The organism is Lysinibacillus sp. 10T31 (genome assembly GCF_056394365.1).
Genome location: NZ_JBFTHS010000009.1, coordinates 57672 through 115342 on the forward strand (window position 1 = coordinate 57672; position 57671 = coordinate 115342).

Consider the following 57671-nt stretch of genomic DNA (forward strand, 5'->3'; position numbering starts at 1 on the left):
TTTGACTGATCCATATGCATCCCTCCATCTATCACATATGATTTGGTGGTGCATAGCGTATAGCGATATTTTTCATTTGCGTATAATTTCTTAACGCGACAAAACCTTTTTCTCGACCAATGCCACTCTTTTTATAGCCACCAAACGGCATTTGAATTCCACCTGCTGCTCCATAGTTATTAACAAACACTTGTCCAGCTTTTACACGGCTTGCGACATAATGTGCCGTATCTAAATCCTTCGACCAAACTCCTGCAACTAAACCGTAGTCTGTACTATTCGCTAAGGCAATTGCTTCCTCAACAGTCGTAAACGACAATACAGTCAACACCGGTCCGAAAATTTCCTCCTGTGCAAGTGCATCGTTAGCTTCTACCCCTGCAAGTATTGTTGGTTCAACATAATAGCCCTCTTCATAGCCTTTAATCGTCAGTGTTTCACCACCAGTGACCACATAACCATCTTCCTTCGCCTTCTGCAGCAGTGTTGAAATCTTCGTATATTGTATTTCATTTAAAAGTGGCCCCATATCAACGTCTGCCTCACCCGGACCAACTTTTAAAGCTTGGAATTTTTGCACTAATTGTCCAATGAATTTTTCTTTGATGCTCTCTTCAATTAGTAGTCTAGCCCCCGCTGAGCATGTTTGTCCGGCATTCTGAATAATGGCACGTACAACTCCATCAAGTGCTTGCTCCATGTTGGCATCCGCAAAAACAATATTTGGGGATTTTCCACCAAGCTCTAACGTTACAGGTACAACATTTTCAGCAGCTGATTTCATCACCGCAATGCCCGTTGGAACAGAGCCTGTGAACGTAATATGATCGATATCAGGATGGGATGTTAAATACGGCCCTACATCACGACCTAAGCCTGTAATATGCTGAAAAATACCTCTCGGCAATTTATCCGCAAACCATTCTGTTATGGCATGTGTAGTTAATGGCGTATCCTCAGCACTTTTGACAATTACTGCATTGCCAGTTGCAATGGCAGCCGCCACACTTCTCGCTGTAATTTGAATAGGATAATTCCAAGGCACGATATGTACGGTAATTCCAACAGGCTCCAACACTACCGCATTTAAAATACCGTCTTCAATGGGAATCGTGTCCCCCATTACTTTATCAGCAGCTCCACCATAAAACTCAAAATAGCGAGCTGCTGCTTCAATATCGGCTCTTGCTTGTGTTAACGGCTTTCCAACATCACGACATTCTAATAAACTCCATTCCTCTGCATGCTTGCGTATATAGTGCGCCAATTCAACAAGTAGCTGTCCTCGTTCATGGGCCTTTATTTTCCGCCACTCTTCACTTTCAAACGCTACACGTGCAGCACGCACAGCCTCGTCGACATGAGCTTTACTTGCATTCGTAATCTGAGCAATGACTTCACCAGTAGAGGGGTTCAAAACATCTAATAAGGTCGCCTCCATACCACCGTGAACCCACTCACCATTTATAAACATCGGAATTTTTTTCACTTTATCCCTCCTAAAGTCCGCGACCACCGTCTACATGTAATGTCGTTCCTGTAACCATGCTCGCTGTATCAGAAAGCAAATAACTTACTGCTCCTGCAATGTCTGATGGATTCACTAAACGTCCAAGGGGAACCGATTGAACAAAGACACTTTGCTTTGTTTGCTCGATGTCCGCTCCTTGTGCCGTAAATTGACCAAGCATCTGTGTATCGGCTGGCCCTGGGTGAATCGTATTAACACGTATTTGGAACGGCGCTAGTTCAATAGCTAAAGCACGTGTAAAACTTTCCGCCGCTCCTTTAGAAGCAATATAAGCCTGCAAACCTGGGCGTGGACGTACAGCAGAAATGGAAGCGATTGTGACAATTGAACCTGTGCGCCGCTCTTTCATGTATGGTACGACTGCCTTTGTTGTAATAAATAAGCTTTTGACATTGACATTCATTAACCGATCCCAGTCGTCCATCGTTACTTGCTCAAGTGGTGTTGCTGACTGCGCTATACCAAGTGCATTGACAAGTCCATCAATCCGTCCATACTTGTCAAAAACCTGCTTGAACACTTCGTTCACGCGCTCCTCTTGCAAGACATTGACTTCAAAGCATGGCAAGGCATCCTGCGCTAAATCGCTTAGAGAAGTTACTGATAAATCGAGCCCTACTGCAATATTGCCCTTTGCAAGCTGTTCCTGAATTATAGCTTTCCCCATACCGCCCCCCGCACCTGTGACGATAATGACCTGTTGTTCTACTGCCATGCTATACACCCCTTGCCGTTAAATTCATTTTAATAATCTCCTGACAAATCGCATCACCCATTTGTGTTGTTGTTGCCTGTCCACCAATATCTGCGGTTTTTACAATCCCTTCTCGAAGAACCGTCTCAATCGCATGAACAATTAGCTGTTCTATATCCGGTCTTCCGATATGTCCAAGTAACAAAGCAAGTGACCAAATTTGTGCGATTGGGTTTGCTATGCCCTTTCCTGCAATATCTGGTGCAGACCCATGTACAGGCTCAAACATTGATGGGAATTCTTTTTCCGGATTTAAATTAGCTGACGGTGACAACCCAAGACCACCAACAATGGCTGACCCTAAATCTGATAAAATGTCTCCGAATAAATTGGAGGCAACTACAACCTGAAAATCTTGAGGTCGCTCTACGAAATAAGCTACTAAAGCATCGATATAGATAGATTCTAACTCTAGTGCTGGTGAGCTTTGTGCTAGAATTCTTTTAGCATGCTCATCCCAGAACTTCATTGAATGGATAATGGCATTCGATTTTGTCGCACTTGTAATTTTTGTTTTGCCATTTTTATAGGCATAATCACAGGCGGCTTGGACAATTTTTTCAATACCGATTCGTGTCATAATGGTATTTTGAATCGTCATTTCCTGCGGTTGATTATGATAAATTCGCCCACCACTATCGGAATATTCCCCCTCCGCATTTTCCCGGAAGATCACAAAATCAATATCCTTTCCGTTGGCAAGAGGCGAGGCTATGCCAGGTAGTGATTTAATCGGACGGAAATTAACATATTGCTGAAAGCTTTTTCGTATCGGCATAATTAATTCCCATACTGTCACGTCATCCGGAACGCGAGCATCTCCAATTGCCCCGAATAATATCGCATCAAATTGTTTTAATATGTCTAGTGCATTGTCCGGCATCATCCGACCGTGCTTGAGGTAATAATCTGAACTCCAAGGAAAAATTGTTGCTGCTATTTGTAAAGACGAATCGTGTTCCTGAAGAGAATTTAGTACCTTTAGTGCTTCCTCCATAACTTCCTTTCCAATGCCATCGCCTGGAATAACTGCGATTTTTGTGTAAGTCATTGTGCATCACCTGCTAAAAACTTTAACGCTGCCAAACGGTAAATGGCTGTTGTTTCTGCTAATTCTTCGATATCGACATATTCATCAATCTGATGGGGAATATCACGATCACCTGCCCCAACGGTTACTATTGGTACTCCATGCACATGAAGAAACGTTCCATCTGTAGCTCCTGGGACACCGTTATATTTCGGCTCTTTTTCCGTTACCTCTGCGACTGCCTCATAAATGGCTTGTACAACAGGATCCTCCTTCGGTGTTGCTGTTGCAGGGCGGTTGTCAAGTACTGTTAGTTCAACTTTAAAATCAGGATCATCTGCTTGCAGACGTTTAATAATCGCATCAATTTTACCGAGAAGCTCATCATGATCCTGTGCAGGGACTGTACGAATATCAAGCGTCGTCATACAATGATCAGGAATGACATTAATTTGCGCATCTCCTTTTACAGGTGCTCGTAAAATCGTTGGTGTAATAGATGGCCAATTAAGCATCGGATCACGCCCTAAACGTGCTTGCTCTTCTTTTTCTAATTTTTCAAGCTCCACGATAAAACGTGCCATGCGCCAGTTCGGGTTAATACCGCTCCATGAAATTGCACCGTGCGCCATCTTCCCAAAAATATCTACCTTCAAACGTATCGCTCCACGCTGCGCAATACTCACATTATTTTCCTGCGGTTCACATATAATCGCCCCATCCACATCATCTGCCCAGCCATTTTTTATAAAATGTTTAATACCAAGCATCAATCCCTCTTCATCACATGGAATACATAAAATAATCTTGCCTGTAAATTCCTCCTGATCCAGTAACAACGACTGACAAGCTGTAATCATACACGCAAGATTTCCTTTTGTATCATTTGTACCTCGGCCATACATTCGACCATCAATAATTTCTGCACCGAATGGATCGTATGTCCATGCTTCACGATTTCCTTCAGTAACGACATCTGTGTGTCCCTCAAAGAGTAGGGTTTTTCCTGGCTTACCCGAATCAATAATACCAATAACATTCGGCCTTCCTGGCACAACCTCCTCTACATGTGTTTCAATCCCGATATCACGTAAATATTGAGCGACAAAATTCGCAACTTCTTGTTCATTGCCATTTGGATCATCTTCTCGATAAACGCTTTCTATTCGTACTAGCTTTTGTGTAAGCTCGATAACTGCTTCACGGTCACGCATATAAGATTCCGTTGTCTTTAAACTTGTCACTGCCATTCAAATGCCTCCCTGTTTTATAGAATATTCTAGAGATCAATTATGCCTCGGCATAATTGCGTCCGGAATCGGCTTTGTGCTTAGGCCTGCAGATGTTTTTTGCGCGAAAGCGTAGCGTCAGCGGCACAGATGCAGGTCAGTTAGCCGTTATCGCATGGATGCGATGATTTTAGGCTAACATCCTTTATTGAACTCCTTTCCGATTCCATGACATCCGCCGGAGGCTTTGGGCCAACATGATGTTGGTCACTCAGTCGTTGCCACAGGACGTGGCGTTCTTAGACTGAGTTCCTCTATTTTAGCAAGTGTTTTTTGTACCGAAAGCGTAGCGGCAGGTACAGGTGTTTGGACACCTGCTATAAGAATTTAAATCATTTTAACATTGTCCTATTAGACAAGTATTAGACACTTTGTTAATAATACATAGAATGCTATTAACTTTTTGTTTAGTAGTAAAAAGTTAGAATACAACAAAATTATCTATCTTATGTTGTTTTTCGATAAAAAAAGATTGAATAATTACCATAATATGGGGTTGATTTCCATTCCAGCTGGAGGCATCCGATGAGCCGCTTCGCTGCAGGGTCCTGGTCACCCAGCCTCCACTACAATCAACTTATTCGCAAAATAAAGAAAACCAGCGTCTCTGTTGAACTACATTCATAGCAGAGAGCTGGTTTATTTCTTTTATCAACATTATCGAGTCACTGATTAAAGTTTCTCATTATTGCTGGCGAGATTCCGTCATTTGCTTCCAAACAGAACCTTTTGCTTCCTCACCCTGTTCGATGCGGGCAATCGCCATTTTCACTTGTAGTTTTACTTCAAACTCTTTATCTTCTGCAGCAGCCTTTAATGCTGCTAATGATTTCTCAGTGCCGACCTCATATAAGTACATAGCTGCACGCCAACGAACAAGCTTGTTTTTATCTTGTAATGCTTGCTGCATCGCATCTTCAAATTCGACTAAGCCGAGATCACTCATACAATCTCCTGCAGTTCGACGGACCGCTGCGCTTTTGTCCTGTAATGCCTTTTCTAAATATGGAACAACTGCTACATCTTCAATCATTCCTAAATAAACGGTTGCAAGTCGACGGATAGACATTTGCTCATCTTGTAAAGCCAAATCTAAAAGTGGTAAATCATCTATCTCTGGATCTGCCATTTGATCAAGCAATTGGAAACGTTTTTCCCATTCTGGTTGCTTAAACTGTTCAACAGTAATTTTTAGCTTAGCTGGCTTCTTAATAATTTTCTCAGAATCGTTAATCGTTGCAATAATCTCCGCTAAACGTTCCTCAGAATATGTCACATTGATTTCTTGTTTTACTGCTTCTGCAATTTCCTCAAGCTCTCCATAACGTACCCCATAGTCAATCCATTTACGTTGGAAAATATAATTTTCATCAACTGCTGTTTCAATAATCTTATTGAAACATTCCACAAAGCGTTCACCACAGCTAATACGGTGCTCACGTTGATTATCAAATACCTTTACTTGAAGTGGTACTTGCTTATAAAATTGCACATGAACATACACTTCACCATAAAATTCATTGGCTACTTGTACTTTGTTTACTTCCTCTACGTCTTCCCCTAAAACTTGGCGAATGCTTGCTAAAATACCTTCCCATGCATACTTTGCGTTACGCTCAACGGCGAAGAAATCTGCTACATGATAAACGCCTTTAACACCTTCAATTGCTAAAATGGCTGCTGCTTCACCAGTAGCTTCATCCTTATTATCCTTTGTAAAATTATAGCTTTTGCCAAAAGGTAACTCCGTATCAACGACAATCTTCATAGAATTAGGACTTGGTGTCGGTTCAATTGTAATAATCTTCATGTCTATCACTCCTTATCCGTTTACGATTTCATCTAAATACGACCATCTTTCAATAAGGTGTTCATATTTTGCATTTAGCTCATCCAGCTTCGCCGTTAATTCCTGTAGCTTAGTAAAGTCAGCACCAGCGTTGGCGATACCTTCTTCTGTCTCCATAATCGTTGTTTCCGTCTTTTCTATTTCATCAGCAATAGTTTCCCATTCTTTTTGCTCTTTAAAGGATAATTTTTTCTTATCCGATTTAGGCTTTTCGGCTTTAGGTTTTTCGACTTTTGGTGCCTCTACCTTTACAGCTGCTTCCTGTTCACGCTTTTGTAAATATTCACTGTAAATATCAAGCGTCTCCTCAACATGCCCAAGACCATCTAAAATCCACAGCTTTTTCGCAATTCGATCTAAGAAAAAGCGATCATGGGATATAGTGATAACGACTCCAGGGAAATGCTCAATGAAATCCTCAAGCACACCCAATGTCTCAATATCCAAATCATTCGTAGGCTCATCAAGTAACAATACGTTTGGTTGCTCCATTAATAATCTTAATAAATGCAGTCGTTTACGTTCGCCACCTGATAATTTACCGATTGGTGTACCGTGCCCATGAAGTGGGAATAAAAAACGCTCAAGCATTTGAGCAGCCGAATAGCGTACACCCTCTGCATCTGTAATATCATTTGAAGCTTCTCGGATATATTCAATCATGCGCTCATTTTCATTCATTTTAGGTAAAGTTTGTTTGAAATGCGCTAACTTCACTGTCGAACCAACAAGAATTTCACCAGCATCAGGTGTCATCTCTCCTGCTAACATGTTTAATAATGTTGATTTCCCTGCACCATTAGCTCCGATAATACCGATACGATCGCCCTGCTGTAGTAAAAATGAAAAGTGATCAAGGATTTTTTGATGACCAAAAGCCTTTGAAATATTTTCAGCCTCTAAAACTTTTCGACCGAGACGCGTTGTTGCTAGTCCAATGTCAAGAGCAACATCCTCAGATTTACGCTCTAAGTTCTCTTCTAAATGCTCGAATCGTTGGATACGTGCCTTTTGTTTCGTAGAACGCGCTTTCGCTCCACGACGAATCCACTTTAATTCTGAGCGATAGCGGTTGCGATCTTTTTGCGCAGAAGCTGCTTTCATTTCCTCACGAATAGCACGAGCTTCTAAATAATCCCCATAATTCCCAGTATGTCGGTATAATGTTTGATCAGCTAGCTCGTAAATATGAGTAGACAGCTCATCTAAGAAATAACGATCATGGGTAATAAATATAACGGCTCCCTTTAATCGTAACACCATTTCCTGCAGCCACTCCGTTGACTGCACATCCAAATGGTTGGTAGGCTCGTCCAATAAATAAAGATCTGCCGGCTCTATTAATACTTTAGCTAAAGCAACGCGCTTTTGCTGACCGCCTGACAGTGTTAATACTTCTTTCTCAAACATTTCAATGCCAAGCTTCGTAAGTGCTGTCTTTGCAAGCGCATTGACATCCCATGCCTGCTCCTCATCCATACGATGCTGCAAGCTAAATAACGTTTTTTGTAAACTTTCTGAAGTCGGATTTAATGCAAGTGCAGCAACCGTTTCCTCATATTCACGATTAAGTTTTAAAATAGGTGAATCCCCTGCAAACACTGCTTGTAACACAGTTTCTCCGCTTTCAAAAGTAGGCTCCTGTGGTAAATAAGCTACACGGTATTTATTTGGGCGGTCAACATTCATTGAATCCGCTTCGATTTCACCAGCTAAAATAGAAAGCAATGTGGATTTACCAGTACCGTTAATACCAATTAGCCCAGCTCGCTCCCCTTCATATATCGTAAATTCAATATTTTGAAAGAGCGTTTTATCGCCCACTGTTTTCGTTAAATTTTGTACTATTAAATGACTCATTACACTTGTCCATCTCTTTCATTTAGGTGTTGTTTAGTGTCCATACTACTTTTTATATATAGTTTATTATTGATATCCATTTTTATCATAACACCAAATGACAGGTAAACAAAGGACAACAAACTCTTCTTAGCTACCTAAAAAACACCTCCTCCATTAATTGCAAAAATGAAGAAGAGTTGAAAAACACAAAAAAATATCCGGATAGAACAAATCTATCCGGATATTGAAGCTAATTATTTCACCAATAACCAAGAAGCTTCCACCATAAACCTCCTACTACAACAAAGATCAGAATGGTAACAACGGAAACTACAAATCCAACTGTCCACCATTTTTTTTGATCAATATAACCTGCACCAAAGAAGACCGGTGCTGGACCAGAACCATAATGAGTAGTGGCGCCAAATAAATTACTAAATGCCGCTAATAATATAGCTGCCAACATAGCAGGTGCTCCCGCTTGCAACATAACAGATAAAAATGCTGCATACATCGCACTAATATGTGCAGTGGAACTCGCAAAGAAATAATGAGAATAGAAATAGACTAAAGCTAGTATGACAACAGCCCATATCCAACTATACCCAGATACAAGTCCACCAACCTCATTACTAAACCACGGAATCAGCCCTAGTTTGTTCATAAAAGATGCCATCATAAATAGCGTTGCAAACCAAATTAGTGTATCCCAGGCTCCTTCTTCCTTTTTGATATCTGCCCATGTTAATACATCTAACAATAAAAGCAATGAAAGACCTATAAGAGCTGCTGTAGTAGCACTAATGCCTAAGTAGTCTCCGCCAATCCATAACGACAACACAGCTACAAATACTACAATCATTCGTTTCTCAGAACTTTTCAGTGGACCAAATTCATCCAATTTCTGTTTAGCGATTGCTGCTGCCTCAGGTGTTTCCTTGATTTCAGGCGGATAAATCTTATAAATAACATAAGGAACAACAATTAAAGCTGTTAAGCCAGGGACAATCATTGCTACTGCCCAACCAAACCAAGTAATAGTTACTCCAGCTGTATCACTTGCTAGCTTAACAATTAAAGGATTCGCTGCCATGGCTGTCATAAACATAGCAGATGTTATTAAATTCCCTTGAAAACCTACCTTCAAAAGAAAGGCACCCATCTTACGCTCTGTCCCGTCTTCTGGTTTAGATCCGAAGGTGTGAGATAATGACTGGATGATTGGGAATATAACACCACCAGCACGAGCTGTATTACTAGGAATAGCAGGTGCTAATATTAGGTCACTCGCTAGTAATGAGTAAGACAGACTCAAAGTTTTTTTCCCAAAAAGACGAACAAATACATAGGCAATTCGTTCCCCTAGTCCCGTTTTAATAAATCCTCGAGAAATAAAGAAGGCAATAACAATTAGCCAAATCGTTGAATTACCAAAACCACTTAATGTCTCTTCAATGGTTAATGTATTCGTTACTGCGATCATAGCCATAGCAATAAAGGATATGGCTCCCATTGGCAATGGTTTCGTTATAAATCCTATAATTGTCGCGACGAAAATAGCAAACAGATGCCATGCTTTTTCATCTACTCCTGATGGTACTGGACAAAACCAGATAGCCACTCCTACAGCAAGGGAAATGAAGAAAGGAATCCATTTGACTGCGCTTTTTGCTTCTTTCATGATGTTAATACTCCTTTAACGGTTACCCCAATGTATATTAAAAAGAGATTTCTCCCATGATCTAATATTCGAAAGAAATATAGACCTAATTCAAGATCCCCATTGTAAAAAAACATAAGTAATTATATATGCTTTATGTAATGGATGAAAGTATTTTTAGCTCATTTCTAAGAATAAAATGACCTCGATTCAGAAATATTCCCCTTTTTGTCAATTTTGTTGGTAAATAGTTACTTTTTTAGAGCGCTTTTTACAATATCAATTCATTAAAGTTAGCATGTGCAAGATCCACTGAAAAGATACACATAGCGTTTACTTGCTGAAAGAAGTTAAAATCCGTTGTCTATTGAAATAGACAACGGATTATTAGTAGCGTGAGTAATTACTTACCTATTTCATTTTGTAATTGATCTAAAAACTGTACCATAAATTGATGGCGCTCATTAGCCATTTGCTTACCCTTCTCTGTAACCATTAAATCCTTCAGCAATAATAGCTTCTCATAAAAATGGGTAACTGAGGATGTATTTTTATTGCGATACTCCTCCTCTGTCATATCCATACGTGCATCTTCTTCCTTATCGTAAAGCTTTCGGCCCTTAGCTCCCCCATAAGCAAATGTCCGCGCAATACCGATTGCTCCAATCGCATCTAAGCGATCTGCATCTCGTACTATTTTGGCCTCGAGAGAAGTTGCTTCTAGCTCATTGCCACCATTATACGATACTTGTGCGATGCAATCTCGAATATGTTGCTTCTTCTCCTCGCTTACAGACAGCTCGGCTATTAGCTTATTCTCTTGCTCCTTGCTATCGGTATACTTTTTATCACTAACATCATGCAATAGCACAGCAATTTTCACGACCTCTGCATCGGCTTCTGTCTCCGTAAGTAAAATCGCTAACGCATTTTGATAAACTCGTTCAATGTGTTGATAATCATGACTAGCATCAAACTGCTCGTAAATTCCTCGTACTTTGTCCATTAAATTGTTCATATTCTTTGTTCAGTCCCTTCATCATCCTTTATTATACGGTATTGCTTAGACTAGGTGCTAATTAAGTAACCTTTGCACTTTTAAAAAAAAAACAACATGAACAGTAGATTTCAATTGACTAATTTTTCAGAATATTGTAAGATAAATGTACAGAACAATTATTTTTGTTCTGTTGGCTCACTATTTCAGTGATGTACAAGAACTATGTTTTGACAGATTATACAACTTCAGCGGGCTTTACAATTGAATACTGTGTTGAAAGATGACGTGCGTATAGTGAAAACCAATCATCTAAACAAATAAAAGTGAACACTTTCCCTTAGAAATTCTTTGTTTTAACCCGCATAGTGAATGTACATGACGAGATAAGTGAACAAACAGTTAGCTTTTCACGACCAAGAAGGTTTTAGCATATGTCGCAAGCGTGTGATATTTTTATCATTAATAGATGTTACCTTCTTCTATTCATTATCTTGAATATGTGTGAACGTAACTCCTCCCATTAATGGCAAATAGCATACCAATTTCTTGCCATTTTGCGAAAAGTCTAATCATCAGAGTCGTGCTAACAAAACTAGAGAAGTTTTTTAGGCAACAATTTTTCCGAATTTTATTTATGCCGTAAATGAAGTATTAAGTTATGAAGGAAGTAGGAACGATAGTTATGTTACGTAATACCAACCCGCTGAAGAAACAATAAAAGCTGCCCATCTTATTTAATGTAGATGATGGCAGCTTTTATTTGTTTTCAATTTTCGATTACCCCATTTATAGAACAGCTTTAATAACCTCATCAATCTCCTGTAACAGAGCCTCATTTCTCATCGTTGTACTTAATTTTAGAGTCATACATCAGAGTCCCAAACAAACTAAAGAGCCTACATAACGAAACTAGCCAACTCATATCCTCTTATGAGGGGATGATTATGTTAAAAAATCTATTAGAAAATACAAGCCTTTTAGAAAACGTATATGAATTATCTATTGCCATTCTACTTCTATGTTCTGTTTTTTCCGTTAGACTTCTTAAAAAGTTAAAACGAGAAAGAAAGCTTTCTGCCTTTGAATTGACAATAGATATAATCATTCGAGTAGCCCTTTTTCTATGGTTGGCTAGCTTTTTGCTTATTCAATATGGAGCCTAACTTGAACTTTCTAAGATTAAAAGCTGCCCTTTATAACTTAAAAGGTGCAGCTTTGTTATATCTTAATTCATTTTTATAAATTAGAATAACGATCATCAAAATTCTTCTTACATTTAAAGATGTGAGGAGAAACATTTTTTCAAACCTATGGAAAATCTAAATTAAAGATCGCACTATTTTTTAATAAGAGTATCAAATAGGCTTTTTACCAGATTGTATTTACATCAAATAAAAAAGCTGCCCTTTAAAGGACAGCTTTAACGTTAAATATTTTTTGTATCGATTAGAACAACCCTACCGCATGTCCTTCATTATCAACATTCATACGCAAAGCGGCTGGTGCTTTTGGTAAACCTGGCATTGTCATAATATCCCCAGTTAAGCAAACTAGGAAGCCTGCACCAAGTTTTGGAATGACTTCGCGAATAGTGATTGTAAAGCCTTCTGGACGTCCTAAAAGACTTGGTTGGTCTGATAAAGAATATTGCGTTTTCGCCATACAAATCGGTAGTGAATCCCAACCGAATTTTTCAATTTGGGCAATTTGTTTTTTCGCTTGGTCGGTAAATTGCACATCTTTCCCACCATAAACTTTTTGCACAATTGTACGTACTTTTTCCTCAATAGATTCTGTTACATCATATAAAGGTGAGAAATTGTTTTCTTCATCAAGAACAGCTAGCACTTGTTCAGCTAAGCCTAGACCACCTTTTCCGCCTTCCTCCCAGACGTTTGTACGTGCGATACGAACATGATTTTCTTGACACCAATTCAGGACTGCTTCTAACTCAGCCTCTGTGTCTGTAATAAATCGATTTAAAGCGATAATCGGCTCAACGCCAAATGTACGAATCGTATCAACATGTTTGGCTAAATTTTCAATTCCTAGTAAAAGAGCATCAACGTTTTCTCCAACGAGTGATGTTTTCGCTACACCGCCATGCATTTTTAATGCACGAATTGTAGCTACGATTACAACTGCACTTGGTTTAAAGCCTGCTTTACGCGCTTTAATATTCATAAATTTTTCAGCGCCTAAATCTGAACCAAAGCCCGCTTCTGTCACAACGATATCTGCCAGCTTACGAGCTGTTTGTGTCGCCATAATCGAGTTACAGCCGTGTGCAATGTTGGCAAATGGTCCACCATGAATAATGGCAGGTGTCCCCTCAAGCGTTTGCACTAAGTTTGGTTTGAAGGCATCTTTTAATAATAATGTTAAGGCCCCTTCCACTTGAAGATCACGCACGAATACAGGCTCACGGTCAAATGTATAACCGAATACGATACTTGCTAAACGTTCACGTAAATCTTCAATACTTGTAGCTAAACAGAAAACTGCCATTATTTCTGATGCAACAGTAATGTCAAAGCCGTCCTCACGTGGCATCCCTTGAACAGGACCACCGAGACCCACAACAACTTTACGAAGGGCGCGATCATTTAAATCCATTACACGCTTCCAAATTATTCGGCGAGGGTCAATGTTTAAAGCATTTCCTTGATGGATATGATTATCAATAAAGGCTGATAATGCATTATTCGCAGTCGTAATCGCGTGAAGGTCACCAGTGAAATGCAAGTTAATATCCTCCATCGGTACAACCTGTGCATACCCACCACCTGTTGCACCACCTTTTACACCCATTACAGGGCCGAGTGATGGCTCACGTAAAGCAACAACAACATTTTTATTTAATTGATGAAGTGCATCAGCAAGCCCAACCGTTACTGTTGATTTCCCTTCACCCGCTGGAGTTGGACTAATAGCTGTTACCAATACAACCTTTGCATCCTCACCATGTGCTGTTATTTTTAATGGATCAATTTTTGCTTTGTAGCGACCATACTGTTCAAGTGAATCCTCTGGAATACCTGCAGCTTTCGCTATTTCAGTAATAGGTTGCATAACCGCTTGATTAGCGATTTCTAGATCTGTTAATGATTGTTTTTTCGTTGTCATTTGGCATCCTACTTTCTATGTCGATCAATTATGCCTCGGCATAATTGCGTCCGGAATCGGCTTTGTGCTTAGGCCTGTACGAGGGCCGACACGATGTCGGTCATTTCGGTAATGCCACAGGACGTGGCGTTTTTACCGATGCAGGTCAGTTAGCCGTTATCGCATGGATGCGATGATTTTAGGCTAACATCCTCTAAGTATTCCTTTCCGATTCTGTGACATCCGCCGGAGGCCATAACTTCTTTCAGCAGAAATTTGCTGAAAGAAGTTAATTCCATTATAGACTTTATTGTGAAAAAAATCATAGTAAGTTATTCAAGTATTTCGACAATCAATTGACAACATTGCTCAATTCATGTATGTTCTAAATGAAAATGCATTTTTTCACATTTTCACAATTTATGTCACGACTTAATTGATTTTATTCTACATTCAAGCGCATGGGAGGCGAATGCTTATGCAACAGGGATTCGTAAAGTGGTTCAATAATGAAAAAGGTTATGGCTTTATTGAATGTGATGATGGAGAAGATGTATTTGTACATTTTACGGGAATCCAAGAGGAAGGCTTCCGTACACTTGAAGAAGGTCAAAAGGTATCATTTGAAGTGGTGGAAGGCAATCGAGGGCCACAGGCGTCAAATGTTGTGAAAGTATAAACTCAAAGGAGCTGTTCGATGGATGAACGGCTCCTTTTTTCAAACGCTCTTAAATGTATTAGCACTGCTTTATCTCTAAACACTATAACTTCAGCGATTGATCCAATAAAAAGCTCCGGGAAAAACTAGCGTTTCCTTCGTTCTGTCAGTATCTTTAAGTGTAACCCCAAACGCCCCTTCATTTAAATGACCTAGTGTCATAGTAGCTGCAGCGACTTCGTCATAAAAATCTAGGCGAATATTTGGTAAATGTAAGGAAATAAACTGTTCTTGTTGTTCAGGCTCTGGTAGTTGTAATACTTCCCTCCATAAATTCACTGTTGCTTGCACATCTTCCACATAAAATTGGACAGATTCCATCGATATTGTTCGATTCGTATCAATGGCTGCATTTGCTTTTAATTGTGCAATACGATCCTCATCTGTATCAGTCCACTCAATCAAAAATGGAAAATCAATTGCCTGCTCTGGCTTACCAAAATGCAATAGCTTCCACTCTACTACAGAGCCATCTGGTCTTGTACGACTACAAGCATCAGGTCCATACACTTCAAATCCAAGTGCACGTATACGTTGTGCCTCTTCTTCAATATTTTTTGTACGTAATGCAATTCTTGAAAAACCATAGCGCTCGTTAGCACGTTTAAACGTATAATGTAGGGAATAAGGTAATTTCACTGCATTTTCAAATAAATTACGATCATAAATTGCTATTTGCTCAATATAGTTTAATCCAAAATAGCTTAACGTATTGTATGTCCCCCACATTGTATGTTGACCACCGTTAACTGTACGGATATTACGTTTATTTAAGAAAACCTTTGTATTTTCTGGTGATTGAACTTGATGAACTAGATGGTCAAAGTATAAAGTCATGACTGAACCCCCTTTTTTTCTCTATTATATACTTTACCTGTTAGTTTTGTTGGTTTAAAATAAAATTAAGAATATTACAACTATTAAGAAGTTACTATATTTTATGATATATTTTTTAAAATGCTCGGCAACAAAATGATTTCGATGCTAGTAGTTCATCAAAATAGATTTTTTATTTCCTTATATCAATGAAGAGGTGATTAGAATGACAGACAAAGTAGCTGCTTTTAAACTAGCATTAGGTAATTATCCAACAGGTGTCACGGTTGTCACTGCTTGTAATGACGTAGGTGAACCTATTGGCTTAACTGTCAATTCCTTTGCGTCAGTTTCCATAGATCCACTCCTTATTTTATGGTCGCTCGATAAAAAATCACAGCTGCATCCATATTTTACAGTTGCTCAAAAGTTTGCTGTCAATATTTTAGCGAGCAATCAAGAACAATTATGTACGCTCTTTTCAAGTAAAATCCCAGATCGTTTCGCCCAGGCTAAATGGTCAACCTCTGCTTTTGGTCTACCGGTTTTACATGATACTGCAGCCATTTTACAATGCAAAACAGCTCAGCAAATCGATGCTGGAGATCATACGATATTTATCGGGCAGGTCCTAGAAATTGATAATGCACAGAAGGAACCTTTACTATATCATCGCAGACATATAGGTGAAATCCCAAATAGTTTTTATGAATAGGCTATGGCAAGAATAATAAACGCAAAACCAGGATGATTCGTTGTAATCTTCCTGGTTTTTGACGTATTTTTCCGCTCTTTTTCGAAATAATAAGTTTGATTGATGAAAAAGTAATAGTTGGGTGTATTTCAAATGTTTAAAAAAATACTTTACATGATACCTATTATTTTTTATTTTCTGCAAATGAATGGGTAACTGCAAATATCCATAAACCCCCTCCTTCATTTGAGGAAAAATTCGCTGAAGGCCGTGGAAGAGTCCGTTAAGGAATCTAGGTATTTATAAAGAGGTATCTAACACTGATACACCTCACACATTAGTTACAATGGCTAACTCTATAAAATAACCTATGCAGTAGCTAAAGATAGTCCGCTCAGCAGTGCCTTAACATAAAATGGCCACATCTAAATTCTGTGGCCTCCCATACTGTTTACTTTTTCTGTGGAAATCTCTGTTTTTCAAGTCTGTTAATTTGTACAATGACACCATCTTGAATCGTAATATGTACTTCTCCAAATTCCAAATTTTGAATTGCTTTTGCAATTGCCTCTAGTTTTTTGTCATCTACCTTTGTTTGTTGAGTCATTCGATACACCCCTTCTCTTTACATATTTTAAAGCCAACACGTCAATCATAGTCCACTTATCCCTTAGATAACTCTGTTAGATTTTGACCTACACCATTTGTAACAAAACATTTTGGGCCAAGTTGTGGGTATTTCGTTTCTTGCAAATAATTCTATAATTCAGAAAACCTATTGTCAATATAAATATTACAAAACTTAGTTGTTTACTAAGGAATGAAGAAATATGAAGTATGTCTATAGTTATGTCAGTAAGTATCACTTTAGACTTCAAGGGGCAAAAATAAAAACTGCGCAGATCAATTTACCTCTACACAGTTTTTGTTTTAATCATTTTATAAAAGATCCATTAATGCTTTCGCTGTCTTTTGTTTGCCCATAACCTTTATCGCTTCGCCTTTAGCCGGTACAATCCAATGTGGCTCATTTCCACCATATAAAGATTGCGAGCTATTAGCTACCATAAACTGAGCATTGGCCGATTCCATTCGCAGACGTGCGCGGGACAGTAAAAATTCCTCATCATCCGTTGCCTCAAGTTTAAAGCCCACTAATGTAACTTTCGGCTGCCACCCTTTAATTTGGCCTAATACTTTAGGAGCCTTTTTAAAGTGAATGATAGGTGGTTCATCAGATGGCATTTTACCTGTTTCCTCTATTAAATTCCCAGATTGGTCATACACTTTGTCAATAAGCCAATCAGAACCTGCAGCCGCCATAATAACGATATCCACCTGTTCTTCCTGAACAGCATGTCGAACTTTCTCACCTAAATCTTCAATACCTTCAAATCGAATGGTACGCATTTTATCTTTGTTTGCAGGAAGCTGTGCAAAATAACCATGCATATACAATACGTTTGCCCCAGCCTCTAGTGCCGCTTCAGCTAAATAACAGCCCATCGACCCTTTCGATAAATTCGTATGCCCACGCACACGATCCCATTTTTCAAGTGTTCCCCCACTTGTAATGAGTACGGTCTTACCTCGTAATGTCCCCATACACTCACCTTTTTTCTAATCAATTTCGCCTTGGCGTAATTGCGTCCGGATTTTGAATTGTGCCTAGGCCTGCACGACGCAGGTCAGTTAGCCGTTTTCGCAGGATGCGAAGTTTTTAGGCTAACATCCTTTATTCATTCCTTTGAAAATCCGTGACATCCGCCGGAGGCTTTATCTTCATTCAGTAGGTGTTTGGACACCCACTGAAAAAGTAATCAAAATTGCATTCATCTCACCACCTTTAGAGGTGGGAATCTTCTGTAGCTGCCGCTTTGCTTTCGCTACAAATAACATTTGCTGAATGAAGATAAATATACAAATACTATTTTAACGTAATGTTATGTTATGCTTCAATATTGTTTTTATTAGGTAGAAGTAAATCAATATTATTTCATATTTTGCTCTTTTAACCAGGAACTTAATATTTCCGCAAATTTCTTTGTCACTGGTGATGCCTGGTGTTTCATAGCTATTCCTATTGTGCGATAGCCACCTTGTTTTAAAGGTATCGCTTTTATCGTAGGAGGTAAGTTATACGTCACTAATTTCGGTAAAATACTAATTCCAAGCTGGTGAGCAATCATCGAAATAATCCCTACCTCTTCTGAAAGCTCAAAGCGAATATTTGGCTTCACGTGATATTGCTCTAACAGTTCTTTAACATCATTAGTCCCTTTATATGAAGTCATGATAAATGGCATGTCTTCTAGTTCAACAATATCAACTTCCGCTTTATTATAAAGCGGACTTTTATCGGAGACGATACACAGCAATGGATCCTGCTGAAGTTCGGTAAACTGATACTGCTTAGATTTTTGACCATTTAAAAATCCTGCATCAACCTCACCACTCAATAGCCATTGCTCAATTTCATAATAATCTCCCTCACGCAGTTCAACTTGTATACCAGGAAATAGATTGTCCATAATACGAACAATTTCCGGCATCCAGTTTGAAGAAATACTTGAAATTACACCAATTCTCACTTTTCCTCGAGTAACGCCAAGTATGTGTGCGGCTTCTTGCTGTAACAGTTCTTGTGCATCGAGGACATGTCTCATTGCCCTCAGCATTGTATTACCTTCACTCGTTAACGTGACACCAGCTCGACTTCTGTGAATGAGTGCAAAGCCGAACTCCTTTTCTAAGCTTGAAACAGCATGACTTACAGCAGATTGGGTTAATCCCAATGCGTCTGCTGCTTTTGTAAAGCTAGCTACCTCAGCTACTTTATTCAAAATCTCATATTTGACTAAACTCATCGCCTTGTCCTCTATATACATGAATTTTTTTAATACTAACCATTATAAACATTCGTTTTACTAATCACAACACAAGATATATAGTAAATTTTAGAATAAAAACTGTTTTAGTACACAGATTGTAGGTGAGCATAATGAGTATCCAAGGAAAAGCAAATTTATTGATGGTTATAGTGACAATGTTCTGGGGCTTATCTTATACCTTTATGGTAATGGGGCTTGAAACATTGGCTGTTTATAATGTGGTGGCATTGCGTTGTATCATCGCATTTTTCGTAGCTGGTATTATCTTTTATAAACGCATGATTAAAGTCGATGTTAAAACATTAAAATATGCAGCTATACAAGGGTTTCTATTATTCATTGTGTTCGCTCTAAGCTTATTCGGACTAGAAACAACATCGGTATCAAATGCTGGTTTTATTTTAAGTCTAACAGTTATCTTAGTACCTATTTTCAGCAGTTTTATTGAAAAGAAATTACCTTCAAGAGCAGTTAGCTTTGCGATTATTTGCACAATGATTGGGATTACAATTTTAACGGCACATGGCTCATTTACCTTTCAAAAAGGGGATATTCTATTAGCCATCGCTGCACTATGTTATTCGTTTTACTTACTGTTAAACAGCTCGTTTACACGGAGCGTTGAATCAATTCCTTATGGCATTTACCAGCTCGGTTTTGCTGGACTTTATGCACTTGTATTAACATTCATTTTCGAAACACCAACACTTCCAAATACAACGACTTCTTGGATTGCTATTATAGGACTTGGTGTCATTTGTAGTGCATTTTGCTTCGTAGGTCAAACTGTTGCACAACAGTTTACCTCTGCTACACATACAGGACTAATATTTTCCTTAGAGCCAATTTTCGCAGCGATGTTTGCTATGATGTTTATTGGTGAAGGAATAACGGTAAAAATAGTAATAGGTGGTAGTTTTATTCTAATTGGTAATCTTGTTGCCCAATTAGAGCATCTCCATGTTTTACGCTTTATTAAAAAACATGAACATGAAAAAGCTATAAATTAATTCTTACTACACAAATAAACAGAGCGATGCATGTGCACTCACTCTGTTTATTTTATATTTAGCTTACTTATTGTTCAAAAGGAAACTCTCCTTGTCACACGTGAATCAAGACGAATAACAATCATCTTAATATACATTATGTCGTCATAGGTTCAGTTGAATGCTCAGCAAATAATACGATGACACCCTGTTCAACGAGATGAGCATAGTAAGCTGTTTGACCCTCTGTAAGATCAAATCGCTTAAATCCTTCTTTTACAGCCGATTCACCAGTAAACCAAGACTTAAATTGATCAACCCAATTCCCTACCTCGTGTGTTTTAACATTAGCATCCCATTTTATACCCTCAAATTTGCTTGGATCCTTCGCAATAACGTAAATATCCTCTATTTGATATGCATCTAATAGCATACTTTCTAAAATATGAAGCATTTCTTCCCTTGTATGGGCCACTTCAATTTGTGGGTTTTGTTCATTTATCATGTTCAATTCCTCCTAATTTGTATGGCTTACTAGGTATCTACCCTTCCTATTCAAGAAATAAACCCATTTTATCCATTCTTTTAATGAACTGTAATATTTGTTATATCTTTGTGATACATGTTCACCTTTTGAAAGAATGATCTTAACACAAAATGTAAAAAATAGGCAACAGAAGTGAATTAAGAAGTCCCATCGCCTATCATTTACTTGTGGTTATTAATGTCCGAGGAAGGCTTTCAACATCCATGTATGCTTTTCTAGGGACTGGTACATAGCATTTAGTATATCCTCTGTTCGATCGTCCCCTTCTTCTGCCGCAAGCTCCATCGTCGAATTTAAAGCTTTCATAAGTGTTTGGAAATCGGCAATAGTTGTAGCCACCATTTCCTCTGTCGTCTCATTCCCTGTCGCTTCCTCTATACAGGACAGTTCAAGATGTTTTTTTAATGTAGCAACTGGTTTTCCATCTTTCGAAAGAATGCGCTCTGCAATTTCATCTAGATTTAACGTTGTTTCATTATATAATTCTTCAAATTTTGCATGTAGTGTAAAGAAGGCATTTCCCGTAACATACCAATGATAATTATGCAATTTCGTATAAAGTACAGACCATGTAGCGACAAGTTTATTCAAATGTTTGTTTAAGTTTTGTGACATTATTTCTCCTCCAATGTGCCAGTTATTCTAGCCATTAGTATGCGTTGCAAAGTGTACAGGCTATACACACATTTTTCACATTGACTCAAACAATTTTCAAGGCCATTTGTAAATACAAATAAAATAAAAACCAAAACATTTTCCACTATAAAGCCAGTCCTAAAAACAGATGGATTACATCAATTGGACGTTAAAAACTTTCAACAAACCTAATACGGGATTGTCATTTTTATCTTTCTACACAATTAGATTATTTTAGTACCTTACGAATTTCTTTTATCTTTGTCACTGGAAGCTTTGAAACTTCTGCAATCCACTCATCGTCAGCACCCGTTTCAATTAAACCACTAATTATTTGTTTAATGGTTTGTTCAATTCCTTGCTCAATTCCTTCCTGCCTTTCTAATTCCAAAACTCCAGCAAGTGTCGGCGGTAAATCTTCTTTATTTAGATGCAAAATTTCTTCCTCCCCTCTTATTTCATCTTTCATATCTCTTAAAAGCTGTTCAGACATAGATTTGGGTAGCTTTAATAAATAATCAATGAAGTAAAGAAGCGCACGTATTTCTGTTCGTTCAACATTACTTAATAACCATACTTCTCTTAGTAATGCTTTTTTGTAAGTACTACGATTGCTCATTTCGTTTTTTGTTCTATTCAAATAAATAGATGCTAGTAACGCTTTACTAAGTAGCTTCGGTGAGTTTTTCAATTCTTCTTCTTCAAAATCTGACACAACAAACTTGTTAAATGTATAAGTTATTTCTGTACCATAATACTTTTCATGATACTGATTCGTGCTTTTGCTACTCGTATCTGTAAAAATTGCAATTGTCACAATTTTCTTACCATAACGATCACTGATACGATAAAAATACTCAAACATTCGCTTCGCAAAATGCACTTCATCTACTGCTTGTATTTCTGTATGGACAAGGATCCATTGCTCTGCACCACTCTTTAGATGAACCTTCGCAATTTGATCAGCTACCTTGCGCCCTTGACGATGCTCAATAATTTCTTTGAAAAGTTCTTGCTGTAAAAACTCTACTGGCTTAGAAAAGTCCACTTCTGCATGTAAGTCTGGCAAAAAGAACAACAAAAAATCTTCAAACAAATCCGCAATTAACTTTTTCCATAGATTATCTTGATTCACTTGACTAAGCTTATAGACATCTGGTTTCTCACAAACTAGCTGCATTATAATTACATTCCCCCTTTACCTTAAATCCATTATAGCTAATACGAACATAAGTTTCTACAATATTATTATATTTTTGTGAACATTAAAACTATTCTCTATAATTATTTCACTTTCCGAAATAGTTTCGTTATAATGGAGTCACTTACTTAAAAGGGGTGTTAATTAATGGATGTATTACCATTACGAAAAGATGTACCAGTGGAACAAACTTGGGATTTAACAGATTTACTTAAAAATGACGCGGATTTTGAGCCTGCTTTAGCGCAGCTTGTGGAAGATGCAAGAAATTTTGAACGTACGTATCAAGGTACAATTACGGATGCCCAAAAGGTAATCGATGTTTTAACAGCTTATGAAGCACTATATGAAAGCATAGTTCCTATTGGTACTTATGCAAGCTTGAATAATCAAGCTGATCATACAGATAACGAAGCCCAAATGCGTGCTGCAAAATATGGTGCTGCAGTTGGTAAAATAAGTAGTACATTTTCTTTCGTACGCAGTGAATTACTAGCACTAGATGAGTCTATTTTAGAGGAAGCTGCTACATTAAGCCCTAATTATAAGGTCTATTTAGAGGAATTATTAAAACATAAGCCTCATCAGCTGCATCCAGAGGTAGAAAAAGCACTAGCTGCATTTAGCTCTACTTTTGATGCACCATATGAAACGTATAATACGACTAAGCTTGTAGATATGCACTTTGGAGAGTTTGAGGCCAATGGCGAAAAACATCCACTTAGTTTTGTATTATACGAAAATGACTGGGAGTTTGACGCTGATACAACAGTACGCCATGCTGCATTCCAAGCATTTTCGAATAAATTACGCGATTATCAGCACACAACTGCGAAAGTCTATAACACACACATTCAACAGGAAAAAACAATGGCTGATTTACGAGGTTTTGATTCTGTCATTGATTATTTATTATTTGATCAAGATGTTGATCGTACGCTTTATAATCGTCAAATAGATCTGATTACGAAAGAGCTTGCACCTCATATGCGCCGCTACGCAAAGCTTATTCAACAAGCAAACGGCATTGAAAAAATGACATTTGCCGATTTAAAGATTGCCCTTGATCCAGACTATGATCCGAAAATAACAATGGCTGAAGCAAAAGTATATGTTGAAAAAGCATTAGACGTTATGGGTGAGGATTACAAAGAGATGATCGAAAAGTCGTTTAACGAACGCTGGATTGATTATGCACCAAACAAAGGAAAATCGACCGGGGCATTCTGTTCAAGTCCATATGGTAGTCATCCGTTTATTTTAATGTCTTGGAATGAACGTATGAATGAGGTATTCACTTTAATTCATGAGCTTGGGCACGCAGGTCATTTTGTGAATGCACATGCTCATCAATCCTATTTTAACAGTCGTCCTTCGTTATACTTTATCGAGGCACCATCAACAATGAATGAGATGCTACTAGCCAATTATTTATTAACCCATAACGATGACCTTCGCTTCAAACGTTGGGTAATTTCAAATATTGTGTCCAAAACGTATTACCATAACTTCGTCACACACTTACTAGAGGCAGCTTATCAACGAAAAGTATATGAATTAGTCGACGCGGGAGAAGCTGTGAATGCTACCGTTTTAAATCAATTAAAACGCTCCGTATTAGAAGATTTCTGGGGTGACACTGTCGATATAACTGAGGGAGCAGAGCTTACTTGGATGCGTCAACCACACTATTATATGGGTCTATATCCATACACATATAGCGCTGGCTTAACAATTTCTACACAAGTATCCAAGCGTATCTTAAAAGAAGGTAAGACGGCTGTAGATGAATGGTTAGCAGTCCTTCAAGCTGGAGGTACGAAATCACCTGTAGAGCTAGCTCAAATGGCGGGCGTCGATGTTACAACAGACCAACCGCTCAGAGATACGATTGCTTACATTGGTCAACTTATTAATGAGCTTGAACGATTAACGACAGAAATGGAAGCTGTCAAAGGCTAAACAAAGCGAGAACCATCTATGCTACTTCTAAAGCGTAGGTGGTTTTCTTTTTTTAGTTCTAAGCAGGAAAATACGTACATATACTAGAATCAGGGCGTCTCTCTACATTTTTTGATATTTCTAAATAGACAATCATTTTTCTTCATACAAATGTACCGTTATTATTAATTGTATGCAATTTATTTAGCAAAATTCGACTAACAATTTTCAAAGGAGTGTTTCTAATTATGGTAAAACGTAATGATCCATGCACATGCGGTAGCGGCAAAAAATATAAAAAATGTTGTGAAGGTAAACAACAGGTTACCGTAGAAGCTGTAGCAATTGAAGAATTAGAGCGTGTACTACAAACATTTTACTTAGAATATCCTGAACGTAAAGATGTTCGTGCCTATATAGAGCATGTAGGTACATGGCAGCCTAAATTAGAGAGCGTACTACAAAGAGAGCTGATTGAGGCGATCGCGTTAGACGACTTCTTCTTCCATCAAGAGCCATCTATTTGGAAAGGTTACTTAAAGAAAACAAAGAAAAAAACGGTAAGACCTTCTACGGCAAAAGTGTTAGAAGGCTGGTCACAACCACGTCTATTTATTGGTTCCGTGTCAGTTGTAGAAGAAAAATATTTCAAGGCTACACATGTGTTAACAAATGAAGAAATTTATATTCGTCGTGAAAATGACAAACCAATCCCTGAAGGTATGCATGTCTTTGCATTCATCTTACCAGATGGTACAAACGAATCAGAGCATTATTTAGCTGTTTCAACGCTTATCTTCTTCCCTGAAGATCATACAAAGGTATTTGAACAATTTAAGAAAAATTTCGAGGCTTCTGAGAAGAAGGCTGGATCATTCTTAAAAGAAGAGCATTTATCCTTCTGGGAGTTACTTGTGTCAAATGGTTATAAAGGCGAGGAATTCACGAACTTTGAGAGCAATGTAATCACACAAGTTAAAGATTTCCTTGAGCAAAATGAGCGTGAAACAGCTCCTATGTTAGAGCTTTTAGAGGACTACTTAATTGAAGGACAACCATCTGCGCGTAAAGAGGCTGCCATTGCCGCTGGCGCAATTCGATATGGTCAAGAAAAAGAGCTATTCGAGCCGTTATCAATGACTGTAAAAGAAATTGCGGCGACGTTCGATATTTCAGCTTCCTCACTCACAAAGTACTACCAAGACTTAAGTAACTATGCTACAACTAAATAATGCTTAAAATAGCGCCACACACTCTAAGAAATCTTAGAGTGTGTGGCACATTTTAGTTTACATAGAAAAAAGCTACTTTATTATCGGCAATGAGCCAACAATAAAATAGCTTTTTCTATGGTAACCAACCAATACTATTATTTCCGATCATATTGTTATTTATGCATCGAATTTAGTAAATATGGTTATTTATTGAGCAAAAATGAAACTTTTAACATTAAGCTTTACGTTATTTAAACATAGTCCGTTTAGACCTATGATTGCTTTGCCACAGTTGATAAGACATTTCTATAATATGTTTAAAACATTATTTACTATACACTTTCAAAAGCTCTTCTCCGAGAAATTGTAGTCGCTCCCCTACTGAGCAGGCTTCAATACAGAAACGATGAGCTCCAGGTTTACCACGCTCTTTTCGTAATTGCTGTATCACTAAGCAATCAGCACAATACGTATCATGTAGTTCATCAATATCTTTCATAACCGTCACTTTATCCAAATTGAAATCTCGCTCCTTTCACGTCTAAATTTCGCTTCTTACTATTATGAAGTGAACATTTTGAACAAGCAACTATTTTGTTTATCCATATTTAACTTAACTTTTGTGAAAAAGCACTATTGTTGTACAATTAATGTAAAATCTAAATCAAAAAGTAGGGATTTTATGTTAGAACTATACATTGATGCTGCTAGTGCAGGAAATCCTGGCCCAAGTGGTATTGGGATATTTATTAAAGGAGAAGGCCATCATATACAAATCAGTGAGTATATAGGGCAAACCAATAACCACATTGCCGAGTTCACTGCCTTAGTACGCGGCCTTGAGGAAGCATTAAAGCTTGATTCAAACCTAGTCTCAGTGCGCTCAGATTCAAAAATTGTTGTAGCCTCTATGGAAAAAGAATATGTGAAAAATGAGGAATTTAAACCTTATCTTGAACAGGCACTCACACTTGCAAATAGCTTCGATTTATTTTTCATCAAATGGGTTCCAGATACGCAAAATAAAGCTGCAGATGCACTTGCACGTAAAGCGATTCAAAAAGAAAAAAATTAAACAACGGAGACTGTCCCTTGCCTTAAACCAAGAGTCGGTCTCTTCCCTTCATCTGCCTTCACTTTATTCAGATACTTAATATCCCCGAATATTTCATTTTTATCATCTTTGTTTTCATACATAAAGAACCGCATAGGAATCATCAATCTCCATCCAATCAGCTTATTTACATGGCATACATTTTACAAAACTTTTGACGATTAGCCATAAAGTAATTAATTTCACAATTATTGGCAGTATATTTGTATCCTTAATGTTATTTTATTGACATACTATTGTAATATTACAATGTTAATATCATTTATATACTAAGCTTTAAAGTTTTCAGGAGGATACATATTATGAAAAAGAATAAAAAGTATAGATGGGGATTGAAATTAGCTACATTGGCTTTAAGCACATCTGTCCTTTTTTCAACTATAGACACAGCATCAGCTGCAACTTACACAGTAAAATCTGGTGATTCTTTATCGAAGATTGCCAATCAATACGGTGTTTCTTATCAAACACTAATGAAATGGAATAACTTATCTTCTTCAACAATTCGTGTTGGACAAAAGTTAAACATCAATACCTCACTATCAGCAACGTCTACACCTAAACCAACAGCTAGTCTAGCACAAATTGCTAAACAACAATTAGGCGTAAAATACACATTTGGTGGAAGCAAACCGAGTACAGGTTTTGATTGCTCAGGCTATGTTACTTACGTTTTTAATAAAGCGGGTATTTCGACAGCCCGTAAGTCAGCAGCAGGTTTTTACAATACAGCTAAAAAAGTAAAGTCACCTCAAGTAGGCGATTTAGTATTTTTCTCTAATACATATATAGCAGGTATTTCACATGTAGGTATTTATCTTGGAAATAATCAAATGATTAGCGCAAGTAACAGTGGTGTTTCTATCGCCAACGTCAATAGCACTTATTGGAAAAAACACTTTGTTGGATATGGTCGTTTATAGCGCACAAACAAAAACAGTTGGGATGTCCCAACTGTTTTTTTCTTTATCCTCATACATGTACTACTTTTTTTGATTTTATTTATTTAATCAATTATGCCTGCATGATGCAGGTCAGTTAGCCGTTATCACATGGATGCGATGTTTTTAGGCTAACATCCTTTATTAACTCCATTCCGATTCCGTGACATCCTCCGGAGGCTTTAGGCCAACAAGATGTTGGTCACTCAGTCGTTGCCACAGGACGTGGCGTTCTTAGACTGAGTTCCTCTATTCAGCCGATGTTTGCCCGCTGAAAGAAGCTAAACGAATTAAATAAATGATAAAGACAACAACTAGTAAGCCTGCTCCAGCTAGATAAACAGAAGAATAGCCTGCTTGCACAGCTAGCATACCTAAAATATAAGAGCCAAGCGCAATACCAATGTCAAACATCGTAAAGTACGTTGCGGTTGCATAACCACTGCGTGTATGTGACGCAGACTGTACAGCTAATGCTTGTAAGCTTGTAGTCACTGCTCCATAGCCAAATCCAATAAAAATGGCTGCAAATAAAAATAATGCCGGTCCTGAGACAAATGCAAGCATAACAAGACCGATAGCAAAGAATATAATGCCAGGTATAATAACAAATTGCGGCCCTTTTGTATCATAAAGTTTACCTGTATATGGACGTGTTATAAGCATTGCAGCTGCAAAAACTGCATAAAACAGACTCGCCACAGCCATTAAATCTTTTTGCTGTGCGTAGACAGATAAAAACGATAAAACACTCGCATATGAAAAAGCTACTAAACTAGCAATAGCCGCTACTGGAAGTGCGCGACGTTCAAATAAATCATCAAATTTAAACGTTAATTTACCCTGATGTTCAGGCTTAGGTAAATTATCAGTATTTACCGTCGCAGCTAGGATGCCCCCTGCTAATATACAAATACTCATCACAATAAATAGTACATTGAAGCTACTATATTGAATAAGCAGTAAACCGACAAATGGTCCAATAACTACTGCTAAGTTAGTAGACATTGTGAAATAGCCTAGACCTGCACCTTTACGATTGGCTGGCACAATATCCGCTGCTAAAGAGCCAGCTGCTGTTGTAATAATACTAAAGAAAATCCCTTGAATAAAACGGAGTCCTAGTAAAAGTCCAAAAGGATGTATGAATAAATATAAAACTGTACATAAAAAATAGCCGAATATTGAAAGTACCAAAAGCTTTTTCTTTCCAAAAACATCTAATAGTTTACCTGAAAAGGGACGAACGATAATGGCAGATAATAAAAATCCCGACAATAACAATCCCGCTTCCTTGTCAGTTTGGTGTAGCTCACCAATCGCATAAAGCGGCAAAGTCGTTACCAACCCATAGAAAACAAAAAATACTGAAATATTCGTTAAAAAGAGACTAATAAACTGCTTCGTCCATATTTTTGTATTCCCCTCTTGCTGCATGTCAATCAACCTTTCATTTTGTCCAATAAAATCATAAATTGCTGCTGTTCTTCGACAGTTAATGTCCCCACCATTTCTTCCTCAAAAGCTAAAATGGTTTTAGTAATAGCAGGCAAGTTTTCCTCTGCATATGGTGATAAGGTAACGATTTTCTCACGTTTATCTTCACCATCTATTCTCAGCACCCAACCTAAAGTTTCGAGTCGAGTAATTGCTCTTGTTACACTCGGTGCCTCAACGTTTAAATATTTCCAAATTTGTGTTAATGTCATTTGCCCATGATTATGTAAGCAATATAAAATAGCCCATTGTGAGCTATACAAATTGTGCTGTTTCAGTACTTCATTTAAACAATTCGTTAAATAGCGACTTTTTTGGAATAAAGCATGAAATATTGGATTCATGTTAGCGCCTCCTAATTTATTTACCTAGCTAAATAAATACTATACGCTTCATTTTTTTCATTGTAAAGCAAGTAGTTTGAAGTTTTGATGGAGTGCATTTAGAAGCAATGTTCCAGTCGACTGACGTTTGATTCACTCTTTTATCAGCGATTCTCAACTTCTTTCAGCATTTCAATAATATCAGAAGGAAATTTTTTGAAAACGTCGAATTTAGCTACTAGATTATAATAAAAGGAGATGGAAGCATGGGGAAAAAGGTATTAATACTTGCAGGAGACGCAGTTGAAGCTTTAGAAATTTTTTATCCTTATTACCGTTGTCTAGAGGCTGGCTATGATGTAACGATTGCAGCACCATCCGCAAAGAAATTACAGACTGTATTGCACGATTTTGTCGATGGGGTCGATACATACATCGAGCGTACAGCGTATGGATTAGAAGCACATTCATCCTTTGCGGACGTAGATCCGGCACAATTTGACGGACTCATCATTCCTGGTGGTCGAGCGCCAGAATACATTCGTTTAAATGAGCATGTTCCAGCACTAGTTAGCCATTTCTTTGAAACAAATAAACCAATCGCTGCAGTATGTCACGCAGCTCAAATTTTCGCGACCATTCCAGAAGTTCTGAAGGGACGCGAACTAACAGCCTATATTGCCTGCAAGCCCGAAGTTCAAGTAGCAGGTGCAACGTATATCGATGCTAATCTTCATACAGACGGTAATTTAATCAGTGGTCATGCATGGCCAGATTTACCTGGATTAATGAGAGAATTTATTCAAAAGCTAGAAAGCTAACGGAAGGAGGATGCCTGAAATTGGCATCCTCTTATTTCATGGAGTGGTTTCTTGGAATTCAATTTTCACTACTTTATTAGTATTCGTTATATATTTGATCCGAACATGTACACCGAATTCCTTGTCACTTTGTTTTAACCAAAGCTTAAATTTTTCAATAGAAGAGTCTTCATTAACTTCGCTTCCCTCATGCAAATAATCGATAATTTTAGCTTGAGGGTATTTTGCCTTTGTCTCTTTTATCGCTACATTTCCCCATTGTGCACGGGCTGGTATTCCCTGTTGTGCATAAGAAATTGTTGGGGTGTTTATGAATACAGCAAACAATACAAGAAAAATGCCAAGTTTCACACAAAATTTCCGCAAGTTAATCAACCTTTCATATTCTTTTGGTATAAAGTCGCCAAAACAGCAAAAAATAAGTGCTCCTTAAGTATTCTCAACCTTAAGGAGCAGTTTTCGTTACCTTTTCTTACTGGATTGTTTTGGTTGTTGAGGATTGTTATGAATTACTTGATTAAATTCTGCTGAATATTCTTCACGATCATTTCTTTTATGTGTATCTTCCTTCTTTTTCTTTTTAAAGCTTGTTTTCCTCTTCTTTGCCATTATTTATACCTCCCATATTTCGGTTATTTGTTTTTGTTGGACTGTTGATTTTTCTTATGGTTCGTTTTATTATCTTTATTTTTGGCTTTCGCATCAAACTCTGCAGCGAATTCTTCATTGAGGTTGTCATTCGGGTTATTGTTATTACTATTTGATTTATCGAGGTCTATTTTTTTGTAGGTATCAAAGGGATTATGCGTTCTAACATTCATTGTTTTATTGCTGTTTTTGTTGTTTCTATTGGTGTTTCTATTGGCCACGGATATTCACCTCCTACATGTAATTTGCTCAGGATAGAAGGTTTTATGCTTTGGGGATTACTGCAGGCATTACTAAAAGGTTTCCAGTCCAATCAATTTCGCCTTGGCGTAATTGTAGCTGCAGCTTCGCTTTCGCTACAGAAAACATTTGCCGCTGACGCTTCGCTTTCGCGCAGAAAACATTTGCCGCTGACGCTTCGCTTTCGCGCAGAAAACATTTGCTGCTGTCGCTTTGCTTTCGCTACAGAAAAAGGATCCGCATCTGCATTCATCTCACCACCTTTATAGGTAGAACTCTTATACTGAATGAAGATAAAAAAAATGTACATCACTAATGTTAATTAGTAATGTACATTGTATTTAGACAATCGTATATTCAGTTATATTTAATAATGCACCGACTGCACCTGAAAAACCGTGGTCATTTATAAAGACTGGTGTATGCTTTTTCGTACGTGTGTAGTTGGCAATAACACGTGTAAGATGATCATTATTACTTAAAGTTGAACCGATATAAACGATATGTTGAGCATTTTTTGCTTCGGCATATTGAATACTAAGTGTAGTAATAACCTCACCGACAAGTCCTTGTACAGTTGCGATAATATCTTCTGTTGGATGTTTGACAGACTCTGTAATACCAACTTTCCCAAAATTACTAGCTGTCAATTTCCCATCAATAGGTGTGTCCATCCCTTGATAAATATCCTTTACAAGTAAATCAATTTCTTCTCGATTACCCTTAGAGGCCCGTTCTCTTATTTCATTATAATCCGTGATGCCAGTTGTAAGCGCTGACAATCCAATCAATGTTCCACCACCAACGCCTGTCCCACCGACACGAATATGCGTATTATCTTCCATATAATGAATTGAAGTACCAGTACCAATATTAGTAATCATACTTCGCTCGAAGAAGTGTCCCTCTTTATGCAATAAAAATCGAACGCCCTTCAATGTGGCTTCAAACTCTACTATATAATGAATCGATTTCATTGTTTTGATGACATCCAGTAATTGTTCTGTACGCCCTCCCGTAACACCAATATCCTCAATATCTGGATGATTAATAATCCAATTCTGCACAGCAAGCAAATCATTTGACGGGAAAGTTATTAAAACGAGCTCATTATGCTCATCTAAATAAGCAACTTTTGTCAATGTTCCGCCTGCATCAATACCTATAGCCTTTGGCATACCATTCTCCTTTGACTTTACGTACAATCTCTATTTCAGATGGAGAGATATATACTAGATTTTGCTTGTATTCAAGTGGCGTTTAGAAGCCAGTTGAATAACGTTCATGCCTCCACAAATGTCACGGATTTTGCAAGGAGTAATTGTGCCAAAATCCGATGTATTGTATTTCTGTACCGAAAGCGAAGGCATCAGCAGCAATTACTCGAAAAGTGAAGTTGTATTTTTGTCCTTCCTAAACTTTAACGCTGTTGAAATAAATGTGCAATAACTTAGCAAACTTTCATGAAAAAAAGACGAAAAATATCAAATTTTTTCTATTAATCACACGATTTTCGTCGCATTTTTATAACTTTAACATTATTCTACTATAAAAACAAAAGAAGTGGAAATGCAATGACACTCGATGCATTATCACTTTTATAGCATTCTAGTAGGTGGATATCGATAAAATTTAAAAGTTGTACGATAATTCCTGAAAAGCGTTCCGTTAAAATTAAAAAGTTGGATATCATTTTGTGAAAACGTATGTCATGTGAAACTAAATCTTCCCTCTCTTTGTCTTAATCTATACCATTTGAAAATAGTTGAATATAAATTGAACAATCTGTTTTATCTTTCATCACTTTTACGATACGATATACTATAGATGTGTTACCATTTGAACGGAGGAATACAAGTGAAAGATCAAAAAAAACTTTATAAAGAAGCGATGCAAGTTTTAAAGGAAACAAGTCGCACTTTTTATATACCGATTACTTTTTTAAAAAATGATTTAAAATTGTCAGTGGCAGCCGCATATTTAGCCATGCGTGCTATAGATGAAATTGAGGATCATGAAAACCTTTCCAATGATGTAAAATTCGATTTACTTAATGCAACAAGCGAGTTATTAAAGGAACCATTTAATGCTGAAGCTTATGAAGCATTATTAGCGCCATATGCAGATCAGCTACCTGAAGTAGCTCTCCGTTTAGCAGATTGGCTAACGTTTTGTCCTGAAGGCTCACGTAATATTGTCCAAGCTTCAACGAGTGAAATGGCATTTGGGATGGCGAAATGGGCAAAGGCAAACTGGCAGGTGCATACGCGAGAGGATTTAGATGATTATACATACTACGTTGCAGGGCTTGTTGGGACAATGCTGTCCGAGCTTTGGGCGTGGGGTGCAGACATTCAAACCGATCGCGATTTAGCTATTGGCTATGGCCGAGGTCTCCAAGCAGTCAATATTTTACGCAATCAGCATGAGGATATGGATGAGCGCGGAGTAAGTTTCGTTCCCGATGGTTGGACACGCGAAGATTTATTTGCATATGCTGAGGAAAATCTTGCGAAAGCTGATCTTTATATGAAAGATATTAATAAACGTACAGTATTATTATTCTGTCGATTACCACTTGCATTAGCACACAAAACATTGAAGGCAATGCAAGAAGGTCGTGAAAAAATGTCACGAGCAGAAGTAGAACAAACAGTCGAAGAGGTACAGGCTGACTAAAGCTGTTGCCTTAACTTAAATGAACCACCTATCGAGAATTATTAAATGTTTAAACGGCTTGAGCCTTTATTTCAATAGGCTTAAGCCGTTTACTCGCTCTTTAGTTCGTTCATTATTACAAAACCAATGTTTGTTTATCAAGAAAATTTGTACAATAAATTGAACATTGTTCTCGTTAATATAATTTCTTAGGAATTTTTTGTCATATATCACAGTTTTCGGACAGGAACTTGGATTTCAAAGGTGATCTCATTCGGTTTATCCGTAATCGTAATATCAAGATGCATGATTTGCAATGCGTCACCAGTAATCTGATAGCTGTTTGTTTTAAGATATTGAAGTATTTTTCTTAAACTTTCGCTACGACTCGACAATAATTCTCCATTGTAACGGATGCATGCAAATAATCCTCCTGGAATCGTCAATTGATATGTATTCGGAATATCTTCCTTATTTTTTGCCACAATAAAAATAGTGGAAGGTTCCTCAAAACGTTCCAATTTTAGATTCGTTTCTTCGATAATAATGCCAAGTCTGTTGGTAGCAAGAATGGGTGTCTTCTCCGTAAGCATATTCTCTAAATTCAAGACACCATAACAAAGTTCAAAGTTATTATTGATTTTCTCATGCAAGGTAAGTAATCGCCTGCTTTTCATTTCGCGGAATATGACTTTCTGAAGCTCATTTTCTCTTTCCACCTGTTCCAAATAGGCAATCTTTCCCCTGATATTTTCTTCCATTTCATTCAATTCTTTCAGATTTGAAACAAGTTCTTCGTGTTTGGTTTTCATAATATCTAACGATTTACTGAAATTGCGTTCATTAAGATATTCCTTGATCTCATCTGTAGTCATCCTAAGTTGCCTTAGTTCTTTAATGGTACCCAAAATTTCATACTGAAAAATGGAGTAGTATCGATATCCGGAATGTGAATCGATATATTGTGGCTTGAACAAGTCAATCCGATCATAGTGGCGTAAGGTCTCCGAAGTCAATCCTCGCAGCTTTGCCATTTCACCGATAGTCAGTTTTTCTTTCAATCTGCTTACCTCCTAAAAAATTTATAGACTGCTAAAATTTTTATCGCAGGAGTATAGAAAAACTTACCAAATTCAAAAATTTTCAGGTTTGATTAGTTTACCACACACTCAATAAACTTTATAAAATAAGTGATTCGTTATATCCTGAATTATTTTCTCGCCTACTTTTATTTCTCCAAATAGCATACCTTCTTAATCCGAAAGAATATTCAGCTAAAATTTTTTACGAACCTCTAATTCAAACTATGCAATCTTTTCTGACTATTTGTCAAGTACATTTCTGAACGCTTTATTTCAATTCAACAACTATCCTGTATTGTGTACTTTTCTTGTGCTAGCCTTCTATTCTCTTTCTCTTTTAAAACATAGCTGAGCAAATCTAGCATGATGCGAGCCGCTACTTGCTGCGTTATACCGGTTGGATCATAAGGAGGCGCCACTTCGACTAAGTCGAATCCAATCACATCTCCCCGTTTTGCGATACCTTCCAATAATTCGTTTACTTCATCGTAAAGAAGGCCGCCTGGGGAAGGAGTACCAGTCCCCGGTGCGATTGATGGATCCAATCCATCAATATCAATCGTCACATAATATCTTTCTCCTGCTGGGATTTGTTCCAGCACTTCTTCAATTCCCATTTTTCTCATTTGGCGTGGTGATAGAATGACGCTACCATAATCTCTTGCAGCATCAACATCCTCTTTTTTACTACTGCTAATTCCACGAATACCTAATTGGAATATTTTCTGTACATGATCCATCTCCGATAGACGGCGTATGCAGTTCCCATGGCCATAGCGCATTCCTGAGCGGTGATCTGCCCAATCTAGATGTGCATCAATTTGAATGATATGAAATGGACCTATTTCATTTAATCCTTTTCCTACCGCAGCCGTGATAGAATGGTCTCCTCCTAAAACTACTGGCATTGCTCCTTTTGAAACAATTTTACGGATCGCTTCTTCTGTATTTTCGTGACATTGCATTAGATCTCCATGTACCATATCAACATCGCCGCAATCCACCACTTTCCAATCTGGTCCGAGATACATGATATCATTTTCAATGTCATAAGCACCTTCTAACCCGAAACTGTATAGCGTCGAACCTTCCCTAATTCCCCTCGGTCCCATTCTTGCACCTGATTTCCATTGGGTACCCATATCATTTGGTACCCCTATGACCGCTACATCGGCATCCAACTCGTCCAAATCTGTGCAAATCGGATATTTACCAAACGTACATATTCCTGTAAATGGCAAATTCAAAAATTGTTTCTCATCGTGATTAACCATGATTATTCCCCCCGCTATCATTAAATCTCACGTTATGATCTGGAACCCTTTAGCGTTTCGTAAGGTTAATTATATGAATGTTTTATTTTCATCTCATAAGTTTTTTGGAACAATTTCAAGTAGTCATCTTTCGATAATTGACGAGAATTTGTAATTGTACACAAATGTTTGAATGCCCCTTCAGCAAGAAATTCGAAATCTTTAGGGTCAACATTATCTAAATCTCGGAATTGCGGTATGCCAATTTTACTTGCAAGTTCATGCAACAATACAACACCTTCTTGGGCAATTGCCTCCAATGTCTTCCCTTCCGCGGTCGCTCCAAGTTTCAAAGCAACTGTCGCATGTTTTTCCGGATTGGACGGAATATTATATTCAAATACATGAGGAAGGAAGATAGAGTTTGCCACTCCATGTGGTGTATCATACAGCCCGCCAAGCGGTTCAGCCATTGCATGCACAGCACCTAGGTCGGCGTGCGTAAACGCCATACCTGCTATCAAGCTACCTACAAGCATGTTTTGCCTTGCTTCTAAATTGTTACCGTTTTCTACAGCGAGTGGAAGATACTTAGCAATGATTTCAATCGCATAAAGACTGAGTGCATCAGAAATCGGTTCAGAAATATTGCTCGTGTAAGCTTCAATTGCATGCGTCAATGCATCCATTCCAGTAGCAGCAGTAATTGATTTAGGCAAAGACAGCGTCAATTCAGGGTCCACAATTGCCAATTTCGGCGCTAATTTTATATCAAGTATAGCTTCTTTTTGTTTAGTGACCGTATCTGTGATAACAGACCCTGTCGTCACCTCACTACCAGTCCCCGAAGTAGTTGGGATACAAATAAGGGGTGTAATATCGCGCTCCAACAGATTGAAACCATAGCGATCTTTAAGCTCCCCTTCATGTGTAAAAAGTACCCCGATTGCTTTAGCAGTATCCATTGAACTTCCACCACCAAGACCTAACAACAAATCGATATTTTCGTCTTTGAATTGTTCATAGGCTTTTACGCAATCTACGTCTTTCGGATTCGGTGTAATTTCATCATAAACAAGATAAGGAATCCCTTCCTGTTCTAATGAATCTGTTACCCTTTTTAAAATCCCCGTTTGTGCAAGCCCTTTGTCAGTAATGATCAGCGCCTTTTTACCACCTAGCTCTTTCGCTCTTTTCCCGACATTGTTAACTGTCCCGTTACCAAACTCAATAGAAGTCGGTAAATTAAAATTAAAATCCCATACCATTAAACATTTCCCCTTTCAATTTTTCAACGTTTTTCTTTTACGAGATTCACTTTGTTTTGTTCGTCAACTTTCAAACCAATTGGTAGGACTGACTTCTAAATTGATATTTATTTGTTTCACTTCCGAAAATTCATCCAAACCGAAAGTACCTAATCCTCGACCGAGGCCGCTCTGCTTATATCCTCCCCATGGGGCTTCGTTGTAAGCAAGATTGTATGCATTAATGTAAGTAATACCTGCTCTAATTTTTTTAATAACCCGTAAAGCTTTAGCACCATCTTGAGAGAACACTCCAGCTGCAAGACCGTATGGCGTATCATTTGCGAGCTTGATAGCCTCCGCTTCATCTTTAAACTTTTGAACAACTAGCACAGGACCGAATATCTCCTCTTGGACAATTTTCATATCAGGCGTTGTATCTACAAATATTGTCGGCTCGACAAAATAACCACGATCAAGTCCAGCGCTTGTAATCCGTTTACCGCCACAAACCAATTTCGCACCTTCATCGATACCAATTTGAATATAATTTAGCACTGTGTTCATATGATCTTCGCCGACAAGAGCACCCATTTGAGTCGCCGGATCATCACCCCGCCCGACACGTATTTTTTTCGCTTTACTAATCAAGCTTTCAACGAACTTGTCATGGATACTTTCTTCAAGGAGCAAGCGTGATCCGGAATTACATACTTGACCTGCGTTCATAAATATTCCATAAAGCGCATAGTCGACTGCTGTTTCAAAATCTGCATCAGCGAAGACGATATTCGGCGATTTACCACCTAATTCGAGTGCAATTTTCTTAATATTTCCTGATGCTGCTTTCATGATCGATCTACCTACTGTTGTACTGCCAGTAAATGAAACCATATCGACTTTATCGCTTTCAGCCAATTCATTACCGACAGTTGAACCTCCTCCTGTCACCAAATTCGCAACGCCTGCTGGAATCCCTACTTCTTCAAGAATTTCGAAGAGCTTAATCGTAGTAATAGGTGTTAATTCCGATGGCTTGAACACAATTGTATTTCCCGCCGCAAGCGCAGGCGCAATTTTCCACGCTCCTGTCAATAATGGGAAATTCCAAGGAGCAATCAGACCACATACACCTACAGGTTCACGAACAATTAACCCCTGTACCGGATCGGCAACGGAATACGTTTGACCGTTTGCTTTAGTGATGAGGCCACCATAATATCGGAAGCAATTCACAGCATCCCCAATATCGAACTCCGCTTCCCTAAGAGGTTTTCCTGTATTCAACATTTCAAGTGTACTCAGCTCAGATGCATTCTCCTCAAGTTTATCCGCAATTTTGAATAAATAGGATGCTCTTTCAGAAGCCGGTATGTCTGACCAAATACCTGAATCAAATGCATAACGTGCTGCATCAATGGCATCCCGCGTTTCTTCAACACTTGCTCTCGACGCCTTAGCAATCACTTCGTTGTTTGCTGGGTTGATAATATTACGTTTTTCCGCGTTCACAGAATCTGACCATTTACCATTAATAAACAATTTCAAGTTTAGCATTATACTAACCTCCCAATTAATTAGCCATATTTTATTTAAATGCACATTTAACCTCTCCTACAAAACAAGAGATTACAATAAGTGGTAGGAGTTTCATAACCTTGAATAAAAGCTGTTCTCATTTTCGAAATTCAGCCTTTCCGTGAATAACCTCACCCCTTTCAATTGCATTTCCCACCTGCAAATAACACGAGAATCTTTCATGTAAGCCTTTACATTTTTATGTCTTCTACAAGTACATTTTCAGGAATAATCTCTTTATCGAAATTGAATTCAGGCAATCCCTGTCTGAAAAACTTCGTCATATATATTAGGTACCCTAAGCCAATTGCCATCCAGATGCCTCCAAGAATCAATGCATCCAACTCTAAGTGAGACCATAGCCAAAGCGTAAAGCCTGCACCAATTAGTGGCATAACCAGATAACGCATATATTCATTGAAAGAAGAACGCTTACGATTCCGAATAAAGTAATGGGCGATGACAGATAAATTAACAGACGCGAAAGCAATAAGTGCTCCAAAATTAATAAACTTAATGACTTGATCAAGTGTCAGTACGATACCGAGCAATGAAATGATTCCAATAACAATAATTCCAGTTGACGGTGTTTTAAAGCGTGAATGGATATGTCCAAATATTTTTTTTGGCAGTACAGAATCTCGCCCCATTGCATACAACACGCGGGATGCGCTTGTTGTCGAGGCAACACCAGATGAGAAATTCCCTAAAATTACTGCGGTAACAAATATGGATTTGAACATATTCCCGCCGACCAAATAGACAACTTCCATAGCTGCCGAATCTGTGTTTTCAAAGGTAAATCCGGGGTGAACCAATTGTGCCAAATAAGCTGATCCGATATAGAGGACACCAATTGTCAACAACATGATGATAATCGCTCTAGGAATTGTTTTTTCAGGATTGATTGTTTCTTCAGACAATGTAGTAAGAGAGTCGAAGCCAAGAAAACTAAAACAAAGAATTGAAGCTCCTGCCAAAATCACTGGCAATTTAATTTCTGCATTGAACAAAGGTTGAATAGAGAAAAGTGTACCTGATCCTACACCCGTCAATAAACTTTTGATCGTCAAAATCCAGAAAATGAAAACAAATATGACTTGTGCAATAACAAAAATCTTACCAGTGGATGCGGTGAACTTAACACCCAAGATGCTAGGTATTACAATAGTTGCAGTTAATAGGATAATCCACAGGGCGTGAGGGACTCCAGGGAACATTGCATTTAAAAAAACAGTAGACATTAAACAAGTGACCATTGGTGTCAACATATAATCCAACATGATTGTCCAACCGATAAGAAACCCAAGTTGTGGGTGAATTGATTTTTGTGTGAATGTATATGCCGATCCCGCTATTGGAAATGCTTTTGCCATCTTTCCATAACTAAAGGCCGTGAACAGGATTGCAAGAAAAGCGATAATATACGCCCCCATAATGACACCTTGGGAAGTGACAGTTGCGATTCCGTATGTATTGAAGAATACCATCGGGTTATTCCATGCAATCCCTAAAAATACAACTTGAGACAAAGTCAGTGTTCGCATTAATGTTTGTCGTTTCATAATAGCTCCCCCATCCACCTTCGTAATTTTAATCTTCTGAATATTCATTTTTCTGTTAATATTGACTATAAAGGTTTGTGTTACACAAAGGTCAACAACCAGATTAAAATTTTTGGTATTGAAAAAACTCTCCATGAAAATACAGCAAAATGCGGCTGTAAGTAAAGACTCTAGCGACGTAAAGCTACATCTCCGACGAAGCTTTTTTAATGAGCAATTCTTTCAACAGTGAAACTTCTCCAAAAAATTCTTCATAATGAAATATCCCCTTTTAGTAGACAGTGACGAACGTTCACTGCTGAATGAATAAAAAATACTCCCCTTAGATAAACAGATTTTTTTCTGTTTACCTAAGAAGGAGCATCTCACTCTCGTATTGGATCCCTTTGCTTATACAGTATCAATAAGCTTAAAAATAATTTCATAACTAAAAAAGACTGAAAGCATCGTTAACAACATAAACACTACTCTTTCAGTTTTACTTCCCGTTTTTGTAGTAAGTGGTAGACGTACTGAAATGGAAACTGGGAAGAACAGCTTAACACCCTTTTTTGTTCCCATATCAAGTAAAACATGACTTGCCATCCCTAATAAAATACCTAGTGAAATGGATTCGTAAGGTATAAATGTATGCAGTAGCATCCCAACTAGAAATAAAAAAAGCAAACTATGTGTAAAGGAACGATGTCCAAACAGAGTATTGACAATCTTTGAAATGATGGGGAACTTCCTCCCGATTTTACTGCCTCCATGGCAAATATCTGGAAGTAATGCACCGATAACGCCTGCTCCTACTAAAACAAGCGGATTATCATTAGAAATTTGTGCAAAAGCAAGGCTTGCAGTGATGCCTCCAACAATATGTGTATTCCCTTGCATTATTTACTTCTGCTCCTTATGTCTTTATATTTTTTAACCTTCTTAATTTAACACACCCCAGCGCAAAAGGGAACATATATTCCGAACGTACAGTCCCTTTATAACACCTACTCATTTGTAGACAAAAAACTCTCATATAAAATTAAAAATATCAGAAACATTTCAGGTTCTCATTGTATATGTAAGATGATTAGAGATAAAAATGAATATTGGAGGTTATTTATGAAATCTATCAAAGGGATTTTGTTTATCATACTAATAATGAGTAGTAGTGCTTTATTGTGGTATTTTGCTACACCTATAGAGCCTATCCAGGCAGTTAACAGGCTCAGTCACATCATTGGGGGCATGGCCATTACAGGCTTCTTTCTTGTCTTTTTGTTAGCAACAAGAATGAAAATTTTTGAGCGTTGGTTCCATGGGCTAGAAAATGTTTATTTTTATCATAAATATTTAGCAATACTTTCACTAGTATTAGTGGTTATTCATGGGCAATTACAAGGTCTTGTTCCCCACTGGGATAAAGTACAAAGAACTTCACTTAGCGAATTTGCGAAAGAACTAGGATCACTTGGGCAATATGGTTTCATAGCGCTAATTGTAATTGCGCTTTTTGCTAAATTTCTAAAATATGAACACTGGCGGATCTTTCATCGGTTAATGCTTATCCCTTATACATTTGGAATTTATCATGCCTATTTTTCCAGCAGATACGATTTATTGCAGCCTACACCTTTAGGAATTTTCACAGCAATAACTGCAACTATTGGATTTATGTCAGCATTATATATGTTGACGATGTATCAGGATATGTTTTTTAAATATACAGGCAACATTACGGGGATCAAAAAATCGGGTTCCAATGTTATTGAACTGGAGCTAACACTTGATAAAAAATTACCATTTCGTCATGGACAATTTATTTTTATCAAGATTTTGCAAGATGGCATAGAAAAGGCACCACACCCCTTTTCAATTTCAGGTGGCGATGGAAAAAAATTATTTGTCACTATAAAGGCGATTGGTGATTTCACAAAAAAAGTATATGATTCAGTTCAACTGAATACACCAGTCACACTTGATGGTCCTTATGGTCATTTAAACTTTGAAAATGGAACACAACAACAAGTTTGGATAGCTGGTGGTATAGGCATTACTCCATTTTTATCTTATTTGCAATCACAGCCCATCGATCGTGATATTGAGTTATTTTACACTTATCATGGTCAAAACAATGCTATCTATAAAGATTTTTTACAGGAATATGCAGAAACTAATCAACAATTCAAAGTGAATTTTATTGACACCGCCCAAATGGACAGGTTATCATTTGATAATTTTTCAGTATCAGCGCAAACAAGTATTTTTATGTGTGGCCCTGAAAAAATGCTAAAACATTTTGCCAAGCAATTGAAATCCCGCAATAAAGATATAAGCGTTGACTTTGAAGCATTTAAATTTAAGTAACAATAATCAATTATGCCTCGGCATAATTGCGTCAGGAATCGGCTTTGTGCTCAGGCCTGCGTGAGGGCCGACACGATGTCGGTCATTTCGGTAATGCCACAGGACGTGGCGTTTTACCGATGCAGGTCAGTTAGCCGTTATCGCATGGATGCGATGATCTTAGGCTAACATCCTATATTGAACTCCTTTCCGATTCCGTGACATCCGCCGGAGGCTTTAACTTCTTTCAGCGGGTATTGGAAACCCGCTGAAAGAAGTTAATCAAAACTCTCTAATTCGAGCAATTTACTTGGAATTCAAAAAAGAATATCGTATAGTAAAATATCATAAATATAAAGGAGATTTTCTTAACGATGACTACAACTAAAAGTTATATAAATAAAGTAATGCACGATCGTAAATCTGTTCGTAAGTATGAGGCAAATTTTAAAATTCCTCAAGCTGAATTAGAGGAATTACTTGTAGAGGCGACAACCGCTCCATCATCAAGCAATTTACAACCTTGGCGCTTTTTAGTGATCCAAGATGAGGCAGTAAAAAAAGAACTACGTTTGATTGCTAATAACCAGGAGCAAGTAGAAACCGCCTCTGCCATCATTGCCGTATTAGGTGATACTGCAATGTACAATAATGTAGAGGAAGTCTATACAAAAAACTTCGAGCTTGGCTATATGGATGAGGCAACAAAAAATATGATGATAGAAAATTCATTAAAGCTCTATCCAAACCTTCCTGAAGAAATTCTAAAAAATATTGCTACATTTGATGCGGGCTTAATTTCTATGCAAATCATGCTTTTAGCAAAAGATATGGGCTATGATACTGTTACAATGGGTGGCTTCAATAAAGAGGCTTTTGCGAAGCACTTTGAATTAACAGATAATCTAGTGCCAATCGTCTTAATCGCTATTGGAAAAGCTGCAGCACCAGCTTACGGCTCATCTCGTTTAGCGCTAAATGACATTGCAAAATTCATTTAATCGGGATTAAAGACTGTATCATTTACGCTTTTATGTAATTATAGCTGTCGCTTTCGCACAGATAAACAATCCGTGACATCTACCAGCGCGCTTTTTCATCATTCAGTCGGCGTGAAACGCCTCTGAATGATGATAAAATGTTCTTTTTAGAATAAATATGATACACTAAATATAGAATAAAAAAGACTGGATGCGTCAACATCCAGTCAAAGCAACAATCATGCCGCAACCATAGCGGCTGACCAAGTTAAAGTTGTAGAAATCGCCACCTTACTTAGCCGGCAGGGTGGCTATTTCTTTTTATTTTGAGAGACAATAATGCTGAGCATCAGTGTAAGTACTGCAATTAGCAAAAGGCTACTCTGTACAATCAAACTGAATGCTTCAAATACTGTCATCCGCCTCACCCCCTTTCAAAAGGGAGTTCAGCCGCCACCTGCATTATGAATTGTTGCTATTGTTAGTCTAACAATTTTACGAAATATATTCTATGGAAAATCCTCAGAAAATTAAAAATTGCTACTTATGTTTTTACCACCTAGTCAGGTGAAAGTCTATACTCTCCATCTATCTCTTCATGAGCATGATCCCGACTTACGTAATTATTCTAAAACAACACTAAAGAGTCCCCTGTATATTAACCTTAATCTGACAGTTTAGCTAACGACTCTTTCAAAAGCTGTAGTTCAGGCATCGATAACGTAACACCCTTCCCCATCTTTGTATGATCCTCCGACCAATCTCTAATATCGTACTTCGGTTCACGATCATTCCAGCTAATTAAATTCAATTCTTTTTTCCAGCCTTTATTGCCCTCCGATAATACCGCAATCGTTTCAATAATTTCGTATTTAATTTCTGCCATTTGAATTCCTCCTTAACTATATCTGTAATTGAACTATATCTTGAAATAATAGAATTATCAAACGTGACAACGCCTGAAATAATTACACTTACTGAGAATTAGATCGTGAAATCTGAATAGTGAACATTTAGTTATTAGTCTGCATTTTTCTATGTTCTTCCTTAAAAAAAAGCGATAATTTATGACCGTAGATTTATAAGTATGAGCTCAGAAATACCGTGATAATGGAATCAAAAAAAGATGACACCTGCATACAGACATCATCTTCTTCAAGTTGCCTAGAGCTTTTTTAAAATTCTCTTTACTAAGGGTACAATTTAAATTATGGTCAGCTTTTATTTTTTTCAATAGGTATAATTTCAATTTGATCAACAATGAATTCATTCTTGGTACTATCGAATTTATATGTGATATTGAAATCAACCACATATGTTGGGGATACTCCGACAGACCCAGGGATGTTTAATTTTATTCTTTGATTCTCCAACGAATAAATAACTACACCGCCGAAAGCAAGTTTATCTTGATTGAAATCTGGTGCTGGATCAAAATCATAATCAAATTTAGATTCTTTTCCTTGCGCTTTAGCTGTAATCGTTAATGTACCATCATCATTTTTAACAACATTTGATTTAATTTCATTGGCAACAATATCTTCATAACTTTGTACTTTAATCTCCGATAAATCCTCAGCATTAATAATATGAATATCATAGTTATCTAATCCTGTTCCTCGTCCAGTTTGGATTATAATTACAGCTTCTTCCTTACTATCATTTGTAAGATCAGTATAGAATAGCTGGGGTTTAGTTCCTGTATCAGGGATTTCCCAGTCAAAGCTTTTTTGTTTACCATTAATATCCAAAGTAACGCTTTTTATTTCATTTTTTGCTTCATTAAGTGCGTAAAGTTTTACTTTTTCATCATCGGAAGCCCCAATCAATTTTGTATCATTATTTTGCTCCGACTGCGTTGTTACCTGTTCATTAGCATCCTTTACTGTCTCTTGTGTAACTGTTTTAGACTTATCTAAACCACATCCAGATAGTGCGAAAATACTCAACAACATCAATGTACGAACTTCTTTTTTCAATTTCTACGCGCCCTTCCACCTAATATTTTACAAATTTTGCTACATGCAATATAACATGCAATCTCTTCGGCTGTAAATAAAGCCTAGGAACTACATTCAGATATCAATTTTGCCTCTGCATAATTGCATCTAGAATCGTAAAGGAGTTCTTTTTGCTTGCACAAAGAACTCCTTTACGATTCCGTGACATCCGCTGAATCTTTAAATCATAGTCAGGACACTGCCAGTACAAAATTATCGGCTTCTAATGTTGTCATGCTAATTTTTCTGCGTGGTAAATTAACAAAACAACTGAATTAGGTAGTAATGATAACTTAACATTACTGTCTTTTCGGCAATAACTAATTCTCGTGGTTTAAGATTTTCAGAACCTACGCCCATTCAAAAAAGCTCAGCTTCCGCTTCTCCCTACTCCTTCACCTCTATTAAATATATACCTTTTAAAAATCCTCCGCGTTGCCTCTTCTTCTGAGTACGTATTTGTTCTAATTGTTCGTAGGACACGTCGTACATTTGTAAAGCTGTATGTACTAATTCTAAAATATCCGCAAGTTCCTCAATAGCCTCCTTTGGAGAGGTTGCCTCCAGAAACTCTAATGCTTCTTCTTGCATTTTCACCTTTATTTCTTCTAAATGTTCTCCTTGTTCTAATACTCTTATGCTACATGTTTTACCCCCTGCTTCAATTACTTGAGGAATTAAATCACGTACTAATTTATTGTATATTGGCATGCCAACCGTCCCCTTTTTACGTACGATTATTTCCCGTATTTCTGCTGAATCGTTTGAATATGTTGTTTTTTGATTTCATTGGATACTTGCATTTGAGGCACAAGCTTATTGTAAATTGTTTGAATATCGTCTTGAGTGAAAAGCTGTCTTGCAGTTTGCTTTTGTGTTTGGATAAAACGTCTTAAACTCTCTCGTTTTATAACATGAACATTTTGGGAAGTTACTGCCACTTTTTTCAATGTACAGCGTTCACTAAAGACAATGACTGAATGAATTGCTTCATCTGGAAGTTCTAAGAAAGCTTGAATAGCACGGATGTGCGTAGCATTTTGACGGATCGGATTGAAAAATTTATACTTTTTCTTATTCGGCATCGTTTGTGTCCATTGCTGTTGTGTTTCATTGCCAAAAATCCAACCACTATAGTTTTTTGACTCAATCACATATAGACCCGTTCGATCAATAAAAAGAAGGTCAATTTCCGTTAATTCATCTGAATTTTTCTTTGGAACATATACATTTAATAATTGCCTATGACTTTGTAAGGCATGCTTCTCAATAATTTTCGATGTTAAGTACTCCCCATTTCTCCCTATATTTGTTTTAACTGCAAAGAAATTATTTTTTGTCTGTTTATAATAGACACTTTCCCGATAATTCCTTTCCATAAGGTATATGCTTAAAACTATCAATACAAAAAAAATAATTAGCAACACAAACTCCCCTATTCTCATATTCTTTCACTTAATAAAAAACAAAAATTCCCAAAAACTATTATATCAATATTACCAAGTATATTTTTTACATTTTTATATTGATTTTCATATATTCACCAAGGAGATTTCTTATAAATTACTAAGCAGTCTTGTACAAGCACTGATTTTATGTGACATCTAATACAAATCAGTGAAATAGAATACTCTAATTTTTACGAGATTATTTTCTTTCCAATAAATATTAGTTGAATCCTTTACTAGTTTGCCAACCCTTTTTTTTGATTCAGTCAATCTTTTATCAAAAATTCACCATCTATATAATACTCACATCTAATAAAATAGCGTAAATATATTATTAACATTAAATACCGGATATTATTAACTGTAGATTTATGACTTTAGTATTGTTATTATTATGAAGAATTTTTTTAGAAAGGAGGTTTTCTTATGTATAATTCTTATTATTACGATGATTTCGATGCGGCCTTCAGTGGTTTATTTCTCATTATTATGTTAATTTTCCTTGTGTTGAGTATTGCAAGCTATGTTATTAATTCACTCATTTATTATAAGGCATCTAAAATAAATGGCTTTAGCGATTTAGCTTATATCGCTTGGATTCCAATTATTAATATTTATAGCGTTTTCTTATTAACGGCAAAGGGTGAAGATAACGCAACTGTTCGTAGAGCAGCGAAAAAGTATGTTCTTATTTACGTTGGATTAATTCTTGTTTCATTTATTCCGTTTCTAGGTATAATTGCCTCATTAGGTCTTATTGGCTTTACTTTGTATTTCACTTATCGCCTCTTCTATCGTTGGACTGGTGAAACTGGGAAAGCAGTACTTTATATTATTTTATCGTTCATTACATTCGGACTATTCTTTTATATCTACGGCTTAATGAAAATGAATAAACCTTTCGTTGCATAATACATATGCAAGTACAAAAACCTCTATACACCTTTTAACCGGTTAAAGGGGTTTTCTACTTATTCATACTAGTGCAGGAAAAACAATAGAAAAAATTATTGAGTTGTATCTAAGTTTGATGTTCAATAATCAGAAAATATGATTTAGAAAAAATAATATATTGTATTAGAAAAAGACGTTTATTCACATTAGAATAAACGTCTAATTTTATATAATAAATTATTTATCAAGTCATTTTTATGCTACAAGTGTTTTAATATCGTTCTTCTCTTCCGTAACTAAATGATTGGTTGCAAAGCTTACTACAATAGCTACTGCAAAGTTAATAATAACAGCAATCATTCCTGTGCTGATGTCATTAATTACGTGTGGGATGTTCGGGAAAAAGTCAATTAGTTTATGTGATGTTATGGCACCATAAAGTACGATTCCTACACCGGTTAAAATTCCTGCCATTGCACCGATTTTGTTAAGAATGCGATTTTTCTGGAAACTAAATAGGAGTGCTGGAACAAGTTGTGTTATTAAGCTGTATGACATAATGTTTAAGATTGCTAGTGCATCCCCTCCAGTAATCGTGAAGATGAATGCCACCAATATAATAGCAAACACAAATATTTTTGAAGCAAATAACTGTTGTCGATCTGTTGCCTTTGGTTTCACAAGCTTGTAAAATCCTGTCATTAATCCAATTGAAGCAGACATTAACATGACAGATGCGGGTACTAAAGCAGTTAATAACCCAGCAGCACCGACAACACCTACTATCCAAGGGTCAAATGTTTGAATCGTTAATCGGAGTAAAGATAAATCTCCTTCAGCCCCTTGTAATCCTGGAATCTCTATAATGGCTGCAAAACCAATGAAAAATGCGAATAAGAGTAATAGAGTGTATAAAGGTAAGGTAATGGCATTTTTCTTCAATGCTTTTGCACTCTTAGATGATAATATTACTGAAAAGGAGTTTGGTAATAAATAGAATCCGAACGCATTTAATATAATGGTTGAGACAAACCATGAAATACTTAATCCAGAACTAGCGAGAGTTAAGCTTTCCGGTTTTATTTTTTCTACAGCTTCAAATAGAGGTTGTACACCTCCAAAATAATGGTATGGAATATAAATTCCTAAAAATACAATGACTCCTAATATCATGATATCCTTTAATACAGCTGTCCAAGCAGAGCCATGTATACCTGAAATGGTAACATAAATTGTAATAATTATGGCACCAATAGTACTAGCCATAATTGGGCTAATCCCTCCATAGGAAGCCTCCGAAACAATAATACCTAACCCTTTTAATTGTATAACTATATATGGAATCAATGCGATAGCACCCAGAAATGATACAACTAATCCTAATATCGGACTTTTATAGTGGGAAGCAAAATATTCTGGTTGTGAAATAATATGATGATCTTTAGCATAGTTCCAAATCTTTGGTGCAATCCAATAAGATAAAACATATGCTAAACAAATATATGCAGGTACATAAAAAGCAGCAGCTCCATTCGAATAAGCCCAACCACTACCACCCAGGAATGTAAAAGTAGTATAAACTTCTCCTGCGATTAGTAGGAAAATGAATAATGTACCAAAACCCTTATTCCCAACAGCAAATTCATTGACATTCATTTTTTTTCCATGTGTTGCTCGGATACCAAGGAAAAGAGCAATCAATGCAAATGCAAAGATAATCAGTAAAGCTATATTCATTATTCATCGCCTCCTTGGTTTTCAGGATCCAACTTATACACAATCGCTAACACTAATGACGATAAAATCATCCATAAGATAATCCAGAACAGGAGAAACGGTAAACCAACAATATAAGGCTCTATTTTATTTGCAAAGGGCAAACATAAGCACATTCCAATAAACGGTATCACCAATAACAGTTTAATGTTTTTCATATAATCCTCCTTTGAATTTCTTTTTTATCTTACAAAAAAGTAGTGTAACCCTCAGTTTAACGAGAATAAGTCTGCTTCATAATGAATAAATGTCTTTTCTACGGATACGATCTTTATAAGTTGTTGCAGCCCCATTTTTACGATTCTCGTAAAGATCTTCAAGAGAAAGTTCAGCTGTAATAACAGTACTTAATTTACTAGTAGTTTCTGCAATTGCGCCATTTTTTGTCCAAGGTAAATCAGCAGGTCCAATAATAGCGGTAGTCCCAAATCCGTTTTGAATAGGTCCTTGGATTTCGCCAATCGTAGGGCAATGAACGACATAGAGTTGGTTTTCAATATTTCGTGCATGAGCACAATGGCGAACTCTCCAGAAACCATATTCAGAGAACGTATATGAAGGGCAAAAGATAATATCGGCACCTTTTTGACTGTATATATGTGCAATTTCTGGAATCTCTATTTCATAGCATATGGCAATACCAAATGTTACTGGCCCAATTTTGAAAACTTCTAATTCATCTCCCTCAATAGTGTTCCAAGCAGATTCAGCAGGGAAAATATGTGTCTTCCGATGTTTTAATACATTGCCCTCTCCATCAAAGATATAGGTCGTATTATAATTTCCTTTATATGTCGGTTCAATTGTAGAACCTGCAATAATAATCTGTTTTCTTTTCTGTGAAAGATTATTAAAAAATTCAAGGTAATCATCTAAAAAGGAACCTAATTTCTCATTATCTTTTTCTGTGAATTGATCGTAATTGTTATAAGTTGTAAGTAAAGACATCGTGAATAACTCTGGTAAGAGCACATAATCACTTGTAAGTGGCACATCATTGAACGCATGTAAAATTCGGTCTTTAAAGGTAGAGAAATTATCAACTTTTTGCAATTCAAATTGACAGCTTGAAATTTTTATTGTCATTAGAGTCCCCCAGCCTCATCACTATATTTTTGTTTTAGAACGTTCGAAAAGAATATCGCCATCTAGTATTGTTAATTCGACTTGAATATCTTTTAATTCTTGTGGAAGGGCTTTCAAAATACTTCGATCAAGTACAATCATATCTGCTAATTTACCGGGTTCTAAACTACCCTTTACATCCTCATCAAAACTTGCATATGCACCGTTATAGGTATATAGACGAATGGCTTCAAGAACATCTATTTTTTGCTTTTCACCAAATGAAGTTCCATCGGCAGTGAGTCGATTAACCGCTTCATGAATTCCAATAAACGGATTGTAGGTTGTAACTGGTGAGTCTGACCCAGCAGCAGCAATAATTCCTTGATCAATAAAGTCTCGTGCAGGGTACATAAAGTCCGTACGTTCACCGTAGTTCGTTAAATAACTTTCACCAAATTCATATGGAAATGGTGGATTAGGTACTGGAATCATCTTTAACTCTTTCATTCGTTGCTGTAAATCAGTGCTTGAAATTCCAGCGTGTTCAATGCGATGTCTATGATTTTCACGAGGATTTTCTTTTAAAGCACGTTCTACAACATTCAAATACGCTTCAATTGCTTGATCACCTTGTGCATGTACAGTAATTTGATAGCCTAATTCATGTGCTTTACCAAGTACGTCATAAATTTCATCCTCGGTGTAATATAAGATTCCATGATCGTCGGGATTACTTGTATAACCTTCACGGGTAGCAATAGTCGGACCAGTACTACTCCCATCTGTAAACAATTTAGCAGGACCCACTTTAAAGAATTCATTCCCAGTTCCAGTTAATACACCAGATTCCATCATATTTAATGTGAATTGCTTACAGTCATTTAAACTAGCAATCATCGCATAGACCCGAATTTTCAAGTCTCCTTTTTGGGAGGCTATTTGTAACATTCGATAATTTTCTTTTGTAAACGTTCCAGCTTCATGAACGCTTGTAATGCCAACTTCTAAAAAATGTTGCTGCGCAATTTGAATGGCTTGATAAACTTCTTCATTCGAATAAGTTGCAAACTTATTAAACTGCATATAAGCATTTTCGATCAATCGTCCAGTTAGTTGACCTTTTGCATCTCTTTCAATTAAACCTCCTTGAGGATCAGGTGTTGTTTCGTCAATATCTGATAGACGTAAAGCAACTGAATTTACAATTCCGATGTGACCGCAAGTACGGGTTATGGCAATCGGGTGGTCTATCGTAATGTCGTCCAATTCTTCAAGAGTAGGATATCGTTTTTCCTTAACAGTTCGTTCATTGAAACCCCAAGCGCGAATCCATTGACCCTTTGGTGTAGTAGCAGCTTTGTCTTTTAAAGCAGTCAAAATTGCATCTACGGAGTCCAACCCGGGCTCTTTACAGCTGATACTGAGTTGAAAAGTACCATACATAACCAGATGTAAGTGAGCATCAATAATTCCAGGTAGAATTGACTTTCCTTCTAAGTCAATTACTTGTGTAGAATCACCAATTAATTCTTTAATCTCCTCATTCGAACCAACTGCTAATATTTTGTTATCAGAAATCGCTATAGCCTCTCGGATAGAATCTTGTCCATCTACAGTAATTACTTCACCATTTAAAAAAGCAATGTTAGCTTGCATATAAATCCTCCTCATCTCATAAATTGAATATTCAGAAAAATAGATTGTGTTAGTCTATTCATTTATTTTACTAAAAATAGATTGTCTTATATTTTTACAAAAGGTAATTAATTTTACTTTTTTTTAGACAAAAGGTTAAAAGGGTTATTATTACGTAACTATAAAAAGCCTATTTGAAAAAAGAATAATCAAAATAGGCTTTATTATGGCATGCTAAAATTACTTCTAGAACACATTTATGCTGTTCCTTATAAAACGTCCCAGTCAGATTTAGCAAAATAAAGATCAAATAAAACCATCGCACACGTATTTCGTCATGTCAGATATCATAGGATGTACAAAATAAAGTGCTTCAAATAATTTAAAGCTAATTCATCACTCCCGTACAGTATTAGTAAAATCTAGAATAGAAAAATTTTTATAAAATGATTCTTCTCCACTAGACTCCTAATAATTCCAAACTCATTTTTTACAATTTAATCAATCTTTTATCAAAAATTCATCACTGAAGTAAGATGTATCTTCCTCAAAAATAGTATATATGTATGATTATTGCCAAATACCCAATATTTCCCAGTATAGATTTAAAACTTTAGTATTGTTATTATTATGAAGTATTTTTTTGAAAGGAGGTTTTCTAATGTACAATTCTTATAATTCTAATGATTTTGATGCATTTTTTGGTGGGTTGTTACTCTTCATTATTTTATTTTGTCTTGTGATGGGTATTGCTGGCTATATTATTAGTTCACTTATTTATTATCAGGCATCTAAAACAAATGGCTTTGATGATCTTGCCTATATTGCTTGGATTCCTATTATTAACGTTTATAGCCTTTTCTTATTAACAGCAAAGGGTAATGATGACGCAACCGTTCGTGCCGAAGCGTTAAAGAATGTTTTAATTTATGGTGGATTATTACTTGTTTCATTCATCATTCCATTTATAGGTATATTCGCTTCCATTGGTCTTTGGATTTATGTTATGTATTTCACATATCGCCTCTATTATCGTTGGTCTGGTGAGCCTGGGAGAGCTGTACTTTATATTATTTTATCGTTCATTACATTCGGACTATTCTATTTTATCTACGGCTTAATGAAAATGAATAAACCTTTCGTTGCATAATTACATATGCGAAATAGAAAACCTCTTGACCCTTAAAAAGGATTAAGAGGTTTTCAACTTATTCACGTAACTTTACACTATAGTGTCTCATGGACTTAGGAATACCTTTTAATGCAAGCACCCCACTATAGACTAAAAATCTTATTCTACATTCTAAAAAGAATACACTTGGAAGCTCTTCTATTAAAGGTAATAGTTCCGCAATCACTATCCCCGTCATTATAAAATCTTTTGTTGTTTGTTCATTATGTAGCCTTTCTATCGTCTCTATAATAAGTGGATCAAAATAATTTTCTGGAACCCCTTTTATTTCATTATTAATCCATAAGCGCAGAACATCGTTAGTTTGTGATACTGTTTCCCATTCATTTTGGAAAATAAGATGGTCCTGGATAGTTAATGGTCTTTTTTCTTTTATGTCCATAAAAAGCTGCGCTAATTGCTGTGAACTAAGATGACTTGTCGCACAATTAGCCTTACTATGTTCTGTTGTATTAATAAGAAAAATCTCATTTGATTTATCTCGCAATAAATAGAGGAAAAAACGAAGTCCGCATTGTTCATCTGCATTATTACCATACCAAATATAGATAGGAACATGATTTGAAATATCTTCTATTTCACGCAATGTATTTGTAAACTTAATTTGATAAACATCTTCCTGTTCATCGTTAATATTTTCAAATAACCAAGCATTTCGAAATGCTTGACCTTTTTTCTCCTCTAGCTTCCACAATGGTCCAATTGAGAAGCAATCAGGGAATCCAATCACATGTTTAGGTGGTGCTAGTGCTACTCTCACTGCACCAGCAGCAGATTCAGAGCCCACAATATGAACTGCTTGAGTTGTTATTCGTTGGGCTACAAAACGATGTTTTTGAATACAGTCATTGATAATTTCTACTATCTCGCTTAATTTTTCTTGCTCTAGACAGAACGTCCACCCCTCAATTGCTTCACTTTCTTCATGGTTGAATGTTTCAAATAGAGCATGATGCTGTAATTCATATGTCTCCCATTCACTATAATTCATCAAATCCGATGCGTTCAGATAATTATGTGTTTTAATTCGATAGACAAAAACCGTATTTGATTCCAATAAAAAATAAATATATGGATAATTTACTTTCGATTCCATAACTCTGCCCCCCTTTATATAAAAATTTTACTATATTAAGGAACTATTCGTTGTATTTTCTACTCTCTTACGACACTTGACTTATCAAATTTTGAAAAAGAACTTAGATAACAGAAAAAATATGCTATATTATAGTTAGAAAATTTTGAATTTCTAATCATTAATTACAAAGGGGTTTGATGATTGTGTATGAAAATATTTTAAGACATCCAGGACCTACACCAATTCCGAAAAAGGTTCAACTTGCGATGAGTCGCGATATTATTAGTCATCGCAGTAGTGAATTTGTAGAGCTTTACCGTGAAACAATTGAATTAGTAAAACCTGTCTTCGGGACAAAACAGGATATTTTACTTCTTCCTTCAGGTGGTACAGCAGCTTTAGAGGCCGCGGCGGTTAACACAGTTTCTGCTGGTGAAAATGTTGTTGTGATTACTGTTGGAGCATTCGGAGACTATTTCGTATCGATTTGTGAGAAATACGGCTTTCATGTACATAAGCTTGAAAAAGAATGGGGACAAGCTTGCACAGCTAAGGAGTTACGAGAATTCTTGCAGCCGTTGAAAGATATTAAAGCTGTTTTTGTCACATACAATGAAACTTCGACTGGCATCTTAAACCCAATTGCTGAATTAGCACAAGTTGTACGTGAGGAAACAGATGCATTATGTATTGTCGATGGTGTGAGTTGCCTAGGTGGAGCTCCTGCAGAAATGGATGCCTGGGGAATCGATATTCTTGTTACTGGATCTCAAAAAGCAATGATGCTACCTCCAGGACTTTCTCTTGTCAGCGTTAGTGATAGAGCTTGGAACGTTATTGAAGAAAATAATACACCGTCCTATTATTTAAACTTATTAAGCTATCGTAGTTGGGCTGAAAAAGGGATGACTCCAAATACGCCTACTGTGACACTTATTTCTGGACTTCATGAGGTTTGTAAACTTATAGAGGAAGAAGGAGGCTTTGAACATACAGTTGCCCGCCATGAACTAATGAAAAACATGGTGCGTCATGCGATGAATGCCCTTAATATTGAACTTCTCACTACAGATGAGCATGCTTCTCCAACCATTACAGCGATTATGGCACCAAAAGGGATTGCACTCGGTGACTTCTTGTCACATTTAAAACAACAATATCATTTAGATTTTGCTGGTGGCCTCGGTCATTTGCAGGGTAAAATTTTTAGATTCGGTCATATGGGCTATTGTTTCCCAAGTGATATTTTACAAGCAGTTTCTTTAATGGAAGCAGCACTTCTAGACTTTGAATATGACTTTGAACCAGGTGCAGGTGTACGGGCAGCACAAGAAGTATTTTTAACCGCTCAGCGAAAACAATGCCACGATAAAGTGAAACTTTAATCAGAGATTTCCACCGATGATTAGTCTTAACTAATCGGGCTAATATGGGTAGTTATTCTCCATTTTACTGCTTGCTAATGTGGGATAAAGCTTTAAACCTCCAAATCTATGTAAGGATTTGGAGGTTTGTTTATTTATTTGAGTTGATTTCATAAATTTAATCCTATAGTTTCAATGGGTCCGAAACATACTTTTCGTTATGGCCTTTTTGATTGAGGCTTGGACATAAATATTCTCGAGAAAAAGTGAAATCGCGTCGTCGATTTCACTTTTTTTCGATAGATATTAATAATTCACAAAATTTATTTGAGTAATGTGAGAGTTGTTGCGATTGCATTGTCAATAAATGATTTTTGCGGTTGAGATTTCATCATGACCGTTAATCCAATTAACGCCACAATTAGAGCCTGCGCTAAAGACTTTGCATCCGTTTCTTCCTCTAACTCACCCGATTGGATTCCTCGTTCAATTGTCTCCTGAAAAATGACGGCTAGATAAAGTTGATGTTCTCTCGTTAAGATTTCAAATCTTTCATCATGAGGAGCTAGTTCAACCATTGTATTGATGCAAAAACAGCCGTTACTAAGATCTTTCGTATATTCAGTAGCAATCACTTCTTCAAAAAAAATAGCAAATGCCTGTTTTACAGAGGTATGACTTTGAAGTCTAGCTCGTATATCAGCTGCACGAGATGTCGTATATCTACGAAGTGCTGCTTCGAATAGTTCCTTTTTATCACCAAAGGTTGAATAAATACTCGGACGTTGAATCCCCATTCTAGCAGTGAGATCACTTAAAGAAGTAGCTTCATAGCCCTTCTCCCAAAATAACTGCATGGCAGCCTCTAAAACTTTTTCCTCATCAAATTCACGGATTCTTGCCATAAAAATCCACCTCCATTGTTTAAGAATTATTGAGTTTGTCACTATAAAATTTTACATACCAAACAGTATGTAAACATTGTATAATCAGCTGCTTTTATTGTCAATTTTCATTGTATTTGGTAAACGCGGAGACAAATAATTTTAAACAAAACCTTGACATTATAAATAACACTAAGATATATTTACCAATAATTATATTGTACCGAACGGTATGTTATGATTAAAATCCAATACGAACGGAGGATATAGTGTGAACAATGATCTGAGACAAGAAGTTGATGCATCTGTGTTGAATCTACAACCTTCTATGTCTAGAACTGTAACTTTATTAT

At 36.9% G+C, this 57671-nt stretch carries 60 protein-coding genes (2 of these 60 cut by a window edge); 17 read left to right on the forward strand and 43 right to left on the reverse strand.

Annotation, left to right across the window (positions count from 1 at the left end; all coding sequences use genetic code 11):
• The 5 genes in view from AC1DCY_RS07300 to AC1DCY_RS07320 are tightly spaced (at most 17 nt apart) and all read right to left on the reverse strand, a layout consistent with a single transcriptional unit that may run on beyond the window.
• On the reverse strand, nucleotides 1-14 hold the start of the coding sequence (locus AC1DCY_RS07300) for an ABC transporter ATP-binding protein (protein WP_477348770.1). It extends 1015 nt beyond the left edge of the window; the window shows 14 of its 1029 coding nt (coding positions 1-14); it begins with the start codon at nucleotides 12-14; its stop codon lies off the left edge, out of view.
• A gap of 17 nt (nucleotides 15-31) precedes the next feature.
• The gene (locus AC1DCY_RS07305) at nucleotides 32-1489 is read right to left on the reverse strand and encodes an aldehyde dehydrogenase family protein (RefSeq protein ID WP_477348772.1); all 1458 of its coding nucleotides are present in this window, start codon (nucleotides 1487-1489) and stop codon (nucleotides 32-34) included.
• 10 nt (nucleotides 1490-1499) lie between these two features.
• Nucleotides 1500-2246, reverse strand: a complete 747-nt coding sequence (locus AC1DCY_RS07310) for an SDR family NAD(P)-dependent oxidoreductase (RefSeq protein ID WP_477348774.1) — start codon at nucleotides 2244-2246, stop codon at nucleotides 1500-1502.
• 1 nt (nucleotide 2247) lies between these two features.
• Complete coding sequence (locus AC1DCY_RS07315) at nucleotides 2248-3336, reverse strand: tartrate dehydrogenase (RefSeq protein ID WP_477348776.1); 1089 nt, start codon at nucleotides 3334-3336, stop codon at nucleotides 2248-2250.
• Nucleotides 3333-4565 (reverse strand): M20 family metallopeptidase, encoded by a 1233-nt coding sequence (locus AC1DCY_RS07320; RefSeq protein WP_477348778.1) that lies wholly within the window; start codon nucleotides 4563-4565, stop codon nucleotides 3333-3335. Before AC1DCY_RS07320 ends, AC1DCY_RS07315 begins: the two co-directional genes overlap by 4 nt.
• 226 nt (nucleotides 4566-4791) lie before the next feature.
• On the opposite strand from AC1DCY_RS07320, the gene AC1DCY_RS07325 reads away from it, so the two are divergent.
• Nucleotides 4792-4935, forward strand: a complete 144-nt coding sequence (locus AC1DCY_RS07325; protein ID WP_477348780.1) for a hypothetical protein — start codon at nucleotides 4792-4794, stop codon at nucleotides 4933-4935.
• A gap of 354 nt (nucleotides 4936-5289) precedes the next feature.
• Here AC1DCY_RS07325 and AC1DCY_RS07330 read toward each other — a convergent pair whose 3' ends face one another.
• The 4 genes from AC1DCY_RS07330 to AC1DCY_RS07345 all read right to left on the reverse strand — a co-directional run bounded on the left by AC1DCY_RS07330 (nucleotide 5290) and on the right by AC1DCY_RS07345 (nucleotide 10973).
• Nucleotides 5290-6414: a conserved virulence factor C family protein gene (locus AC1DCY_RS07330; protein WP_477348782.1), complete on the reverse strand. Its 1125-nt coding sequence runs from the start codon at nucleotides 6412-6414 to the stop codon at nucleotides 5290-5292.
• Nucleotides 6415-6426: 12 nt separating this feature from the next.
• The gene (locus AC1DCY_RS07335) at nucleotides 6427-8313 is read right to left on the reverse strand and encodes an ABC-F family ATP-binding cassette domain-containing protein (protein WP_477348784.1); all 1887 of its coding nucleotides are present in this window, start codon (nucleotides 8311-8313) and stop codon (nucleotides 6427-6429) included.
• 241 nt (nucleotides 8314-8554) lie between these two features.
• Complete coding sequence (locus tag AC1DCY_RS07340; RefSeq protein ID WP_477348786.1) at nucleotides 8555-9976, reverse strand: anion permease; 1422 nt, start codon at nucleotides 9974-9976, stop codon at nucleotides 8555-8557.
• A gap of 382 nt (nucleotides 9977-10358) precedes the next feature.
• Nucleotides 10359-10973, reverse strand: coding sequence for an HD domain-containing protein (locus AC1DCY_RS07345; RefSeq protein ID WP_477348788.1), 615 nt, complete (start codon nucleotides 10971-10973; stop codon nucleotides 10359-10361).
• 926 nt (nucleotides 10974-11899) lie between these two features.
• Here AC1DCY_RS07345 and AC1DCY_RS07350 point away from each other — a divergent pair.
• Nucleotides 11900-12118 carry a hypothetical protein gene (locus AC1DCY_RS07350; protein ID WP_477348790.1) on the forward strand — a complete coding sequence of 73 codons (219 nt, stop codon included), beginning with the start codon at nucleotides 11900-11902 and terminating at the stop codon, nucleotides 12116-12118.
• Nucleotides 12119-12401: 283 nt separating this feature from the next.
• Here AC1DCY_RS07350 and AC1DCY_RS07355 read toward each other — a convergent pair whose 3' ends face one another.
• Nucleotides 12402-14081 (reverse strand): formate--tetrahydrofolate ligase, encoded by a 1680-nt coding sequence (locus AC1DCY_RS07355; RefSeq protein ID WP_477348792.1) that lies wholly within the window; start codon nucleotides 14079-14081, stop codon nucleotides 12402-12404.
• A 457-nt stretch (nucleotides 14082-14538) separates the two neighbouring features.
• On the opposite strand from AC1DCY_RS07355, the gene AC1DCY_RS07360 reads away from it, so the two are divergent.
• The gene (locus AC1DCY_RS07360; protein WP_477348794.1) at nucleotides 14539-14739 is read left to right on the forward strand and encodes a cold-shock protein; all 201 of its coding nucleotides are present in this window, start codon (nucleotides 14539-14541) and stop codon (nucleotides 14737-14739) included.
• A gap of 90 nt (nucleotides 14740-14829) precedes the next feature.
• Here AC1DCY_RS07360 and AC1DCY_RS07365 read toward each other — a convergent pair whose 3' ends face one another.
• Complete coding sequence (locus AC1DCY_RS07365; protein ID WP_477348796.1) at nucleotides 14830-15615, reverse strand: VOC family protein; 786 nt, start codon at nucleotides 15613-15615, stop codon at nucleotides 14830-14832.
• 205 nt (nucleotides 15616-15820) lie between these two features.
• Here AC1DCY_RS07365 and AC1DCY_RS07370 point away from each other — a divergent pair, with 205 nt between their 5' ends.
• Entirely contained in the window at nucleotides 15821-16309 is a 489-nt protein-coding gene (locus AC1DCY_RS07370; RefSeq protein ID WP_477348798.1) for a flavin reductase family protein, read from the forward strand.
• Between the two features lie 430 nt (nucleotides 16310-16739).
• Here the strand turns inward: AC1DCY_RS07370 and AC1DCY_RS07375 are convergent, their stop codons facing one another.
• From AC1DCY_RS07375 to AC1DCY_RS07385, 3 genes are all read right to left on the reverse strand, one after another.
• Nucleotides 16740-16895, reverse strand: coding sequence for a YezD family protein (locus AC1DCY_RS07375; RefSeq protein WP_477348800.1), 156 nt, complete (start codon nucleotides 16893-16895; stop codon nucleotides 16740-16742).
• Nucleotides 16896-17227: 332 nt separating this feature from the next.
• A complete protein-coding gene (locus AC1DCY_RS07380) occupies nucleotides 17228-17893 on the reverse strand; it encodes a phosphopantothenoylcysteine decarboxylase domain-containing protein (protein WP_477348802.1) in 666 nt (221 codons plus the stop codon).
• 386 nt (nucleotides 17894-18279) lie between these two features.
• Nucleotides 18280-19155: a LysR family transcriptional regulator gene (locus AC1DCY_RS07385; protein WP_477348804.1), complete on the reverse strand. Its 876-nt coding sequence runs from the start codon at nucleotides 19153-19155 to the stop codon at nucleotides 18280-18282.
• Nucleotides 19156-19289: 134 nt separating this feature from the next.
• Between AC1DCY_RS07385 and AC1DCY_RS07390 the strand changes: the two genes are divergently transcribed.
• Nucleotides 19290-20189, forward strand: coding sequence for a DMT family transporter (locus AC1DCY_RS07390; RefSeq protein ID WP_477348806.1), 900 nt, complete (start codon nucleotides 19290-19292; stop codon nucleotides 20187-20189).
• 136 nt (nucleotides 20190-20325) lie between these two features.
• On the opposite strand, the gene AC1DCY_RS07395 is transcribed toward AC1DCY_RS07390, so the two are convergent.
• From AC1DCY_RS07395 to AC1DCY_RS07405, 3 genes are all read right to left on the reverse strand, one after another.
• Nucleotides 20326-20673 carry a general stress protein gene (locus AC1DCY_RS07395; RefSeq protein ID WP_477348808.1) on the reverse strand — a complete coding sequence of 116 codons (348 nt, stop codon included), beginning with the start codon at nucleotides 20671-20673 and terminating at the stop codon, nucleotides 20326-20328.
• Nucleotides 20674-20889: 216 nt separating this feature from the next.
• The gene (locus AC1DCY_RS07400; protein WP_477348810.1) at nucleotides 20890-21330 is read right to left on the reverse strand and encodes a Dps family protein; all 441 of its coding nucleotides are present in this window, start codon (nucleotides 21328-21330) and stop codon (nucleotides 20890-20892) included.
• 250 nt (nucleotides 21331-21580) lie between these two features.
• Nucleotides 21581-22531 (reverse strand): RpnC/YadD family protein, encoded by a 951-nt coding sequence (locus tag AC1DCY_RS07405; RefSeq protein WP_477348812.1) that lies wholly within the window; start codon nucleotides 22529-22531, stop codon nucleotides 21581-21583.
• A 168-nt stretch (nucleotides 22532-22699) separates the two neighbouring features.
• On the opposite strand from AC1DCY_RS07405, the gene pepF reads away from it, so the two are divergent.
• Entirely contained in the window at nucleotides 22700-24514 is a 1815-nt protein-coding gene (gene pepF / locus AC1DCY_RS07410) for an oligoendopeptidase F (RefSeq protein ID WP_477348814.1), read from the forward strand.
• A gap of 227 nt (nucleotides 24515-24741) precedes the next feature.
• The gene (locus AC1DCY_RS07415; RefSeq protein WP_477348816.1) at nucleotides 24742-25725 is read left to right on the forward strand and encodes a YecA family protein; all 984 of its coding nucleotides are present in this window, start codon (nucleotides 24742-24744) and stop codon (nucleotides 25723-25725) included.
• A 307-nt stretch (nucleotides 25726-26032) separates the two neighbouring features.
• Here the strand turns inward: AC1DCY_RS07415 and AC1DCY_RS07420 are convergent, their stop codons facing one another.
• Nucleotides 26033-26224, reverse strand: coding sequence for a zinc-finger domain-containing protein (locus tag AC1DCY_RS07420; RefSeq protein WP_387081104.1), 192 nt, complete (start codon nucleotides 26222-26224; stop codon nucleotides 26033-26035).
• 165 nt (nucleotides 26225-26389) lie between these two features.
• Between AC1DCY_RS07420 and AC1DCY_RS07425 the strand changes: the two genes are divergently transcribed.
• Nucleotides 26390-26782 carry a ribonuclease HI family protein gene (locus tag AC1DCY_RS07425; RefSeq protein WP_477348818.1) on the forward strand — a complete coding sequence of 131 codons (393 nt, stop codon included), beginning with the start codon at nucleotides 26390-26392 and terminating at the stop codon, nucleotides 26780-26782.
• On the opposite strand, the gene AC1DCY_RS07430 is transcribed toward AC1DCY_RS07425, so the two are convergent.
• A complete protein-coding gene (locus tag AC1DCY_RS07430) occupies nucleotides 26779-26925 on the reverse strand; it encodes a hypothetical protein (protein WP_477348820.1) in 147 nt (48 codons plus the stop codon). The two genes, AC1DCY_RS07425 and AC1DCY_RS07430, sit on opposite strands and share 4 nt — an antisense overlap.
• 198 nt (nucleotides 26926-27123) lie before the next feature.
• Between AC1DCY_RS07430 and AC1DCY_RS07435 the strand changes: the two genes are divergently transcribed.
• Complete coding sequence (locus AC1DCY_RS07435) at nucleotides 27124-27744, forward strand: C40 family peptidase (RefSeq protein ID WP_477348822.1); 621 nt, start codon at nucleotides 27124-27126, stop codon at nucleotides 27742-27744.
• 267 nt (nucleotides 27745-28011) lie between these two features.
• Here AC1DCY_RS07435 and AC1DCY_RS07440 read toward each other — a convergent pair whose 3' ends face one another.
• Both AC1DCY_RS07440 and AC1DCY_RS07445 read right to left on the reverse strand, forming a co-directional pair.
• On the reverse strand, nucleotides 28012-29199 hold the full coding sequence (locus tag AC1DCY_RS07440) for an MFS transporter (RefSeq protein WP_477348824.1): 1188 nt from the start codon (nucleotides 29197-29199) through the stop codon (nucleotides 28012-28014).
• Nucleotides 29200-29204: 5 nt separating this feature from the next.
• Nucleotides 29205-29603, reverse strand: coding sequence for a MarR family winged helix-turn-helix transcriptional regulator (locus AC1DCY_RS07445; RefSeq protein WP_477348826.1), 399 nt, complete (start codon nucleotides 29601-29603; stop codon nucleotides 29205-29207).
• Nucleotides 29604-29848: 245 nt separating this feature from the next.
• Here AC1DCY_RS07445 and AC1DCY_RS07450 point away from each other — a divergent pair, with 245 nt between their 5' ends.
• On the forward strand, nucleotides 29849-30403 hold the full coding sequence (locus AC1DCY_RS07450) for a DJ-1/PfpI family protein (protein WP_477348828.1): 555 nt from the start codon (nucleotides 29849-29851) through the stop codon (nucleotides 30401-30403).
• A gap of 36 nt (nucleotides 30404-30439) precedes the next feature.
• Here AC1DCY_RS07450 and AC1DCY_RS07455 read toward each other — a convergent pair whose 3' ends face one another.
• From AC1DCY_RS07455 to coaW, 5 genes are all read right to left on the reverse strand, one after another.
• Nucleotides 30440-30769 (reverse strand): DUF3889 domain-containing protein, encoded by a 330-nt coding sequence (locus AC1DCY_RS07455; protein ID WP_477348830.1) that lies wholly within the window; start codon nucleotides 30767-30769, stop codon nucleotides 30440-30442.
• A gap of 96 nt (nucleotides 30770-30865) precedes the next feature.
• Nucleotides 30866-31012: a hypothetical protein gene (locus AC1DCY_RS07460; RefSeq protein ID WP_337990871.1), complete on the reverse strand. Its 147-nt coding sequence runs from the start codon at nucleotides 31010-31012 to the stop codon at nucleotides 30866-30868.
• A gap of 23 nt (nucleotides 31013-31035) precedes the next feature.
• Entirely contained in the window at nucleotides 31036-31272 is a 237-nt protein-coding gene (locus AC1DCY_RS07465; RefSeq protein ID WP_400908770.1) for a hypothetical protein, read from the reverse strand.
• Nucleotides 31273-31364: 92 nt separating this feature from the next.
• Entirely contained in the window at nucleotides 31365-31544 is a 180-nt protein-coding gene (locus tag AC1DCY_RS07470) for a hypothetical protein (RefSeq protein ID WP_477348833.1), read from the reverse strand.
• Nucleotides 31545-31632: 88 nt separating this feature from the next.
• The gene (gene coaW, locus AC1DCY_RS07475; RefSeq protein ID WP_477348835.1) at nucleotides 31633-32469 is read right to left on the reverse strand and encodes a type II pantothenate kinase; all 837 of its coding nucleotides are present in this window, start codon (nucleotides 32467-32469) and stop codon (nucleotides 31633-31635) included.
• Nucleotides 32470-33148: 679 nt separating this feature from the next.
• Between coaW and AC1DCY_RS07480 the strand changes: the two genes are divergently transcribed.
• Nucleotides 33149-33970, forward strand: a complete 822-nt coding sequence (locus AC1DCY_RS07480; RefSeq protein ID WP_477348837.1) for a squalene/phytoene synthase family protein — start codon at nucleotides 33149-33151, stop codon at nucleotides 33968-33970.
• Nucleotides 33971-34179: 209 nt separating this feature from the next.
• Here AC1DCY_RS07480 and AC1DCY_RS07485 read toward each other — a convergent pair whose 3' ends face one another.
• The 6 genes from AC1DCY_RS07485 to AC1DCY_RS07510 all read right to left on the reverse strand — a co-directional run bounded on the left by AC1DCY_RS07485 (nucleotide 34180) and on the right by AC1DCY_RS07510 (nucleotide 41553).
• Complete coding sequence (locus tag AC1DCY_RS07485; RefSeq protein ID WP_477348839.1) at nucleotides 34180-35010, reverse strand: MerR family transcriptional regulator; 831 nt, start codon at nucleotides 35008-35010, stop codon at nucleotides 34180-34182.
• A 299-nt stretch (nucleotides 35011-35309) separates the two neighbouring features.
• Nucleotides 35310-36305, reverse strand: a complete 996-nt coding sequence (speB, locus tag AC1DCY_RS07490; RefSeq protein WP_477348841.1) for an agmatinase — start codon at nucleotides 36303-36305, stop codon at nucleotides 35310-35312.
• A gap of 65 nt (nucleotides 36306-36370) precedes the next feature.
• Nucleotides 36371-37552: an iron-containing alcohol dehydrogenase gene (locus tag AC1DCY_RS07495; protein WP_477348842.1), complete on the reverse strand. Its 1182-nt coding sequence runs from the start codon at nucleotides 37550-37552 to the stop codon at nucleotides 36371-36373.
• Between the two features lie 63 nt (nucleotides 37553-37615).
• On the reverse strand, nucleotides 37616-39088 hold the full coding sequence (locus AC1DCY_RS07500) for an aldehyde dehydrogenase family protein (RefSeq protein ID WP_477348844.1): 1473 nt from the start codon (nucleotides 39086-39088) through the stop codon (nucleotides 37616-37618).
• A gap of 212 nt (nucleotides 39089-39300) precedes the next feature.
• The gene (locus AC1DCY_RS07505; RefSeq protein ID WP_477348846.1) at nucleotides 39301-40674 is read right to left on the reverse strand and encodes an APC family permease; all 1374 of its coding nucleotides are present in this window, start codon (nucleotides 40672-40674) and stop codon (nucleotides 39301-39303) included.
• Nucleotides 40675-41064: 390 nt separating this feature from the next.
• Nucleotides 41065-41553: a metal-dependent hydrolase gene (locus tag AC1DCY_RS07510; protein WP_477348848.1), complete on the reverse strand. Its 489-nt coding sequence runs from the start codon at nucleotides 41551-41553 to the stop codon at nucleotides 41065-41067.
• A gap of 222 nt (nucleotides 41554-41775) precedes the next feature.
• On the opposite strand from AC1DCY_RS07510, the gene AC1DCY_RS07515 reads away from it, so the two are divergent.
• On the forward strand, nucleotides 41776-43020 hold the full coding sequence (locus tag AC1DCY_RS07515; RefSeq protein ID WP_477348850.1) for a ferredoxin reductase family protein: 1245 nt from the start codon (nucleotides 41776-41778) through the stop codon (nucleotides 43018-43020).
• A gap of 353 nt (nucleotides 43021-43373) precedes the next feature.
• Complete coding sequence (locus AC1DCY_RS07520; protein WP_477348852.1) at nucleotides 43374-44000, forward strand: nitroreductase family protein; 627 nt, start codon at nucleotides 43374-43376, stop codon at nucleotides 43998-44000.
• Nucleotides 44001-44290: 290 nt separating this feature from the next.
• Here AC1DCY_RS07520 and AC1DCY_RS07525 read toward each other — a convergent pair whose 3' ends face one another.
• The 5 genes from AC1DCY_RS07525 to AC1DCY_RS07545 all read right to left on the reverse strand — a co-directional run bounded on the left by AC1DCY_RS07525 (nucleotide 44291) and on the right by AC1DCY_RS07545 (nucleotide 47403).
• Complete coding sequence (locus AC1DCY_RS07525; RefSeq protein ID WP_240518187.1) at nucleotides 44291-44398, reverse strand: putative holin-like toxin; 108 nt, start codon at nucleotides 44396-44398, stop codon at nucleotides 44291-44293.
• A gap of 245 nt (nucleotides 44399-44643) precedes the next feature.
• Complete coding sequence (locus tag AC1DCY_RS07530) at nucleotides 44644-44865, reverse strand: YdbC family protein (protein WP_477348854.1); 222 nt, start codon at nucleotides 44863-44865, stop codon at nucleotides 44644-44646.
• A gap of 328 nt (nucleotides 44866-45193) precedes the next feature.
• Nucleotides 45194-45958 carry a hypothetical protein gene (locus tag AC1DCY_RS07535; RefSeq protein ID WP_477348856.1) on the reverse strand — a complete coding sequence of 255 codons (765 nt, stop codon included), beginning with the start codon at nucleotides 45956-45958 and terminating at the stop codon, nucleotides 45194-45196.
• Between the two features lie 408 nt (nucleotides 45959-46366).
• On the reverse strand, nucleotides 46367-46690 hold the full coding sequence (locus AC1DCY_RS07540; protein WP_477348858.1) for a pyrophosphohydrolase domain-containing protein: 324 nt from the start codon (nucleotides 46688-46690) through the stop codon (nucleotides 46367-46369).
• A 26-nt stretch (nucleotides 46691-46716) separates the two neighbouring features.
• The gene (locus AC1DCY_RS07545) at nucleotides 46717-47403 is read right to left on the reverse strand and encodes an NERD domain-containing protein (protein WP_477348860.1); all 687 of its coding nucleotides are present in this window, start codon (nucleotides 47401-47403) and stop codon (nucleotides 46717-46719) included.
• Nucleotides 47404-47853: 450 nt separating this feature from the next.
• On the opposite strand from AC1DCY_RS07545, the gene AC1DCY_RS07550 reads away from it, so the two are divergent.
• Nucleotides 47854-48339: a hypothetical protein gene (locus AC1DCY_RS07550; protein WP_477348862.1), complete on the forward strand. Its 486-nt coding sequence runs from the start codon at nucleotides 47854-47856 to the stop codon at nucleotides 48337-48339.
• 237 nt (nucleotides 48340-48576) lie between these two features.
• Here AC1DCY_RS07550 and AC1DCY_RS07555 read toward each other — a convergent pair whose 3' ends face one another.
• The 4 genes from AC1DCY_RS07555 to AC1DCY_RS07570 form a co-directional block, all read right to left on the reverse strand.
• Nucleotides 48577-50058 (reverse strand): sodium:solute symporter family protein, encoded by a 1482-nt coding sequence (locus AC1DCY_RS07555; protein WP_477348864.1) that lies wholly within the window; start codon nucleotides 50056-50058, stop codon nucleotides 48577-48579.
• Nucleotides 50058-50255, reverse strand: coding sequence for a DUF3311 domain-containing protein (locus tag AC1DCY_RS07560; RefSeq protein ID WP_477348866.1), 198 nt, complete (start codon nucleotides 50253-50255; stop codon nucleotides 50058-50060). Before AC1DCY_RS07560 ends, AC1DCY_RS07555 begins: the two co-directional genes overlap by 1 nt.
• 76 nt (nucleotides 50256-50331) lie before the next feature.
• Entirely contained in the window at nucleotides 50332-51183 is an 852-nt protein-coding gene (locus AC1DCY_RS07565; RefSeq protein ID WP_477348868.1) for a nitrilase-related carbon-nitrogen hydrolase, read from the reverse strand.
• A gap of 21 nt (nucleotides 51184-51204) precedes the next feature.
• Complete coding sequence (locus tag AC1DCY_RS07570) at nucleotides 51205-52821, reverse strand: amidohydrolase (RefSeq protein WP_477348870.1); 1617 nt, start codon at nucleotides 52819-52821, stop codon at nucleotides 51205-51207.
• 640 nt (nucleotides 52822-53461) lie between these two features.
• Here AC1DCY_RS07570 and AC1DCY_RS07575 point away from each other — a divergent pair.
• Nucleotides 53462-53950, forward strand: coding sequence for a hypothetical protein (locus AC1DCY_RS07575; protein ID WP_477348872.1), 489 nt, complete (start codon nucleotides 53462-53464; stop codon nucleotides 53948-53950).
• A gap of 58 nt (nucleotides 53951-54008) precedes the next feature.
• Here AC1DCY_RS07575 and AC1DCY_RS07580 read toward each other — a convergent pair whose 3' ends face one another.
• Nucleotides 54009-55088: a DUF1835 domain-containing protein gene (locus tag AC1DCY_RS07580; protein WP_477348874.1), complete on the reverse strand. Its 1080-nt coding sequence runs from the start codon at nucleotides 55086-55088 to the stop codon at nucleotides 54009-54011.
• A gap of 185 nt (nucleotides 55089-55273) precedes the next feature.
• Here AC1DCY_RS07580 and AC1DCY_RS07585 point away from each other — a divergent pair, with 185 nt between their 5' ends.
• The gene (locus AC1DCY_RS07585) at nucleotides 55274-56455 is read left to right on the forward strand and encodes a pyridoxal-phosphate-dependent aminotransferase family protein (RefSeq protein ID WP_477348876.1); all 1182 of its coding nucleotides are present in this window, start codon (nucleotides 55274-55276) and stop codon (nucleotides 56453-56455) included.
• A 302-nt stretch (nucleotides 56456-56757) separates the two neighbouring features.
• On the opposite strand, the gene AC1DCY_RS07590 is transcribed toward AC1DCY_RS07585, so the two are convergent.
• Nucleotides 56758-57339 (reverse strand): TetR/AcrR family transcriptional regulator, encoded by a 582-nt coding sequence (locus AC1DCY_RS07590; protein WP_477348877.1) that lies wholly within the window; start codon nucleotides 57337-57339, stop codon nucleotides 56758-56760.
• Between the two features lie 307 nt (nucleotides 57340-57646).
• Here AC1DCY_RS07590 and AC1DCY_RS07595 point away from each other — a divergent pair, with 307 nt between their 5' ends.
• Nucleotides 57647-57671, forward strand: partial view of an MFS transporter gene (locus AC1DCY_RS07595; protein ID WP_477348892.1) — the 5' end (the start) only. It continues 1136 nt past the right edge of the window; the window shows 25 of its 1161 coding nt (coding positions 1-25); its start codon is at nucleotides 57647-57649; its stop codon lies beyond the right edge, outside the window.

Bases quoted from the DNA above. Each gene is read 5' to 3' on its own strand.
- AC1DCY_RS07310 (WP_477348774.1), bottom strand. From the start codon at position 2,246: ATGGCAGTAGAACAACAGGTCATTATCGTCACAGGTGCGGGGGGCGGT.
- AC1DCY_RS07315 (WP_477348776.1), bottom strand. From the start codon at position 3,336: ATGACTTACACAAAAATCGCAGTTATTCCAGGCGATGGCATTGGAAAG.
- AC1DCY_RS07320 (WP_477348778.1), bottom strand. From the start codon at position 4,565: ATGGCAGTGACAAGTTTAAAGACAACGGAATCTTATATGCGTGACCGT.
- AC1DCY_RS07330 (WP_477348782.1), bottom strand. From the start codon at position 6,414: ATGAAGATTATTACAATTGAACCGACACCAAGTCCTAATTCTATGAAG.
- AC1DCY_RS07335 (WP_477348784.1), bottom strand. From the start codon at position 8,313: ATGAGTCATTTAATAGTACAAAATTTAACGAAAACAGTGGGCGATAAA.
- AC1DCY_RS07340 (WP_477348786.1), bottom strand. From the start codon at position 9,976: ATGAAAGAAGCAAAAAGCGCAGTCAAATGGATTCCTTTCTTCATTTCC.
- AC1DCY_RS07345 (WP_477348788.1), bottom strand. From the start codon at position 10,973: ATGAACAATTTAATGGACAAAGTACGAGGAATTTACGAGCAGTTTGAT.
- AC1DCY_RS07350 (WP_477348790.1), top strand. From the start codon at position 11,900: ATGTTAAAAAATCTATTAGAAAATACAAGCCTTTTAGAAAACGTATAT.
- AC1DCY_RS07355 (WP_477348792.1), bottom strand. From the start codon at position 14,081: ATGACAACGAAAAAACAATCATTAACAGATCTAGAAATCGCTAATCAA.
- AC1DCY_RS07360 (WP_477348794.1), top strand. From the start codon at position 14,539: ATGCAACAGGGATTCGTAAAGTGGTTCAATAATGAAAAAGGTTATGGC.
- AC1DCY_RS07365 (WP_477348796.1), bottom strand. From the start codon at position 15,615: ATGACTTTATACTTTGACCATCTAGTTCATCAAGTTCAATCACCAGAA.
- AC1DCY_RS07370 (WP_477348798.1), top strand. From the start codon at position 15,821: ATGACAGACAAAGTAGCTGCTTTTAAACTAGCATTAGGTAATTATCCA.
- AC1DCY_RS07375 (WP_477348800.1), bottom strand. From the start codon at position 16,895: ATGACTCAACAAACAAAGGTAGATGACAAAAAACTAGAGGCAATTGCA.
- AC1DCY_RS07380 (WP_477348802.1), bottom strand. From the start codon at position 17,893: ATGGGGACATTACGAGGTAAGACCGTACTCATTACAAGTGGGGGAACA.
- AC1DCY_RS07385 (WP_477348804.1), bottom strand. From the start codon at position 19,155: ATGAGTTTAGTCAAATATGAGATTTTGAATAAAGTAGCTGAGGTAGCT.
- AC1DCY_RS07390 (WP_477348806.1), top strand. From the start codon at position 19,290: ATGAGTATCCAAGGAAAAGCAAATTTATTGATGGTTATAGTGACAATG.
- AC1DCY_RS07395 (WP_477348808.1), bottom strand. From the start codon at position 20,673: ATGATAAATGAACAAAACCCACAAATTGAAGTGGCCCATACAAGGGAA.
- AC1DCY_RS07400 (WP_477348810.1), bottom strand. From the start codon at position 21,330: ATGTCACAAAACTTAAACAAACATTTGAATAAACTTGTCGCTACATGG.
- AC1DCY_RS07405 (WP_477348812.1), bottom strand. From the start codon at position 22,531: ATGCAGCTAGTTTGTGAGAAACCAGATGTCTATAAGCTTAGTCAAGTG.
- pepF (WP_477348814.1), top strand. From the start codon at position 22,700: ATGGATGTATTACCATTACGAAAAGATGTACCAGTGGAACAAACTTGG.
- AC1DCY_RS07415 (WP_477348816.1), top strand. From the start codon at position 24,742: ATGGTAAAACGTAATGATCCATGCACATGCGGTAGCGGCAAAAAATAT.
- AC1DCY_RS07425 (WP_477348818.1), top strand. From the start codon at position 26,390: ATGTTAGAACTATACATTGATGCTGCTAGTGCAGGAAATCCTGGCCCA.
- AC1DCY_RS07430 (WP_477348820.1), bottom strand. From the start codon at position 26,925: ATGATTCCTATGCGGTTCTTTATGTATGAAAACAAAGATGATAAAAAT.
- AC1DCY_RS07435 (WP_477348822.1), top strand. From the start codon at position 27,124: ATGAAAAAGAATAAAAAGTATAGATGGGGATTGAAATTAGCTACATTG.
- AC1DCY_RS07440 (WP_477348824.1), bottom strand. From the start codon at position 29,199: ATGCAGCAAGAGGGGAATACAAAAATATGGACGAAGCAGTTTATTAGT.
- AC1DCY_RS07445 (WP_477348826.1), bottom strand. From the start codon at position 29,603: ATGAATCCAATATTTCATGCTTTATTCCAAAAAAGTCGCTATTTAACG.
- AC1DCY_RS07450 (WP_477348828.1), top strand. From the start codon at position 29,849: ATGGGGAAAAAGGTATTAATACTTGCAGGAGACGCAGTTGAAGCTTTA.
- AC1DCY_RS07460 (WP_337990871.1), bottom strand. From the start codon at position 31,012: ATGGCAAAGAAGAGGAAAACAAGCTTTAAAAAGAAAAAGAAGGAAGAT.
- AC1DCY_RS07470 (WP_477348833.1), bottom strand. From the start codon at position 31,544: ATGAATGCAGATGCGGATCCTTTTTCTGTAGCGAAAGCAAAGCGACAG.
- coaW (WP_477348835.1), bottom strand. From the start codon at position 32,469: ATGCCAAAGGCTATAGGTATTGATGCAGGCGGAACATTGACAAAAGTT.
- speB (WP_477348841.1), bottom strand. From the start codon at position 36,305: ATGGTTAATCACGATGAGAAACAATTTTTGAATTTGCCATTTACAGGA.
- AC1DCY_RS07495 (WP_477348842.1), bottom strand. From the start codon at position 37,552: ATGGTATGGGATTTTAATTTTAATTTACCGACTTCTATTGAGTTTGGT.
- AC1DCY_RS07500 (WP_477348844.1), bottom strand. From the start codon at position 39,088: ATGCTAAACTTGAAATTGTTTATTAATGGTAAATGGTCAGATTCTGTG.
- AC1DCY_RS07505 (WP_477348846.1), bottom strand. From the start codon at position 40,674: ATGAAACGACAAACATTAATGCGAACACTGACTTTGTCTCAAGTTGTA.
- AC1DCY_RS07510 (WP_477348848.1), bottom strand. From the start codon at position 41,553: ATGCAAGGGAATACACATATTGTTGGAGGCATCACTGCAAGCCTTGCT.
- AC1DCY_RS07515 (WP_477348850.1), top strand. From the start codon at position 41,776: ATGAAATCTATCAAAGGGATTTTGTTTATCATACTAATAATGAGTAGT.
- AC1DCY_RS07520 (WP_477348852.1), top strand. From the start codon at position 43,374: ATGACTACAACTAAAAGTTATATAAATAAAGTAATGCACGATCGTAAA.
- AC1DCY_RS07525 (WP_240518187.1), bottom strand. From the start codon at position 44,398: ATGACAGTATTTGAAGCATTCAGTTTGATTGTACAGAGTAGCCTTTTG.
- AC1DCY_RS07530 (WP_477348854.1), bottom strand. From the start codon at position 44,865: ATGGCAGAAATTAAATACGAAATTATTGAAACGATTGCGGTATTATCG.
- AC1DCY_RS07540 (WP_477348858.1), bottom strand. From the start codon at position 46,690: ATGCCAATATACAATAAATTAGTACGTGATTTAATTCCTCAAGTAATT.
- AC1DCY_RS07550 (WP_477348862.1), top strand. From the start codon at position 47,854: ATGTATAATTCTTATTATTACGATGATTTCGATGCGGCCTTCAGTGGT.
- AC1DCY_RS07555 (WP_477348864.1), bottom strand. From the start codon at position 50,058: ATGAATATAGCTTTACTGATTATCTTTGCATTTGCATTGATTGCTCTT.
- AC1DCY_RS07560 (WP_477348866.1), bottom strand. From the start codon at position 50,255: ATGAAAAACATTAAACTGTTATTGGTGATACCGTTTATTGGAATGTGC.
- AC1DCY_RS07565 (WP_477348868.1), bottom strand. From the start codon at position 51,183: ATGACAATAAAAATTTCAAGCTGTCAATTTGAATTGCAAAAAGTTGAT.
- AC1DCY_RS07570 (WP_477348870.1), bottom strand. From the start codon at position 52,821: ATGCAAGCTAACATTGCTTTTTTAAATGGTGAAGTAATTACTGTAGAT.
- AC1DCY_RS07575 (WP_477348872.1), top strand. From the start codon at position 53,462: ATGTACAATTCTTATAATTCTAATGATTTTGATGCATTTTTTGGTGGG.
- AC1DCY_RS07580 (WP_477348874.1), bottom strand. From the start codon at position 55,088: ATGGAATCGAAAGTAAATTATCCATATATTTATTTTTTATTGGAATCA.
- AC1DCY_RS07590 (WP_477348877.1), bottom strand. From the start codon at position 57,339: ATGGCAAGAATCCGTGAATTTGATGAGGAAAAAGTTTTAGAGGCTGCC.